This window comes from Streptomyces sp. NPDC051636 (assembly GCF_044453765.1).
Classification (GTDB): Bacteria; Actinomycetota; Actinomycetes; order Streptomycetales; family Streptomycetaceae; genus Streptomyces.
In genome coordinates, this window is record NZ_JBITDA010000031.1 from 1 (window position 1) to 53312 (window position 53312).

67 protein-coding genes and 4 pseudogenes (1 of these 71 running past the window's edge) are annotated in these 53312 nt (G+C 69.7%); 61 read left to right on the forward strand and 10 right to left on the reverse strand.

The window, feature by feature from the left end:
* Positions 1–150: 150 nt before the first annotated feature.
* Complete coding sequence (locus ACIBBH_RS35830) at positions 151–492, reverse strand: hypothetical protein (protein ID WP_399412045.1); 342 nt, start codon at positions 490–492, stop codon at positions 151–153.
* A 97-nt stretch (positions 493–589) separates the two neighbouring features.
* On the opposite strand from ACIBBH_RS35830, the gene ACIBBH_RS35835 reads away from it, so the two are divergent.
* The 34 genes and pseudogenes from ACIBBH_RS35835 (at position 590) to ACIBBH_RS36000 (ending at position 20283) form a co-directional block, all read left to right on the forward strand.
* Positions 590–1237, forward strand: coding sequence for a hypothetical protein (locus ACIBBH_RS35835; protein ID WP_399412047.1), 648 nt, complete (start codon positions 590–592; stop codon positions 1235–1237).
* Between the two features lie 698 nt (positions 1238–1935).
* Positions 1936–2244: a 30S ribosomal protein S10 gene (gene rpsJ, locus ACIBBH_RS35840; protein WP_003948644.1), complete on the forward strand. Its 309-nt coding sequence runs from the start codon at positions 1936–1938 to the stop codon at positions 2242–2244.
* 17 nt (positions 2245–2261) lie between these two features.
* A complete protein-coding gene (gene rplC, locus ACIBBH_RS35845; RefSeq protein ID WP_129307396.1) occupies positions 2262–2906 on the forward strand; it encodes a 50S ribosomal protein L3 in 645 nt (214 codons plus the stop codon).
* An 8-nt stretch (positions 2907–2914) separates the two neighbouring features.
* A complete protein-coding gene (gene rplD / locus ACIBBH_RS35850) occupies positions 2915–3571 on the forward strand; it encodes a 50S ribosomal protein L4 (RefSeq protein ID WP_399412050.1) in 657 nt (218 codons plus the stop codon).
* Entirely contained in the window at positions 3571–3990 is a 420-nt protein-coding gene (gene rplW, locus ACIBBH_RS35855; RefSeq protein WP_399412052.1) for a 50S ribosomal protein L23, read from the forward strand. Before rplD ends, rplW begins: the two co-directional genes overlap by 1 nt.
* Positions 3991–4028: 38 nt before the next feature.
* Positions 4029–4865: a 50S ribosomal protein L2 gene (gene rplB / locus ACIBBH_RS35860; protein WP_399412054.1), complete on the forward strand. Its 837-nt coding sequence runs from the start codon at positions 4029–4031 to the stop codon at positions 4863–4865.
* A gap of 12 nt (positions 4866–4877) precedes the next feature.
* Positions 4878–5159, forward strand: coding sequence for a 30S ribosomal protein S19 (gene rpsS, locus ACIBBH_RS35865; RefSeq protein ID WP_033528345.1), 282 nt, complete (start codon positions 4878–4880; stop codon positions 5157–5159).
* 42 nt (positions 5160–5201) lie between these two features.
* On the forward strand, positions 5202–5549 hold the full coding sequence (gene rplV / locus ACIBBH_RS35870) for a 50S ribosomal protein L22 (protein WP_030778516.1): 348 nt from the start codon (positions 5202–5204) through the stop codon (positions 5547–5549).
* A complete protein-coding gene (rpsC, locus tag ACIBBH_RS35875; RefSeq protein ID WP_003998826.1) occupies positions 5549–6370 on the forward strand; it encodes a 30S ribosomal protein S3 in 822 nt (273 codons plus the stop codon). The genes rplV and rpsC overlap by 1 nt, the downstream gene beginning before the upstream one ends.
* A gap of 5 nt (positions 6371–6375) precedes the next feature.
* Entirely contained in the window at positions 6376–6795 is a 420-nt protein-coding gene (gene rplP, locus ACIBBH_RS35880; RefSeq protein WP_004927269.1) for a 50S ribosomal protein L16, read from the forward strand.
* Positions 6795–7019, forward strand: a complete 225-nt coding sequence (rpmC, locus tag ACIBBH_RS35885; RefSeq protein WP_059079052.1) for a 50S ribosomal protein L29 — start codon at positions 6795–6797, stop codon at positions 7017–7019. The genes rplP and rpmC overlap by 1 nt, the downstream gene beginning before the upstream one ends.
* A complete protein-coding gene (gene rpsQ, locus ACIBBH_RS35890; RefSeq protein ID WP_039656223.1) occupies positions 7016–7300 on the forward strand; it encodes a 30S ribosomal protein S17 in 285 nt (94 codons plus the stop codon). Before rpmC ends, rpsQ begins: the two co-directional genes overlap by 4 nt.
* 100 nt (positions 7301–7400) lie before the next feature.
* Entirely contained in the window at positions 7401–7769 is a 369-nt protein-coding gene (gene rplN / locus ACIBBH_RS35895) for a 50S ribosomal protein L14 (RefSeq protein WP_003998823.1), read from the forward strand.
* A 2-nt stretch (positions 7770–7771) separates the two neighbouring features.
* Positions 7772–8095 (forward strand): 50S ribosomal protein L24, encoded by a 324-nt coding sequence (gene rplX / locus ACIBBH_RS35900; RefSeq protein WP_061920721.1) that lies wholly within the window; start codon positions 7772–7774, stop codon positions 8093–8095.
* Positions 8095–8652, forward strand: a complete 558-nt coding sequence (gene rplE, locus ACIBBH_RS35905) for a 50S ribosomal protein L5 (protein WP_016434630.1) — start codon at positions 8095–8097, stop codon at positions 8650–8652. The genes rplX and rplE overlap by 1 nt, the downstream gene beginning before the upstream one ends.
* Before the next feature lie 5 nt (positions 8653–8657).
* Positions 8658–8843 carry a type Z 30S ribosomal protein S14 gene (locus tag ACIBBH_RS35910; protein ID WP_003948630.1) on the forward strand — a complete coding sequence of 62 codons (186 nt, stop codon included), beginning with the start codon at positions 8658–8660 and terminating at the stop codon, positions 8841–8843.
* A gap of 213 nt (positions 8844–9056) precedes the next feature.
* Complete coding sequence (gene rpsH, locus ACIBBH_RS35915; RefSeq protein ID WP_006130772.1) at positions 9057–9455, forward strand: 30S ribosomal protein S8; 399 nt, start codon at positions 9057–9059, stop codon at positions 9453–9455.
* Positions 9456–9479: 24 nt separating this feature from the next.
* Positions 9480–10019 carry a 50S ribosomal protein L6 gene (gene rplF, locus ACIBBH_RS35920; RefSeq protein ID WP_399412058.1) on the forward strand — a complete coding sequence of 180 codons (540 nt, stop codon included), beginning with the start codon at positions 9480–9482 and terminating at the stop codon, positions 10017–10019.
* A gap of 3 nt (positions 10020–10022) precedes the next feature.
* A complete protein-coding gene (gene rplR, locus ACIBBH_RS35925; RefSeq protein WP_200700872.1) occupies positions 10023–10406 on the forward strand; it encodes a 50S ribosomal protein L18 in 384 nt (127 codons plus the stop codon).
* 41 nt (positions 10407–10447) lie between these two features.
* Complete coding sequence (rpsE, locus tag ACIBBH_RS35930; protein WP_009190144.1) at positions 10448–11053, forward strand: 30S ribosomal protein S5; 606 nt, start codon at positions 10448–10450, stop codon at positions 11051–11053.
* Between the two features lie 2 nt (positions 11054–11055).
* The gene (gene rpmD, locus ACIBBH_RS35935) at positions 11056–11238 is read left to right on the forward strand and encodes a 50S ribosomal protein L30 (RefSeq protein ID WP_003998814.1); all 183 of its coding nucleotides are present in this window, start codon (positions 11056–11058) and stop codon (positions 11236–11238) included.
* A 2-nt stretch (positions 11239–11240) separates the two neighbouring features.
* Positions 11241–11696 (forward strand): 50S ribosomal protein L15, encoded by a 456-nt coding sequence (gene rplO / locus ACIBBH_RS35940; RefSeq protein ID WP_067018996.1) that lies wholly within the window; start codon positions 11241–11243, stop codon positions 11694–11696.
* A 232-nt stretch (positions 11697–11928) separates the two neighbouring features.
* Positions 11929–13242 (forward strand): preprotein translocase subunit SecY, encoded by a 1314-nt coding sequence (gene secY / locus ACIBBH_RS35945; RefSeq protein ID WP_399412060.1) that lies wholly within the window; start codon positions 11929–11931, stop codon positions 13240–13242.
* Positions 13242–13904, forward strand: coding sequence for an adenylate kinase (locus ACIBBH_RS35950; RefSeq protein WP_399412062.1), 663 nt, complete (start codon positions 13242–13244; stop codon positions 13902–13904). The genes secY and ACIBBH_RS35950 overlap by 1 nt, the downstream gene beginning before the upstream one ends.
* 125 nt (positions 13905–14029) lie before the next feature.
* Positions 14030–14866 (forward strand): type I methionyl aminopeptidase, encoded by an 837-nt coding sequence (map, locus tag ACIBBH_RS35955; RefSeq protein WP_399412064.1) that lies wholly within the window; start codon positions 14030–14032, stop codon positions 14864–14866.
* Positions 14867–15028: 162 nt separating this feature from the next.
* Positions 15029–15250: a translation initiation factor IF-1 gene (gene infA, locus ACIBBH_RS35960; protein ID WP_003948620.1), complete on the forward strand. Its 222-nt coding sequence runs from the start codon at positions 15029–15031 to the stop codon at positions 15248–15250.
* A 61-nt stretch (positions 15251–15311) separates the two neighbouring features.
* Positions 15312–15425: a 50S ribosomal protein L36 gene (gene rpmJ, locus ACIBBH_RS35965; protein ID WP_003998809.1), complete on the forward strand. Its 114-nt coding sequence runs from the start codon at positions 15312–15314 to the stop codon at positions 15423–15425.
* A 192-nt stretch (positions 15426–15617) separates the two neighbouring features.
* Positions 15618–15998 (forward strand): 30S ribosomal protein S13, encoded by a 381-nt coding sequence (gene rpsM, locus ACIBBH_RS35970; RefSeq protein WP_010036675.1) that lies wholly within the window; start codon positions 15618–15620, stop codon positions 15996–15998.
* 64 nt (positions 15999–16062) lie between these two features.
* A complete protein-coding gene (rpsK, locus tag ACIBBH_RS35975; protein WP_003956432.1) occupies positions 16063–16467 on the forward strand; it encodes a 30S ribosomal protein S11 in 405 nt (134 codons plus the stop codon).
* A 149-nt stretch (positions 16468–16616) separates the two neighbouring features.
* Positions 16617–17639 carry a DNA-directed RNA polymerase subunit alpha gene (locus tag ACIBBH_RS35980; RefSeq protein ID WP_003966937.1) on the forward strand — a complete coding sequence of 341 codons (1023 nt, stop codon included), beginning with the start codon at positions 16617–16619 and terminating at the stop codon, positions 17637–17639.
* A 116-nt stretch (positions 17640–17755) separates the two neighbouring features.
* A complete protein-coding gene (gene rplQ, locus ACIBBH_RS35985; RefSeq protein WP_399412066.1) occupies positions 17756–18250 on the forward strand; it encodes a 50S ribosomal protein L17 in 495 nt (164 codons plus the stop codon).
* Positions 18251–18341: 91 nt separating this feature from the next.
* A complete protein-coding gene (gene truA / locus ACIBBH_RS35990) occupies positions 18342–19205 on the forward strand; it encodes a tRNA pseudouridine(38-40) synthase TruA (RefSeq protein ID WP_399412068.1) in 864 nt (287 codons plus the stop codon).
* A gap of 66 nt (positions 19206–19271) precedes the next feature.
* Positions 19272–19525: pseudogene (locus tag ACIBBH_RS35995) on the forward strand (UDP binding domain-containing protein); the annotation flags it as partial.
* 2 nt (positions 19526–19527) lie between these two features.
* On the forward strand, positions 19528–20283 hold the full coding sequence (locus tag ACIBBH_RS36000) for a polyprenol monophosphomannose synthase (protein WP_399412070.1): 756 nt from the start codon (positions 19528–19530) through the stop codon (positions 20281–20283).
* 13 nt (positions 20284–20296) lie between these two features.
* Here ACIBBH_RS36000 and ACIBBH_RS36005 read toward each other — a convergent pair whose 3' ends face one another.
* Positions 20297–21178: a hypothetical protein gene (locus ACIBBH_RS36005; RefSeq protein WP_399412072.1), complete on the reverse strand. Its 882-nt coding sequence runs from the start codon at positions 21176–21178 to the stop codon at positions 20297–20299.
* 371 nt (positions 21179–21549) lie between these two features.
* Between ACIBBH_RS36005 and rplM the strand changes: the two genes are divergently transcribed.
* The 3 genes from rplM to glmM all read left to right on the forward strand — a co-directional run bounded on the left by rplM (position 21550) and on the right by glmM (position 24070).
* A complete protein-coding gene (rplM, locus tag ACIBBH_RS36010) occupies positions 21550–21993 on the forward strand; it encodes a 50S ribosomal protein L13 (RefSeq protein ID WP_399412074.1) in 444 nt (147 codons plus the stop codon).
* A gap of 42 nt (positions 21994–22035) precedes the next feature.
* Positions 22036–22548 (forward strand): 30S ribosomal protein S9, encoded by a 513-nt coding sequence (gene rpsI / locus ACIBBH_RS36015; RefSeq protein WP_004927169.1) that lies wholly within the window; start codon positions 22036–22038, stop codon positions 22546–22548.
* A 163-nt stretch (positions 22549–22711) separates the two neighbouring features.
* Complete coding sequence (gene glmM, locus ACIBBH_RS36020) at positions 22712–24070, forward strand: phosphoglucosamine mutase (protein WP_399412076.1); 1359 nt, start codon at positions 22712–22714, stop codon at positions 24068–24070.
* A gap of 215 nt (positions 24071–24285) precedes the next feature.
* Here the strand turns inward: glmM and ACIBBH_RS36025 are convergent, their stop codons facing one another.
* Positions 24286–25227 carry a DUF389 domain-containing protein gene (locus ACIBBH_RS36025; protein ID WP_399412078.1) on the reverse strand — a complete coding sequence of 314 codons (942 nt, stop codon included), beginning with the start codon at positions 25225–25227 and terminating at the stop codon, positions 24286–24288.
* Between the two features lie 16 nt (positions 25228–25243).
* On the reverse strand, positions 25244–26212 hold the full coding sequence (gene coaA / locus ACIBBH_RS36030) for a type I pantothenate kinase (protein ID WP_399412080.1): 969 nt from the start codon (positions 26210–26212) through the stop codon (positions 25244–25246).
* Positions 26213–26411: 199 nt separating this feature from the next.
* On the opposite strand from coaA, the gene glmS reads away from it, so the two are divergent.
* The 8 genes and pseudogenes from glmS (at position 26412) to ACIBBH_RS36070 (ending at position 34807) form a co-directional block, all read left to right on the forward strand.
* Entirely contained in the window at positions 26412–28259 is a 1848-nt protein-coding gene (gene glmS, locus ACIBBH_RS36035) for a glutamine--fructose-6-phosphate transaminase (isomerizing) (RefSeq protein WP_399412082.1), read from the forward strand.
* Positions 28260–28559: 300 nt separating this feature from the next.
* Complete coding sequence (locus ACIBBH_RS36040) at positions 28560–28931, forward strand: holo-ACP synthase (protein WP_399412084.1); 372 nt, start codon at positions 28560–28562, stop codon at positions 28929–28931.
* Between the two features lie 119 nt (positions 28932–29050).
* A pseudogene (locus tag ACIBBH_RS36045) lies at positions 29051–29341 on the forward strand (transcriptional regulator); the annotation flags it as partial.
* 454 nt (positions 29342–29795) lie between these two features.
* On the forward strand, positions 29796–31229 hold the full coding sequence (locus tag ACIBBH_RS36050; protein WP_399412086.1) for an NAD(P)H-hydrate dehydratase: 1434 nt from the start codon (positions 29796–29798) through the stop codon (positions 31227–31229).
* A gap of 269 nt (positions 31230–31498) precedes the next feature.
* A complete protein-coding gene (alr, locus tag ACIBBH_RS36055) occupies positions 31499–32677 on the forward strand; it encodes an alanine racemase (protein WP_399412088.1) in 1179 nt (392 codons plus the stop codon).
* Between the two features lie 76 nt (positions 32678–32753).
* Positions 32754–34025 carry an alpha/beta fold hydrolase gene (locus tag ACIBBH_RS36060; RefSeq protein ID WP_399412090.1) on the forward strand — a complete coding sequence of 424 codons (1272 nt, stop codon included), beginning with the start codon at positions 32754–32756 and terminating at the stop codon, positions 34023–34025.
* A complete protein-coding gene (gene tsaE / locus ACIBBH_RS36065) occupies positions 33991–34503 on the forward strand; it encodes a tRNA (adenosine(37)-N6)-threonylcarbamoyltransferase complex ATPase subunit type 1 TsaE (RefSeq protein WP_399412093.1) in 513 nt (170 codons plus the stop codon). The genes ACIBBH_RS36060 and tsaE overlap by 35 nt, the downstream gene beginning before the upstream one ends.
* A gap of 130 nt (positions 34504–34633) precedes the next feature.
* Entirely contained in the window at positions 34634–34807 is a 174-nt protein-coding gene (locus tag ACIBBH_RS36070) for a hypothetical protein (protein ID WP_399412095.1), read from the forward strand.
* Positions 34808–34815: 8 nt separating this feature from the next.
* On the opposite strand, the gene ACIBBH_RS36075 is transcribed toward ACIBBH_RS36070, so the two are convergent.
* Positions 34816–35367, reverse strand: coding sequence for a hypothetical protein (locus ACIBBH_RS36075; protein ID WP_399412097.1), 552 nt, complete (start codon positions 35365–35367; stop codon positions 34816–34818).
* A gap of 113 nt (positions 35368–35480) precedes the next feature.
* Here ACIBBH_RS36075 and tsaB point away from each other — a divergent pair, with 113 nt between their 5' ends.
* The 5 genes and pseudogenes from tsaB to ACIBBH_RS36100 form a co-directional block, all read left to right on the forward strand.
* A complete protein-coding gene (tsaB, locus tag ACIBBH_RS36080; protein WP_399412099.1) occupies positions 35481–36137 on the forward strand; it encodes a tRNA (adenosine(37)-N6)-threonylcarbamoyltransferase complex dimerization subunit type 1 TsaB in 657 nt (218 codons plus the stop codon).
* Positions 36134–36664 carry a ribosomal protein S18-alanine N-acetyltransferase gene (rimI, locus tag ACIBBH_RS36085; RefSeq protein WP_399412101.1) on the forward strand — a complete coding sequence of 177 codons (531 nt, stop codon included), beginning with the start codon at positions 36134–36136 and terminating at the stop codon, positions 36662–36664. Before tsaB ends, rimI begins: the two co-directional genes overlap by 4 nt.
* On the forward strand, positions 36657–37742 hold the full coding sequence (gene tsaD, locus ACIBBH_RS36090) for a tRNA (adenosine(37)-N6)-threonylcarbamoyltransferase complex transferase subunit TsaD (RefSeq protein ID WP_399412104.1): 1086 nt from the start codon (positions 36657–36659) through the stop codon (positions 37740–37742). The genes rimI and tsaD overlap by 8 nt, the downstream gene beginning before the upstream one ends.
* The gene (locus ACIBBH_RS36095; RefSeq protein ID WP_399412106.1) at positions 37739–37999 is read left to right on the forward strand and encodes a hypothetical protein; all 261 of its coding nucleotides are present in this window, start codon (positions 37739–37741) and stop codon (positions 37997–37999) included. Before tsaD ends, ACIBBH_RS36095 begins: the two co-directional genes overlap by 4 nt.
* 15 nt (positions 38000–38014) lie before the next feature.
* A pseudogene (locus ACIBBH_RS36100) lies at positions 38015–38204 on the forward strand (hypothetical protein); the annotation flags it as partial.
* A 25-nt stretch (positions 38205–38229) separates the two neighbouring features.
* Here ACIBBH_RS36100 and ACIBBH_RS36105 read toward each other — a convergent pair.
* Positions 38230–39405: a methyltransferase domain-containing protein gene (locus tag ACIBBH_RS36105; protein WP_399412108.1), complete on the reverse strand. Its 1176-nt coding sequence runs from the start codon at positions 39403–39405 to the stop codon at positions 38230–38232.
* Positions 39406–39496: 91 nt separating this feature from the next.
* On the opposite strand from ACIBBH_RS36105, the gene ACIBBH_RS36110 reads away from it, so the two are divergent.
* From ACIBBH_RS36110 to ACIBBH_RS36135, 6 genes and pseudogenes are all read left to right on the forward strand, one after another.
* A complete protein-coding gene (locus ACIBBH_RS36110) occupies positions 39497–40441 on the forward strand; it encodes a polysaccharide deacetylase family protein (protein ID WP_399412110.1) in 945 nt (314 codons plus the stop codon).
* On the forward strand, positions 40438–41280 hold the full coding sequence (locus tag ACIBBH_RS36115) for a polysaccharide deacetylase family protein (RefSeq protein ID WP_399412112.1): 843 nt from the start codon (positions 40438–40440) through the stop codon (positions 41278–41280). Before ACIBBH_RS36110 ends, ACIBBH_RS36115 begins: the two co-directional genes overlap by 4 nt.
* Positions 41281–41724: 444 nt before the next feature.
* Entirely contained in the window at positions 41725–42033 is a 309-nt protein-coding gene (gene groES / locus ACIBBH_RS36120) for a co-chaperone GroES (RefSeq protein WP_014178834.1), read from the forward strand.
* A gap of 115 nt (positions 42034–42148) precedes the next feature.
* On the forward strand, positions 42149–43774 hold the full coding sequence (gene groL, locus ACIBBH_RS36125; protein WP_399412114.1) for a chaperonin GroEL: 1626 nt from the start codon (positions 42149–42151) through the stop codon (positions 43772–43774).
* A gap of 274 nt (positions 43775–44048) precedes the next feature.
* On the forward strand, positions 44049–44450 hold the full coding sequence (locus ACIBBH_RS36130) for a hypothetical protein (protein WP_399412116.1): 402 nt from the start codon (positions 44049–44051) through the stop codon (positions 44448–44450).
* A pseudogene (locus tag ACIBBH_RS36135) lies at positions 44338–44610 on the forward strand (DUF397 domain-containing protein); the annotation flags it as partial. The gene ACIBBH_RS36130 and the pseudogene ACIBBH_RS36135, both read left to right, overlap by 113 nt.
* A gap of 86 nt (positions 44611–44696) precedes the next feature.
* On the opposite strand, the gene ACIBBH_RS36140 reads toward ACIBBH_RS36135, so the two are convergent.
* From ACIBBH_RS36140 to ACIBBH_RS36150, 3 genes are all read right to left on the reverse strand, one after another.
* Positions 44697–45404: an ester cyclase gene (locus ACIBBH_RS36140; protein ID WP_399412118.1), complete on the reverse strand. Its 708-nt coding sequence runs from the start codon at positions 45402–45404 to the stop codon at positions 44697–44699.
* 75 nt (positions 45405–45479) lie between these two features.
* Positions 45480–46253 carry an SDR family NAD(P)-dependent oxidoreductase gene (locus tag ACIBBH_RS36145; protein WP_399412121.1) on the reverse strand — a complete coding sequence of 258 codons (774 nt, stop codon included), beginning with the start codon at positions 46251–46253 and terminating at the stop codon, positions 45480–45482.
* 97 nt (positions 46254–46350) lie between these two features.
* Positions 46351–47019, reverse strand: coding sequence for an MOSC domain-containing protein (locus ACIBBH_RS36150; RefSeq protein ID WP_399412122.1), 669 nt, complete (start codon positions 47017–47019; stop codon positions 46351–46353).
* A 79-nt stretch (positions 47020–47098) separates the two neighbouring features.
* Here ACIBBH_RS36150 and ACIBBH_RS36155 point away from each other — a divergent pair, with 79 nt between their 5' ends.
* Positions 47099–47995: a LysR family transcriptional regulator gene (locus tag ACIBBH_RS36155; protein ID WP_399412124.1), complete on the forward strand. Its 897-nt coding sequence runs from the start codon at positions 47099–47101 to the stop codon at positions 47993–47995.
* Between the two features lie 85 nt (positions 47996–48080).
* On the opposite strand, the gene ACIBBH_RS36160 is transcribed toward ACIBBH_RS36155, so the two are convergent.
* Complete coding sequence (locus ACIBBH_RS36160) at positions 48081–48410, reverse strand: WhiB family transcriptional regulator (RefSeq protein WP_399412126.1); 330 nt, start codon at positions 48408–48410, stop codon at positions 48081–48083.
* A 381-nt stretch (positions 48411–48791) separates the two neighbouring features.
* Here ACIBBH_RS36160 and ACIBBH_RS36165 point away from each other — a divergent pair, with 381 nt between their 5' ends.
* From ACIBBH_RS36165 to ACIBBH_RS36180, 4 genes are all read left to right on the forward strand, one after another.
* The gene (locus ACIBBH_RS36165; RefSeq protein ID WP_003948568.1) at positions 48792–49403 is read left to right on the forward strand and encodes a response regulator transcription factor; all 612 of its coding nucleotides are present in this window, start codon (positions 48792–48794) and stop codon (positions 49401–49403) included.
* 434 nt (positions 49404–49837) lie between these two features.
* Positions 49838–50425 carry a sigma-70 family RNA polymerase sigma factor gene (locus ACIBBH_RS36170; protein ID WP_067119558.1) on the forward strand — a complete coding sequence of 196 codons (588 nt, stop codon included), beginning with the start codon at positions 49838–49840 and terminating at the stop codon, positions 50423–50425.
* A 154-nt stretch (positions 50426–50579) separates the two neighbouring features.
* Entirely contained in the window at positions 50580–52085 is a 1506-nt protein-coding gene (gene guaB, locus ACIBBH_RS36175) for an IMP dehydrogenase (protein WP_399412129.1), read from the forward strand.
* Positions 52086–52202: 117 nt separating this feature from the next.
* Positions 52203–53312, forward strand: partial view of a GuaB3 family IMP dehydrogenase-related protein gene (locus ACIBBH_RS36180; protein WP_399412131.1) — the 5' portion only. Its footprint extends 15 nt past the window's final position; only the first 1110 of its 1125 coding nucleotides appear in the window; the start codon lies at positions 52203–52205; the stop codon falls past the right edge of the window.

Below are 53312 nucleotides of genomic sequence, written 5' to 3' on the forward strand. Positions count from 1 at the left end.
CAAGGGTCGGCCGTAGGCCGATCGCCGAAGGCGACGCGGAGTGGAGCGAAGCGGAACGCAGCGCCCTTGACGCGGGCCGCGGAAGCACGACACTGACAAGAAGCGGGCGGCCTACCTGGGCCTGCTGCTCGCCCTCGGCGAAGGCCTCCGCTAGTCCGCCTTCTTCTGCGCCTTGCTCCGCTTGTCCTCGGTCTTCACCGCGTCGTTGACCTTCTTGGCCAGGTCGTCGTCCAGCTTCTTGAACTCGCGCACGACCGTGTCGGACATGTCGGCCAGCGCGTCCAGTTGCTGGGTGATGTCCTCGCGGCCGTCCTCCCAGTTGGACTCGAAGTCGTCGAGGGCGTCGTTGACCTTGCCGTCGCCGATGTCGTCCTTGTAGCTCTCGAAGAGCTTCTTGGTGTGGTTGAGGCGGGTCTTGATGGAGCGCAGCCGGCGGCCGTAGTCCTCCAGTTCGGTCAGCGGGAGTGAGAGATCGCTCTTACCCTTGCCCACGGCGTCCGTCCCCCTGTCTCGTAGTCTGGCCGCACCGTACATCAGCACGGTGCGGGAACCATTGAACGACGGATCGACAGAACGGGGACCCACGGCCATGGCCCGCTACATGGAAGCACTCACCATCGAGCGCGGCGGTTTCCGGATCAAGGTGCCGGAGTCCTGGTGGGAGTTCGACGTGCGCCCGGAGTCGCGGGACGACTCGATCCGCCGCATGGTGAACGAGCGGCTCGAACAGCACCCGGAACTGTCCCCGTACCGCGACACCTACACCACCTTCCTCCAGAAGGCCGCGGCCGACGCCTGGAAGTCCGGTGCGCTGTACTGCGGTTGCATGGCGGAGAGTTTCGGCGGCGACACGCCGATCACGGGTTCGGTGACCGTCTCCCTGGTCGGCGGCCGTACGCGCTCAGGCGAACCCCTCTCCAACGACCCCGCCGCCATCGCCTCCCAACTCGCCGTGAAGGAGGCGAAGAAGGAGGGCGACTCCTGGCGGAAGGTGACGACCGTCGACATCCCCGGAGTCGGCCCCGCGGCCCGCACCCACGGCATCGAGGACATCGCGGTGCCCGGCGACAGCCTCAACCGCACCATCCGCGCTGTGCTGATGCAGACGTACATCCCCGTCCCCGGCCAGGAGGGCAAGGTGGCCCTGGTCGCCGGCAGCAGCCAGGTCCTGGACCTCGCCGACTCCTTCTTCGACATTTTCGATGCGATCACGTCGACGTTCCGGTTCGCCGACTGAGTCCCCGCCGACCTTCGCGTCGAACACTCGCCCTGCTTCTTCCGCGCCTCGGGCGCGATCACGGACTCGTGAGCACCTTGAGCACGCCGGTTGTGCGAAGAAGTCCGACCGACGACGCCGTAGATCTTTGGCTGCTCGAAGAGCCGGCCCGGGACGAGTGTGGCCGCGTCGATCTGCCGGACGTCGTGGGCGCCCGGCGCGCTGCGCCCCAGCGGTGGCAACTGACGACGTGGGCATCTCCGGCACGGGGCCGGCTGCACCCCGCCGCCACGGCACAGTCCGCCCACCGGTTTGACCTACATCACCTTCGGGGTATTCTCTCCGGCCCGATTGGCCAGCCCCCCGCCCCATATGGCAGACTGTCCGAGTTGCTCGGTCGAGTGTTGATGCTGCGCGCCTCCCGCCGGGAGGACTGGAAGCGAGTCCCACAGTACTCGTCGTCCTAACTGCCTGATGGCAGCACTGGGGCGGACGTACGGGAATCTTCCGGGAAGCGTGGGCGCGGCACCGGCCAGGCACCCGGTGGGCCTTTGCCCCCGGCTTGCGGTTCCGGAAGGGCCGTGTGCATTCCCCGCAGGGATGTTCGAACATGGGGCATCTGTGTCAGCGGGAGCGCGACACGCCCGACCGCGTGGGTCGGAGAAGACGTTGGGACACCGGGTTCCAGAGCTGTAGAGAGACAGGACTACTGAGTAGCCATGGCGGGACAGAAGATCCGCATCCGGCTCAAGGCCTACGACCACGAGGTCATCGACTCCTCGGCGAAGAAGATCGTCGAGACGGTGACGCGTACTGGTGCGTCGGTCGCGGGCCCGGTGCCGCTGCCCACTGAGAAGAACGTGTACTGCGTCATCAAGTCGCCGCACAAGTACAAGGACTCGCGCGAGCACTTCGAGATGCGCACGCACAAGCGCCTGATCGACATTCTCGACCCGACCCCCAAGACCGTTGACTCTCTGATGCGACTCGACCTCCCGGCCGGCGTCGACATCGAGATCAAGCTCTGAGGCCGGTGATCTGAAAGATGGCTAAGCAGATCAAGGGCATCCTGGGCGAGAAGCTCGGCATGACGCAGGTGTGGGACGAGAACAACCGCGTTGTTCCGGTCACTGTCGTCAAGGCCGGCCCCAACGTCGTCACCCAGGTCCGTACGAACGACGTCGACGGCTACGAGTCCGTCCAGATCGCGTTCGGCGAGATCGACCCGCGCAAGGTGAACAAGCCCCTCAAGGGCCACTTCGCGAAGGCCGACGTCACCCCCCGTCGCCACCTCGTCGAGATCCGCACCGCGGACGCCTCCGAGTACACGCTCGGCCAGGAGATCACCGCTGAGGTGTTCGAGGCCGGCGTCAAGGTCGACGTGACCGGCAAGAGCAAGGGCAAGGGCTTCGCCGGTGTCATGAAGCGTCACAACTTCAAGGGCCTCGGCGCCGGACACGGCACCCAGCGCAAGCACCGCTCCCCCGGTTCCATCGGTGGCTGCGCCACCCCGGGCCGCGTGTTCAAGGGCCTCCGCATGGCGGGTCGCATGGGCAACGAGCGGGTCACCACCCAGAACCTGACCGTCCACGCCGTTGACGCGGAGAAGGGTCTGCTGCTCATCAAGGGCGCGGTTCCCGGTCCGAACGGCGGCCTCGTCCTGGTCCGCACCGCGGCCAAGGGGGCCTGAGGTAACCGATGAGCACTGTTGACATCCTTTCGCCGGCTGGCGACAAGGCCGGTTCCGTCGAGCTCCCCGCGGAGATCTTCGACGCCAAGGTCAGCGTTCCGCTGATCCACCAGGTCGTCGTCGCGCAGCTGGCCGCTGCCCGCCAGGGCACCCACAAGACCAAGACGCGTGGCGAGGTCCGCGGCGGTGGCAAGAAGCCGTACCGCCAGAAGGGCACCGGTCGCGCCCGCCAGGGTTCGACCCGCGCGCCGCAGTTCGCCGGCGGTGGCGTCGTCCACGGCCCGCAGCCGCGCGACTACTCGCAGCGCACCCCGAAGAAGATGAAGGCCGCCGCCCTGCGCGGTGCCCTCACCGACCGGGCGCGTCACAACCGCATCCACGTCGTCTCCGGCGTGGTCGAGGGCGAGAACCCGTCCACGAAGGCCGCCAAGAGCCTGTTCGGCAAGATCTCGGAGCGCAAGAACCTGCTCCTGGTCGTCGAGCGCGCCGACGAGGCCGCGTGGCTGTCCGCCCGCAACCTGCCCCAGGTCCACATCCTGGAGCCGGGCCAGCTGAACACGTACGACGTTCTCGTCTCGGACGACGTGGTCTTCACCCAGGCCGCTTTCGAGTCCTTCGTCGCCGGCCCGAACAAGGCCAACGACACCGAAGGGAGCGAGGCCTGATGGCTATCCGTCACCCCGCCATTGCCTCGAAGGCCGCCAAGGCCGCCAAGGCCGCGCGCGTCGCCAAGGCGAAGCGTCACGCCACCGAGGGCAAGAACACCGTCGAGACCCCGCTGAGCAAGTCGTACACGGACCCCCGTGACGTCCTGCTGAAGCCGGTCGTCTCCGAGAAGAGCTACGCGCTCCTCGACGAGAACAAGTACACGTTCATCGTCGACCCGAACGCCAACAAGACCCAGATCAAGCAGGCCGTCCAGGCGGTCTTCTCGGTCAAGGTCACCGGGGTCAACACGATCAACCGCCAGGGCAAGCGCAAGCGCACGAAGACCGGCTTCGGTCAGCGCGCCGGCAGCAAGCGCGCGATCGTGACCCTCGCCGAGGGCGACCGTATCGACATCTTCGGCGGTCCGACCGCGTAAGCGGGTCGGATCGTCCGATATCGGACGAGGACTGAGAAATGGGAATCCGCAAGTACAAGCCGACTACGCCGGGCCGTCGTGGCGCCAGCGTCGCCGACTTCGTCGAGGTCACGCGGTCCACGCCGGAGAAGTCGCTGGTCCGCCCGCTGCACAGCAAGGGCGGCCGTAACAACGCCGGTCGTGTGACCGTTCGCCACCAGGGTGGCGGACACAAGCGCGCCTACCGAGTGATCGACTTCCGTCGTCACGACAAGGACGGCGTGCCGGCGAAGGTCGCGCACATCGAGTACGACCCCAACCGCACCGCGCGCATCGCGCTGCTGCACTACGCCGACGGCGAGAAGCGCTACATCCTCGCCCCGCGCAACCTGCAGCAGGGTGACCGCGTCGAGAACGGTCCCGGGGCCGACATCAAGCCGGGCAACAACCTGGCCATCCGCAACATCCCGGTCGGTACCACGATCCACGCGATCGAGCTCCGTCCCGGTGGCGGTGCCAAGTTCGCCCGCTCCGCCGGTGCCTCCGTGCAGCTGCTCGCGAAGGAGGGCGCCTACGCCCACCTGCGCATGCCGTCCGGAGAGATCCGCCTGGTCGACGTGCGCTGCCGCGCCACCGTCGGCGAGGTCGGCAACGCCGAGCAGAGCAACATCAACTGGGGCAAGGCGGGCCGCAAGCGGTGGCTGGGCGTTCGCCCGACCGTCCGTGGTGTGGTCATGAACCCGGTCGACCACCCGCACGGTGGTGGTGAGGGCCGGACCTCCGGTGGTCGCCACCCCGTGTCCCCGTGGGGCAAGAAGGAAGGCCGTACTCGTTCGCCCAAGAAGGCGTCGAACAAGTACATCGTCCGCCGCCGCAAGACGAACAAGAAGCGCTAAGGACGGGTTGAGATGCCTCGTAGCTTGAAGAAGGGACCCTTCGTCGACGACCACCTGATCAAGAAGGTGGACGCTCAGAACGAAGCCGGTACCAAGAACGTCATCAAGACCTGGTCCCGCCGCTCGATGATCATCCCGGCGATGCTCGGCCACACGATCGCGGTGCACAACGGCAAGACCCACATTCCGGTGTTTGTCACCGAGTCGATGGTCGGCCACAAGCTCGGCGAGTTCTCGCCGACGCGCACCTTCCGGGGTCACGTCAAGGACGACCGGAAGTCGAAGCGCCGCTAGTAGCGGGGTGGAATGACCATGACAGACACTGGAAGGACAACCATGGAAGCCAGGGCCCAGGCGCGGTACATCCGCGTCACGCCCATGAAGGCCCGCCGCGTGGTGGACCTTATCCGTGGCATGGACGCCACGGAGGCTCAGGCGGTCCTGCGTTTCGCCCCGCAGGCCGCGAGCGTGCCGGTCGGCAAGGTGCTGGACAGCGCCATCGCCAACGCCGCGCACAACTACGACCACACCGATGTCGACAGCCTCTTCGTCTCCGAGGCCTACGTCGATGAGGGCCCGACCCTGAAGCGGTTCCGTCCGCGTGCCCAGGGCCGTGCCTACCGGATCCGCAAGCGGACCAGCCACATCACCGTGGTCGTCAGCAGCAAGGAAGGAACCCGGTAATGGGCCAGAAGGTAAACCCGCATGGGTTCCGGCTCGGTGTCACGACCGACTTCAAGTCGCGTTGGTACGCCGACAAGCTGTACAAGGACTACGTCAAGGAAGACGTCGCCATCCGTCGGATGATGACGTCCGGCATGGAGCGCGCCGGCATCTCCAAGGTCGAGATCGAGCGCACCCGTGACCGTGTGCGTGTGGACATCCACACCGCGCGTCCGGGCATCGTCATCGGCCGCCGTGGCGCCGAGGCCGACCGCATCCGCGGCGACCTCGAGAAGCTCACGGGCAAGCAGGTCCAGCTGAACATCCTCGAGGTCAAGAACCCCGAGACCGACGCTCAGCTGGTGGCCCAGGCCGTCGCCGAGCAGCTCTCCTCCCGCGTCTCCTTCCGCCGGGCCATGCGCAAGAGCATGCAGTCCGCCATGAAGGCCGGCGCCAAGGGCATCAAGATCCAGTGCGGTGGCCGCCTCGGCGGCGCCGAGATGTCCCGCTCGGAGTTCTACCGCGAGGGCCGCGTGCCCCTGCACACGCTCCGCGCGAACGTGGACTACGGCTTCTTCGAGGCCAAGACGACCTTCGGCCGCATCGGTGTGAAGGTCTGGATCTACAAGGGCGACGTCAAGAACATCGCCGAGGTCCGCGCCGAGAACGCTGCCGCCCGTGCGGGTAACCGCCCGGCCCGCGGTGGCGCCGACCGCCCGGCCCGTGGTGGCCGCGGTGGCGAGCGGCGCGGTCGCAAGCCGCAGCAGGCTGCCGGTGCCGAGGCCCCCAAGGCCGAGGCTCCCGCGTCCGCTCCGGCTGAGAGCACCGGAACGGAGGCCTGACCGACATGCTGATCCCCCGTAGGGTCAAGCACCGCAAGCAGCACCACCCGAAGCGCCGTGGTCAGGCCAAGGGCGGTACGACGGTTGCGTTCGGCGAGTACGGCATTCAGGCCCTCACGCCGGCGTACGTGACCAACCGCCAGATCGAGGCGGCTCGTATCGCGATGACCCGCCACATCAAGCGTGGCGGCAAGGTCTGGATCAACATCTACCCGGACCGCCCGCTGACCAAGAAGCCCGCCGAGACCCGCATGGGTTCCGGTAAGGGTTCGCCGGAGTGGTGGATCGCGAACGTTCACCCGGGTCGGGTGATGTTCGAGCTGTCCTACCCGAACGAGAAGATCGCCCGTGAGGCGCTGACCCGTGCGGCCCACAAGCTGCCGATGAAGTGCCGGATCGTCAAGCGCGAGGCAGGTGAAGCGTGATGTCGGCCGGTACCAAGGCGTCCGAGCTGCGCGAGCTGGGCAACGAGGAGCTTCTGAACAAGCTCCGCGAGGCCAAGGAAGAGCTGTTCAACCTCCGCTTCCAGGCGGCGACCGGTCAGCTCGAGAACCACGGTCGGCTCAAGGCCGTCCGGAAGGACATCGCGCGGATCTACACCCTGATGCGCGAGCGTGAGCTGGGCATCGAAACGGTGGAGAACGCATGAGCGAGAGCAACGTGACTGAGAACAAGGAAGCGCGCGGCTTCCGCAAGACCCGTGAGGGTCTTGTCGTCAGCGACAAGATGGACAAGACCGTCGTCGTCGCCGTCGAGGACCGTGTCAAGCACGCGCTGTACGGCAAGGTCATCCGCCGTACGAACAAGCTCAAGGCGCACGACGAGCAGAACGCCGCGGGTGTCGGCGACCGCGTCCTCCTCATGGAGACCCGGCCGCTGTCCGCGACAAAGCGCTGGCGCGTCGTCGAGATCCTCGAGAAGGCCAAGTAATTTCCTGCGGGGCTAATCCCGCAGGTCAGTTCCGCCAGGCTCGGCAGGGGTCCTCACCCGAGGCCCCTGCCGGGAACCGGCAGACGATCAGGAGATAGACGTGATCCAGCAGGAGTCGCGACTGCGTGTCGCCGACAACACTGGTGCGAAGGAGATCCTTTGCATCCGTGTGCTCGGTGGCTCCGGTCGCCGCTACGCGGGCATCGGTGACGTCATCGTCGCCACCGTCAAGGACGCGATCCCCGGTGGCAACGTGAAGAAGGGTGACGTCGTCAAGGCGGTCATCGTTCGCACCGTCAAGGAGCGCCGCCGTCCGGACGGCTCGTACATCCGCTTCGACGAGAACGCCGCCGTCATTCTGAAGAACGACGGTGACCCTCGCGGCACCCGCATCTTCGGCCCGGTCGGGCGTGAGCTGCGCGAGAAGAAGTTCATGAAGATCATCTCGCTGGCTCCGGAGGTGCTGTAAGCATGAAGATCAAGAAGGGCGACCTGGTACAGGTCATCACCGGCAAGGACAAGGGCAAGCAGGGCAAGGTCATCGCGGCCTACCCCCGCGAGGACCGTGTCCTGGTCGAGGGTGTCAACCGGGTCAAGAAGCACACCAAGGCCGGTCCGACCGCTCGCGGTTCCCAGGCCGGCGGCATCGTGACCACCGAGGCCCCGATCCACGTGTCCAACGTTCAGCTGGTCGTGGAGAAGGACGGCAACAAGGTCGTCACGCGTGTCGGCTACCGCTTCGACGAAGAGGGCAACAAGATCCGCGTTGCCAAGCGGACGGGTGAGGACATCTGATGGCTACCACCACCACTCCGCGTCTGAAGCAGAAGTACCGCGAGGAGATCGCGGGCAAGCTGCGTGACGAGTTCAAGTACGAGAACGTCATGCAGATCCCCGGTCTCGTCAAGATCGTGGTCAACATGGGTGTGGGCGACGCCGCCCGCGACTCCAAGCTGATCGAGGGCGCCATCCGCGACCTCACCACGATCACCGGTCAGAAGCCGGCCGTCACCAAGGCCCGCAAGTCCATCGCGCAGTTCAAGCTGCGTGAGGGCCAGCCGATCGGTGCCCACGTCACGCTCCGTGGCGACCGCATGTGGGAGTTCCTGGACCGCACCCTGTCGCTCGCGCTGCCGCGCATCCGCGACTTCCGCGGCCTGTCTCCCAAGCAGTTCGACGGCCGTGGCAACTACACCTTCGGTCTCACGGAGCAGGTCATGTTCCACGAGATCGACCAGGACAAGATCGACCGCGTCCGGGGTATGGACATCACCGTGGTCACCACGGCGACCAACGACGCTGAGGGCCGCGCGCTCCTTCGTCACCTCGGCTTCCCCTTCAAGGAGGCGTGAGCGAGATGGCGAAGAAGGCTCTGATCGCGAAGGCTGCTCGCAAGCCCAAGTTCGGCGTGCGTGGCTACACGCGCTGCCAGCGCTGCGGCCGTCCCCACTCCGTGTACCGCAAGTTCGGCCTGTGCCGCGTGTGCCTTCGTGAGATGGCTCACCGTGGCGAGCTGCCGGGCGTGACCAAGAGCTCCTGGTAATCCCCGAAATAGGGGATTCCTGAAGCTCTCGGTAAGCAACTGGGGCGGCAGGACGCCCACCTCGCATGCCTTAGGCTTGTGGGGTTGGGCGTCTGTCGCCGCCCTTACGACTTACTACGCCGTAGGTCCACCGCGCCGCACCCGTCCCGTCTCGGATCGGGGAGAGGGATGGCGCACCAGGAAACCCCGGCGAGAGAGGCCGAAGGCCAATTCATGACCATGACTGATCCGATCGCAGACATGCTTACGCGTCTGCGGAACGCGAACTCGGCATACCACGACACCGTGTCGATGCCGCACTCGAAGATCAAGTCTCACATCGCGGAGATCCTCCAGCAGGAGGGCTTCATCACGGGCTGGAAGGTCGAGGACGCCGAGGTCGGCAAGAACCTCGTCCTGGAGCTGAAGTTCGGCCCCAACCGTGAGCGCTCCATCGCGGGCATCAAGCGGATCTCCAAGCCCGGTCTCCGGGTGTACGCGAAGTCCACCAACCTGCCGAAGGTGCTCGGCGGCCTCGGCGTGGCGATCATCTCCACGTCGCACGGTCTCCTCACCGACAAGCAGGCCGGCAAGAAGGGCGTGGGTGGGGAAGTCCTCGCCTACGTCTGGTAGCGGAAGGGAACGGAGGAAACAGCTATGTCGCGCATCGGCAAGCTCCCCATCGCGGTTCCCGCCGGCGTGGACGTCACCATCGACGGCCGTACGGTCAAGGTCAAGGGCCCCAAGGGCGAACTGACCCACACCGTCGTGGCGCCGATCGAGATCGTCAAGGGTGAGGACGGCGTTCTGAACGTCACCCGCCCCAACGACGAGCGTCAGAACAAGGCCCTGCACGGCCTGTCCCGCACGCTGGTGGCGAACATGATCACCGGCGTGACCCAGGGTTACGTGAAGAAGCTCGAGATCAGCGGTGTCGGTTACCGCGTGCAGGCCAAGGGTTCGAACCTCGAGTTCGCGCTCGGCTACAGCCACCCGATCACCGTCGAGGCGCCCGAGGGCATCACCTTCAAGGTGGAGACCCCGACCCGTTTCTCGGTCGAGGGCATCGACAAGCAGAAGGTCGGCGAGGTTGCGGCCAACATCCGCAAGCTGCGCAAGCCCGACCCGTACAAGGCCAAGGGCGTCAAGTACGAGGGCGAAGTCATCCGCCGCAAGGTCGGAAAGGCGGGTAAGTAAGCCATGGCATACGGGCAGAAGATCCTCAAGGGCGACGCCTACAAGCGTGCTGCTATCAAGCGTCGTCACATCCGGATCCGCAAGAAGGTCTCGGGTACCGCCGAGCGCCCCCGTCTGGTCGTGACCCGCTCCAACCGCCACATCGTGGCGCAGGTGATCGACGACCTCAAGGGCCACACCCTGGCGTCGGCGTCCACCCTGGACAGCTCGATCCGCGGTGGCGAGGGCGACAAGTCCGCGCAGGCCAAGCAGGTCGGCGCCCTGGTCGCCGAGCGTGCCAAGGCCGCCGGTGTCGAGGCCGTCGTGTTCGACCGTGGTGGTAACCAGTACGCCGGGCGCATCGCCGCCCTGGCGGACGCCGCCCGCGAGGCCGGACTCAAGTTCTGAGTCGGTTCCGTAGCTAGCGGAGACAGAGAGAGGTAATTCCAATGGCTGGACCCCAGCGCCGCGGTGGCGGTGCCGGTGGCGGCGAGCGGCGGGACCGGAAGGGCCGTGACGGCGGCGCAGCTGCCGCCGAGAAGACCGCGTACGTTGAGCGCGTTGTCGCGATCAACCGCGTCGCCAAGGTTGTGAAGGGTGGTCGTCGCTTCAGCTTCACCGCGCTGGTCGTGGTGGGCGACGGTGACGGCACCGTGGGTGTCGGATACGGCAAGGCCAAGGAGGTGCCGGCCGCCATCGCCAAGGGCGTTGAGGAGGCCAAGAAGCACTTCTTCAAGGTCCCCCGGATCCAGGGCACCATCCCCCACCCCATCCAGGGTGAGAAGGCTGCCGGCGTCGTGCTGCTCAAGCCCGCGTCCCCGGGTACCGGTGTGATCGCCGGTGGTCCGGTGCGTGCCGTGCTCGAGTGCGCCGGTATCCACGACGTGCTGTCGAAGTCGCTCGGCTCCGACAACGCGATCAACATCGTGCACGCGACCGTGGAGGCCCTGAAGGGTCTGCAGCGTCCCGAGGAGATCGCGGCCCGCCGTGGTCTGCCGCTCGAGGACGTCGCTCCCGCGGCCCTGCTGCGTGCGCGTGCCGGGGCGGGTGCGTAATCATGGCGCAGCTCAAGATCACGCAGGTCAAGTCCTACATCGGCAGCAAGCAGAACCACCGTGACACCCTGCGGTCGCTTGGTCTCAAGGGGATCAACACCGTGGTCGTCAAGGAGGACCGCCCCGAGTTCCGCGGCATGGTGCACACCGTCCGCCACCTCGTGACGGTCGAGGAGGTCGACTGATCATGGCGGAGAACAACCCGCTCAAGATCCACAACCTCCGTCCCGCCCCGGGCGCCAAGACCGCCAAGACCCGTGTCGGTCGTGGTGAGGCGTCGAAGGGTAAGACGGCCGGTCGTGGTACCAAGGGCACGAAGGCCCGCTACCAGGTTCCGGAGCGCTTCGAGGGTGGGCAGATGCCCCTCCACATGCGTCTTCCGAAGCTGAAGGGCTTCAAGAACCCGTTCAAGACCGAGTACCAGGTCGTGAACCTCGACAAGCTGGCCGCGCTCTACCCCGAGGGCGGCGAGGTCACCGTCGAGGGTCTGGTGGCCAAGGGTGCCGTTCGCAAGAACAGCCTCGTCAAGGTCCTCGGCCAGGGCGAGATTTCCGTGGCGCTGCAGGTGACGGTCGACGCCGTCTCCGGCTCCGCCAAGGAGAAGATCACCGCCGCCGGCGGTACGGTCACCGAGCTCGTCTGATCGATTCAGGCGCCTCGATGACGTGAGCGATCCCGACCGGGGATACCCCACAAAAGGGGTATCCCCGGTCGGTCGTTCCAGAGGGGGCGGGCTCGCCGGTAAGGTGGCCTGTACTGTCCACTTTCACTGGGTGCTCACATGGGGCACTCTGAACGGCAGTTGACCGTTACGTATTTGTCGAACCTCAGACCGTCACCCTTGACGCAGTTGCGCGGGGGTCGCAGGAGGCACCGTGCTCACCGCGTTCGCCCGGGCGTTCAAGACGCCCGACCTGCGCAAGAAGCTGCTCTTCACGCTCGGCATCATCGTGGTGTACCGGGTCGGTACCCACGTACCGATCCCGGGCATCGACTACAAGAACGTCCAGACTTGTATCGACGTGGCCAAGGGCAACCAGGGTCTGTTCGGTCTGGTCAACATGTTCAGCGGCGGAGCGCTGCTGCAGGTCACCATCTTCGCGCTCGGCATCATGCCGTACATCACGGCGAGCATCATCCTGCAGCTGCTGACCGTCGTCATCCCGCGCCTGGAGGCCCTCAAGAAGGAGGGTCAGGCCGGTACGGCGAAGATCACCCAGTACACCCGCTACCTGACGGTGGCGCTCGCCATCCTGCAGGGCACCGGTCTGGTGGCCACGGCCCGCAGCGGCACGCTGTTCTCGGGTTGCCCGGTAGCGGGTCAGATCGTCCCGGACCAGTCGATCTTCACCACGATCACGATGGTCATCTGCATGACCGCCGGTACGTGCGTCGTCATGTGGCTCGGTGAGCTCATCACCGACCGCGGCATCGGCAACGGCATGTCGATCCTGATGTTCATCTCGATCGCCGCGACCTTCCCGTCCGCGCTGTGGGCCATCAAGAAGCAGGGCACCCTCGCCGACGGCTGGATCGAGTTCGGCACCGTGATCCTCGTCGGCCTGGTCATGGTCGGCCTGGTGGTCTTCGTCGAGCAGGCCCAGCGCCGCATCCCGGTGCAGTATGCGAAGCGGATGATCGGCCGCCGGTCCTACGGCGGAACGTCCACGTACATCCCGCTGAAGGTGAACCAGGCCGGTGTGATTCCTGTCATCTTCGCCTCGTCGCTGCTCTACATTCCGGCGCTGGTCGCGCAGTTCTCGAACTCCGACTCGGGCTGGAAACGGTGGATTACCCAGAATCTGACCAAGGGCGACCACCCGATTTACATCACTTCGTACTTCTTGCTCATCGTTTTCTTCGCGTTCTTCTACGTGGCGATCTCCTTCAACCCCGAGGAAGTCGCCGACAACATGAAGAAGTATGGTGGCTTCATCCCGGGCATCCGGGCTGGCCGACCGACCGCTGAGTACCTGAGCTACGTACTCAACCGGATCACCTGGCCGGGTTCGCTGTATCTGGGACTGATCGCTCTCGTACCGACAATGGCGTTGGTCGGGTTCAACGCGTCGAACAACTTCCCGTTCGGCGGGACCAGCATCCTGATCATCGTGGGTGTCGGTCTCGAGACGGTGAAGCAGATCGAGAGCCAGCTCCAGCAGCGCAATTACGAAGGGTTCCTCCGCTGATGCGAATCGTCCTCGTCGGGCCGCCGGGTGCCGGTAAGGGAACGCAAGCCGTTCGTCTTGCCGAGAAGCTGCGCATCCCGCACATCTCCACGGGCGACCTGTTCCGAGCCAACATCAGCCAGCAGACGGAGCTCGGGAAACTCGCGAAGTCCTACATGGACGCCGGCAACCTCGTCCCGGACGAGGTCACCATCGCCATGGCCAAGGACCGCATGGAGCAGCCGGACGCCGAGAACGGCTTCCTGCTGGACGGGTTCCCGCGCAACGTCTCGCAGGCCGAGGCGCTGGACGAGCTGCTCAAGACCGAGGGCATCAAGCTGGATGCGGTACTCGACCTCGAGGTGCCCGAGGAAGAGGTCGTGAAGCGGATCGCCGGCCGGCGGATCTGCCGCAAGGACTCCTCCCACGTCTTCCACGTGACGTACAGCCCGCCGAAGCGGGAGGGTGTCTGCGACGTCTGCGGCGGTGAGCTCTACCAGCGCGACGACGACTCCGAGGAGACCGTCCGCAAGCGGCTCGAGGTCTACCACACGCAGACCGAGCCGATCATCGACTACTACAAGGCGCAGGGCCTGGTCGTGACGATCTCGTCCCTGGGCCCGGTGGACGAGGTCACGAAGCGGGCGCTCGAGGCGCTGAAGCGCGAGGACGGCGACAAGTAGTCCTTACGTCCGTTGCCAGCCGCGGTTCCTTCCCAGGGGCCGCGGCTGCGCTGTGGGGGGCGGGTGCAGGCCCCCGTATCGTTGAAAGCGTCCGTCGTCACCGGTCCAGAAAGGCCCTCGTCCCCATGGTGCAGATCAAGACCCCCGAGCAGATCGCCAAGATGCGTGCGGCGGGGCTGGTCGTCGCCGCGATCCACGCGGCCACCCGGGAGGCCGCGGTGCCCGGGGCGACCACCAAGGACCTGGACGAGGTCGCCCGCAAGGTGCTGGCCGAGCACAACGCCAAGCCGAACTTCCTCGGCTACGGCGGCTTCCCGGCGACGATCTGCACGTCCGTGAACGAGGTCGTCGTGCACGGCATCCCCTCCGACGAGGTCGTCCTCAAGGACGGGGACATCATCTCCATCGACTGCGGCGCGATCATCGACGGCTGGCACGGTGACGCGGCCTACACCGCCTTCGTCGGCTCCGGTCACGCCCCGGAGCTGATCGAGTTGTCCCGGGTGACCGAAGAGTCCATGTGGGCCGGCATCGCCGCGATGAAGCAGGGCAACCGGCTCGTCGACGTCTCCCGCGCGATCGAGACGTACATCCGCCGCCAGCCCAAGCCCGGCGGCGGCAAGTACGGGATCATCGAGGACTACGGCGGCCACGGCATCGGCACCGAGATGCACATGGACCCGCACCTGCTGAACTACGTCGACCGCCGCCGCGGCAAGGGCCCCAAGCTGGTCCCGGGCTTCTGCCTGGCCATCGAGCCGATGGTCTCCCTGGGCACGCCGAAGACAGAGGTCCTCTCGGACGACTGGACGGTCATCACCACGGACGGCACCTGGTCCTCCCACTGGGAACACTCCGTCGCCCTGACGGAACAGGGCCCGCTGGTGCTGACGGCCCCGGACGGCGGCAAGGCCAAGCTGGCCGAGTACGGGATCACGGCGGCGCCGGACCCCCTTGCATAAGGGCCGCATGATGATCTCCCGCTTGGGGCAGGCTCTCCCGATTCGTGTTTCCGGGTGCGCTGACGTAGACTGACTCGTCGGCTCTCGTGCATCCGCATGTCCGCATGCGCCCGCAAGGGAAGCAGGAGAGCCGATCAAGGTAGTCGATTCGAAGGGCGAAGCGTGGCCAAGAAGCAAGGTGCCATCGAGATCGAGGGCACTGTCGTCGAGTCTCTTCCGAACGCCATGTTCAAGGTCGAGCTCCAGAACGGCCACCAGGTCCTGGCACACATCAGCGGCAAGATGCGTATGCACTACATCCGCATCCTCCCTGACGACCGGGTCGTGGTGGAGCTGTCTCCGTACGACCTGACGCGTGGCCGGATCGTCTACCGGTACAAGTAGATCTTGCCCGCCGTCCCGGGCCTCCCGGGGTGATTGGCACTGACCCGGAGAACCTCACCCAATGAAGGTCAAGCCGAGCGTCAAGAAGATCTGCGACAAGTGCAGGGTGATCCGCCGTCACGGCCGGGTCATGGTCATCTGCGAGAACCCGCGCCACAAGCAGCGCCAGGGCTGACGCACGACCGAACCTCTGCATCCCGCAGAACTTCGCGCGACGCAAGCTGAATATGTTCATACGCAGGGCCCAGACGGACGAGTGATCCGCCTGACACCCCCGGTTCGGAGGCCGGGGACCCAGTTCGTACCTAGTACGGCGGCTGGGAGCCGGTCCTGTGGAAGACCTCCGAAGATCAACTGGAGCCATTGAATGGCACGCGTTTCCGGTGTTGACATCCCGCGCGACAAGCGCGTGGAGATCGCCCTCACCTACGTGTTCGGCATCGGCCGGACCCTTTCGCAGCAGACGCTGGCAGCTACCGGCGTCGACCCGAACACCCGCGTTCGCGACCTCTCCGAGGAGCAGCTCGTCGCGATCCGCGAGTACGTCGACAACAACATCAAGACCGAGGGTGACCTCCGTCGCGAGATCCAGGCCGACATCCGCCGCAAGGTCGAGATCGGCACGTACCAGGGTCTGCGTCACCGTCGCGGTCTGCCCGTCCGCGGTCAGCGCACCAGCACCAACGCCCGCACTCGCAAGGGCCCGCGTCGCGCCATCGCCGGCAAGAAGAAGCCGGGCAAGAAGTAGTCCGCAGCGGACGCCTGTCCACGGTCTTCGCTGTAGGACCGACCACCTCCCGTAGGAGTTATAGATGCCCCCCAAGGGTCGTCAGGGCGCTGCCAAGAAGGTGCGCCGCAAGGAAAAGAAGAACGTCGCTCACGGCCACGCGCACATCAAGAGCACGTTCAACAACACGATCGTCTCGATCACGGACCCGTCCGGCAACGTGATCTCCTGGGCCTCCGCCGGCCACGTCGGCTTCAAGGGTTCCCGGAAGTCCACGCCGTTCGCCGCGCAGATGGCCGCCGAGTCGGCCGCCCGCCGCGCCCAGGAGCACGGCATGCGCAAGGTCGACGTGTTCGTGAAGGGCCCGGGTTCCGGTCGTGAGACCGCGATCCGCTCCCTGCAGGCCACGGGCCTCGAGGTCGGCTCCATCCAGGACGTCACCCCGACGCCGCACAACGGCTGCCGTCCGCCGAAGCGCCGTCGCGTCTGACGCGTCGCCTTCGAGGCTGCGGTTTCCGGGCGGTACGGCTCTTTCGGGTCGTGCCGCCCGTACCCTTGCAGTACCCGCACTTTTCACGGGTGCGGTTTCCGTCGGACGTCAAATAGCGGGCGTCCACGAAAGAAGGATCTGATCCACACATGCTGATCGCTCAGCGTCCCTCGTTGACCGAAGAGGTCGTCGACGAGTTCCGCTCCCGGTTCGTGATCGAGCCGCTGGAGCCGGGCTTCGGCTACACCCTCGGCAACTCCCTCCGCCGCACCCTCCTGTCGTCGATCCCCGGTGCCGCTGTCACCAGCATCCGCATCGACGGCGTCCTGCACGAGTTCACCACCGTGCCGGGCGTCAAGGAGGACGTCACCGACCTGATCCTCAACATCAAGCAGCTGGTCGTGTCGTCCGAGCACGACGAGCCCGTGGTGATGTACCTGCGCAAGCAGGGCCCGGGTCTGGTCACCGCCGCCGACATCGCGCCGCCGGCCGGTGTCGAGGTGCACAACCCCGACCTCGTCCTCGCCACGCTCAACGGCAAGGGCAAGCTGGAGATGGAGCTGACGGTCGAGCGTGGCCGCGGTTACGTCTCCGCCGTGCAGAACAAGCAGGTGGGTCAGGAGATCGGCCGTATCCCGGTCGACTCGATCTACTCGCCGGTTCTCAAGGTCACGTACAAGGTCGAGGCCACGCGTGTCGAGCAGCGCACCGACTTCGACAAGCTGATCGTCGACGTCGAGACCAAGCAGGCCATGCGTCCCCGTGACGCCATGGCGTCGGCCGGTAAGACCCTGGTCGAGCTGTTCGGTCTGGCCCGCGAGCTCAACATCGACGCCGAGGGCATCGACATGGGCCCGTCCCCGACGGACGCCGCCCTTGCCGCCGATCTGGCGCTGCCGATCGAGGAGCTGGAGCTCACTGTTCGGTCGTACAACTGCCTCAAGCGTGAGGGCATCCACTCCGTGGGTGAGCTCGTCGCCCGCTCCGAGGCCGACCTGCTGGACATCCGCAACTTCGGTGCGAAGTCCATCGACGAGGTCAAGGCGAAGCTGGCCGGCATGGGCCTGGCCCTGAAGGACAGCCCGCCCGGATTCGACCCGACCGCCGCTGCCGACGCCTTCGGCGCCGACGACGACGCGGACGCGGGTTTCGTGGAGACCGAGCAGTACTGATCGGTACCACTTCCGGGGGTCTCGCAGAGGCCCCCGGATCTCCGACGGGCGACCGCCCGCTCGGATACTGACCCCGGTACCTGATACGGCCGGGGCAGACACCTAGGAGAAACACGATGCCGAAGCCCACCAAGGGTGCCCGTCTGGGCGGCAGTGCCGCGCACGAGAAGCTGCTCCTCGCGAACCTCGCGAAGTCGCTGTTCGAGCACGGCCGTATCACCACCACCGAGGCGAAGGCGCGCAAGCTGCGTCCGTACGCCGAGCGTCTGGTCACCAAGGCGAAGAAGGGCGACCTTCACAACCGCCGTCAGGTGCTCCAGGTCATCACGGACAAGAGCGTCGTCCACACGCTCTTCACCGAGATCGGCCCGCGCTACGAGAACCGTCCCGGTGGCTACACCCGCATCACCAAGATCGGTAACCGCCGTGGCGACAACGCGCCCATGGCTGTCATCGAGCTGGTCGAGGCGCTGACGGTGCAGCAGAAGGCCGTGGGTGAGGCCGAGGCCGCCACCAAGCGTGCGGTCAAGGAGGCCGACGAGGCCAAGGCGGAGGAGACCACCGAGGCTCCGGCCGAGGAGGCCGCCGCCGAGGAGTCGAAGGACGCCTGAGGCTCTGCCTGACGTAGGAAGCGGGTTCGCCCTTCGGGGCGGGCCCGCTTTCACGTTTTCTGAAAAGGATCTGCCCTGAGAGGATCCAGGGGTGAGTGACGAAGTACAGCCCGGTTACGTCCGTGTCCGCCTCGACCTGTCCTACGACGGGACCGACTTCTCCGGCTGGGCCAAGCAGGCCGGGGGCCGGCGGACCGTACAGGGCGAGATCGAGGACGCCCTGCGTACGGTCACGCGGTCCAGGGAGACGTACGAGCTGACCGTGGCCGGACGGACGGATGCCGGGGTGCACGCGCGCGGGCAGGTCGCGCATGTCGATCTGCCCAGGGAGGTCTGGGTCGAGCACCACGAGAAGCTGCTCAAGCGCCTTGCCGGGCGGCTGCCCAGGGACGTACGGGTGTGGGCGCTCAGGGAGGCGCCCAGCGGCTTCAACGCCCGCTTCTCCGCCGTCTGGCGCCGCTACGCCTACCGCGTCACCGACAACCCGGGCGGGGTCGACCCGCTGCTGCGGGGCCACGTCCTCTGGCACGACTGGCCGCTGGATGTCGACGTCATGAACGAGGCGGCGCGCGGGCTCCTCGGCGAGCACGACTTCGCCGCGTACTGCAAGAAGCGCGAGGGCGCGACCACCATCCGCACGCTCCAGGAGCTGCGGCTCGAAAAGGGCGACGACGGGATCATCACCGCCACCGTCCGCGCGGACGCCTTCTGCCACAACATGGTCCGCTCGCTCATCGGCGCGCTGCTGTTCGTGGGCGACGGGCACCGCCCGCCCCACTGGCCGCGGAAGGTGCTCGCGGCCGGGGTGCGGGACTCGGCGGTGCATGTCGTACGGCCGCACGGGCTGACGCTGGAGGAGGTCGGTTATCCCGCCGACGAGTTGCTGGCCGCGCGGAACAAAGAGGCGCGGAACAAGCGGTCGTTGCCCGGATCGCCCGGTTGCGAAGCCTGTTAGGCACCCCGCGTTTCGCCGCGGTCAGGCGCCATGTCGGGGTCGAGCACCTGCTCCTGGTGGTGCTGGGCCATGGACAGCGCCCGCGAGGCCTTCCCGCTGTTCGGCTACGCGGTGTCGGCCGAGGACGCGCTGCGCGGGGCGATATCGTCCTGCACCTGACCGAGTGGCCGCAGTTCCGCGCGATCGATCCGGAGCGGGCCGCGGCGCTGGTGAACCGGCCGAGGATCGTGGACGGCCGAGGGGTACTCGACGCGGACCGCTGGACGGCGGCGGGCCGGCGGTTCCGGGCGCCGGGCAGACCCGCGCCCCGAGGGGAGTGAGCATGACGGGATCTTGGAGCGACGTACTTGTCACCGTGGTGATGCCGACGTACAACGAGGCCGCGAACCTGCCGCGGATGGCCGAAGCGGTCCTCGGTCTGCCGCTGGACGGACTGCATCTGAAGATCGTCGACGACTCCAGTCCCGACGGCACCGGGCGGATCGCCGATGAGCTGGCGGAGAAGTACAACGGGGGCGGGACCGGCCGGTCCCGGATGAGCGTGCTGCACCGTACCGAGAAGGACGGTCTGGGCCGGGCCTACACAGCGGGCATGACCGCAGCGCTGGAGGAGGGCGCCGAGTACGTCGTCCAGATGGACGCCGACGGCAGCCACCCGGTGGAGACGGTGCCGCGCATGCTGGAGGCGGCCGTGACCTCCGGCGCGGGCCTGGTCGTCGGCAGCCGGTACGTCGAGGGCGGCTCGCTGGACGAGGACTGGGGCGCGCACCGGGTCCTGCTGTCCCGGTTCGCCAACCGCTACGCGCGCACGATCCTGGGCACCGACATCCACGACATCACGGCCGGCTTCAACCTGTGGTCGGCCGCCACGCTCCGTGACGTGGACCTCGCCTCCCTGGGCAGCGCGGGCTACAGCTTTCAGGTGGAGCTGAAGTACAAGGCGGTGCGGGCGGGTCACCGCGCCGTCGAGATCCCGATCCGCTTCGGGGAGCGTACGGAAGGTGTCTCGAAGATGACCCTGCGTACGCAGCTGGAGTCGGCGGTGGTGCCGATCCGGCTGCGCCTGAAGCGCCGGTAGCGGGCGCCGCCGGTTACTGGTTCGCCGCCGCGGAAGCCTGTGCCTCGCCCCGGCGGCGGATCTGCCGGAACGTGAACTCGGCCAGGTCGTCGCCGGTTCTGAAGACCTTGGTGTCCTTGGTGCCGACGTCCTTGCCGCTGGTGAAGCCGGCGATCGTGAAGTAGGCGTAGCGGCCGTAGGAGTTGGTCGTGGAGCGGCAGACCGCGGAGTTGCAGAACGGCTTGACTCCCTTGCCGGCCAGCGACTTCACGATGCTCTTCTTGTCGGCCTGGCCCTTGGCCTTGGTGGCCTTGGCCTCGGTGTCGAAGACGGCGACGCCGACGGTGACGGCGACACCGTCCTTGACGTAACTGACCCGCAGCAGCCGCGTACAGCCGTTGGCGGTGAGCACCTTGGGGAGTGTGCCGTCGGCGGCCGAGGCGCAGTTCGTGGTGTCGGCGGTGGGGCCCTTCTTGTACACCGTCTCGCCCATGGTGAGCTGGGTGCCCGGGAAGAGCGTCTCCGCGCTGAGCGGTGCCGTGTCCTTCTTCGCGCTGGCTATGAAGTCCTTCGGGTCCAGCGGCGGCGGGGCGCTGGTGGGCTCGAAGGACGGCGCCGGCGCGGCGGAATTGCTGGGCAGCGAGGCGCTCGCGGGCAGGTCGGACGGCTGGTCCGAGGCGTTGTTGTCCCCGTTCGCCGACACCACGGCCATGGCGACGGCGGCGCCGATGCCCACGGTGGCGAGCACGCCGCCGCCGATGAACAGCACTCTGCGCCGCTTGTTCCGCGTCTCCGAGGCCTCGGCGAGCGCGGCCCAGTCCGGGGTCTGGTCGCCGCTGCCGCTGTTCCAGGGCTGCTGCGAGTTCGGTTTCCAGGGATCCCACTGGGACTGGGGTCCCCCCTGCCCATAGCTCATGGGGCGCATCTTAGACGGGGGGCGGAGGATGCGGTGCGCCTCTACTAGGGCCGATAGGGGACCTTTCCCCGCAAGGTCGGGCACTTCCGTGACGGCCCCGGTGGCGAGGCGGCCTACACTGGACGTACGAACACGGCCGAGCCCAGCGGCAGCGCACCCGTTTTGACCCGGGCGTGGCGCCGCGGGTATCCTGCATGTTCGTTGTGTATTGGCTTGCTCATTCTCACGGGACGGGCCCTTACACCGGTCCACCGGGCCGATGACCAGCGACCCCACGTACGCGGTATGCGTCGCCGCCGTGCGGTCAAGGCTGTCGTGATCGTTTCGGTGACCTTGTCAGGACCATTCACTCGAAGCGAAGGCTACGAACCGTGCGTACGTACAGCCCCAAGCCCGGCGATGTGACGCGCCAGTGGCACGTCATCGACGCTCAGGACGTTGTCCTGGGCCGTCTCGCCTCCACCGCAGCGACCCTTCTCCGGGGCAAGCACAAGCCGATCTACGCGCCGCACGTCGACACCGGTGACTTCGTCATCATCATCAACGCCGACAAGGTGCACCTCTCCGGCAACAAGCGGACCCAGAAGATGGCCTACCGCCACTCCGGCTACCCGGGTGGTCTGCGCTCCGTCCGTTACGACGAGCTGCTGGACAAGAACCCCGAGAAGGCCATCGAGAAGGCCGTCAAGGGCATGCTCCCCAAGAACTCCCTGGGCCGTCAGATGCTCTCGAAGCTGAAGGTCTACAAGGGTGACCAGCACCCGCACGCTGCCCAGCAGCCGGTGCCGTTCGAGATCACCCAGGTCGCGCAGTAAGTCCGGCCACCCCCTAAGACTGAAGAGAATCTGAGGAGAATCGTGGCCGAGACCACTGCCGAGCAGCCGCTCGAAGAGCTTGACATCGACAGCTACACCACCGAGTCCGAGGTCCCCGTCGAGGGTGAGTACACCTCGGAGTCCATGGCCTCCCGCTTCGGCGAGCCCCAGCCGGCCGCCGGCCTGGGCCGCCGCAAGAACGCCATCGCCCGCGTCCGGATCGTGCCGGGCACCGGCAAGTGGAAGATCAACGGTCGCACCCTCGAGGACTACTTCCCGAACAAGGTGCACCAGCAGGAAGTCAACGAGCCCTTCAAGGTGCTCGAGCTCGAGGGCCGTTACGACGTCATCGCCCGCATCGCCGGTGGCGGTGTCTCCGGTCAGGCCGGTGCGCTCCGTCTCGGTGTCGCCCGCGCGCTGAACGAGGCCGACGTCGACAACAACCGCGGCCCGCTGAAGAAGGCCGGCTTCCTCAAGCGCGACGACCGTGCGGTCGAGCGCAAGAAGGCCGGTCTGAAGAAGGCCCGCAAGGCCCCGCAGTACAGCAAGCGCTAGTCACCGCTGCCTGCTCGTACTCCGAACGCCCCGGCGGCACGCCACTGTGCCGCCGGGGCGTTCGTTTATCCCAGTGCAAGGGCGTATAACGACACAAGACGCTCAAAGGCTTGTGTGATCGGATGCCAAGGCCTTCGAAACTGATGCTTCCTCAGGAGGACAAGTGGGACGACTCTTCGGCACGGACGGCGTGCGCGGTGTCGCCAACGCGGATCTGACGGCCGAGATGGCGCTCGGTCTCTCCGTCGCGGCGGCGCACGTGCTGGCCGAGGCGGGCACCTTCGAGGGCCACAGGCCGAAGGCGGTGGTCGGACGGGACCCGCGCGCGTCCGGGGAGTTCCTGGAGGCCGCCGTGGTCGCCGGCCTCGCGAGCGCGGGCGTGGACGTACTGCGGGTCGGCGTGCTGCCGACGCCCGCCGTGGCGTACCTCACCGGCGCGCTCGGCGCCGACCTCGGCGTCATGCTCTCCGCCAGCCACAACGCCATGCCCGACAACGGCATCAAGTTCTTTGCCCGCGGTGGCCACAAGCTCGCCGACGAGCTGGAGGACAGGATCGAGGCCGTGTACGAGGGACACCGGCACGGTGAGCCCTGGGAGCGCCCGACCGGCTCCGGCGTCGGTCGCGTACGGTCGTACGACGAGGGCTTCGACCAGTACGCCGATCACCTGCTGTCAGTCCTCCCGAACCGCCTCGACGGTCTGAAGATCGTCCTGGACGAGGCGCACGGCGCGGCCGCCCGGGTCTCGCCCGAGGTCTTCGCGCGCGCGGGTGCCGAGGTCGTCACCATCGGCGCCGAGCCGGACGGCCTCAACATCAACGCCGGCTGCGGCTCCACCCACCTCGGCGAACTCAAGGCCGCCGTCGTGGAGCACGGCGCCCACCTCGGCATCGCGCACGACGGCGACGCCGACCGCTGCCTCGCCGTGGACCACACCGGCGACGAGGTGGACGGCGACCAGATCCTGGCCGTGCTCGCGCTGGCGATGCGGGAGCGTTCCGCACTGCGCTCCGACACCGTCGTCGCGACCGTGATGTCGAATCTGGGCTTCAAGCTGGCCATGGAGCGCGAGGGCATCCACCTCCTGCAGACCGCCGTCGGCGACCGGTACGTCCTGGAGGAGATGAAGGAGCACGACTACGCCCTCGGCGGCGAGCAGTCCGGCCACGTCATCATCCTCGACCACGCCACCACCGGCGACGGCACGCTGACCGGCCTGCTGCTCGCCGCCCGCGTCGCCCAGACGGGCCGTACGCTGCGGGACCTCGCCTCCGTCATGCAGCGCCTCCCGCAGGTGCTGATCAATGTGCCGGATGTCGACAAGTCGCGGGTGAAGACCTCCGCGGACCTGGCCGCCGCCGTCACCGAGGCCGAGCGGGAGCTGGGGTCGACCGGCCGGGTGCTGCTGAGGCCGTCCGGCACCGAGCCGCTGGTGCGCGTGATGGTCGAGGCCGCCGACATCGACCAGGCCCGCTCGGTCGCCGGCCGGCTCGCGGACGCCGTGAAGTCGGCGCTCGGATAGGGCCTGTCCGGTGGATCACGGCGCAGGGAACCGAGGGTGCCCGATCAGTGCTGGTGAGCGGGCGAATGGGGGTACCCCCCGCGAGCTGGTTCGGGCGTGGGGGAGTCGGCGACCGACGACAACGCCGGTGGGGGCACCGCCCGCTCGACCCAAGCCGAGCGTGCAGGAGGGCGTGCGAAGCCCCGCGTCTGCGGCATGACCCGCCGGACAGGCCCTCAGCCCACCGTACGCGTGCGCTCACGCTGCCTGCTCCAGAACCACTTCTGGGCGAGCAGTGTGAGCGTCCCGGCGAGGATGATGCCGAGCAGGTTCAGCAGCAGCTGCTCCGAGGAACGCCCGGCCTGGGTGGCGTCGCCGTAGATCAGTGCCACGGCCGCGTTGGCGGCGGCCGGCACGGTCGTCACGGAGATGGCGACCCCGACCAGCGCGCCGGACTTGGCGGACGTCAGGGACAGCGTGCCGGCGGCCCCGGCGAGGACGGCCACGACGAACGAGAACCAGTCCGGGGCGTAGATGAACCCGGTGTTGGGCCGTTCGGCCTCCAGCTGCGCCTTGCTGAACAGGCCGACGGCGTCCATGAACAGACTGAACGCCGAGGTCAGCACCATGGCCGCCGCGAACCCGACCAGCAGCGCGACCAGCGAGCGCAGTGCCAGCCGCGGCGCCCGCCGTACCACCGCGGTGCAGATACCGGCCAGCGGCCCGAACTCCGGCCCCACCGCCATCGCGCCCACGATCAGGATCGCGTTGTCGAGCACCACACCGCAGGCCGCGATCATCGTGGCGAGGGTGATGAAGGCGACGTAGGTGACCGACAGCGTCGACTCCTCGTGCGTCGCGTCGGTCAGGTGCTCCCACAGCACCGCGTCCGCGCCCTCGCCCGGCGCGTCCGCCTCGGCCTTGTCGGCCCGCTTGGACAGCGACAGGTCGATGTTCTCCACGGCGATGGAGCCGCTGCTGTCGATGCCCAGCCGCTGCAGCCCGGTCAGGAGCTCGTCACCCGCCTCCCGGGCGACGTCGCACATCACGATGTCCCCGGCCGGGTTGCGGGCGGCGCCCGGGACGACGGCGAGATGCGTGGTGCCGACCGTCTTCTCGATCAGGCGCACCACCTCGTCCGTCTTGTCGGACGGTGTGATCAGACGCAGATGCAGCATGCCCGCAGGGTAGCGGTCACAGTTTCCGCAGCCTCAGCCGCTGCACCTTGTGGTCCGGGCCCTTGCGGAGGATGAGGGTGGCGCGGCCCCGGGTAGGGGCGATGTTCTCCACCAGGTTGGGCTTGTTGATGGTCCGCCACAGCGTCCGCGCGTAGTCGAGTGCCTCCTCCTCGGACACCTGCGTGTACTTGCGGAAGTACGAGGACGGGTTCTGGAAGGCTGTCTCGCGCAGCTTCCGGAAGCGGCTGAGGTACCAGTGCTCGATGTCCTCGCCGCTCGCGTCGACGTACACGCTGAAGTCGAAGTAGTCGGCCAGGCCGACCCGGGTACGGCCGTCCTTGCCCGGCAGGGCGGGCTGGAGGACGTTGAGCCCCTCGACGATCAGGATGTCGGGCCGGCGGACCGTGAGCCGCTGGTCGGCGACGATGTCGTAGATGAGGTGGGAGTAGACGGGAGCCGTCACCTCGTCCTTCCCCGCCTTGATGTCGGCGACGAACCGGGTGAGCGCCCGGCGGTCGTACGACTCGGGGAAACCCTTCCGCGACATCAGCCCGCGGGCCTGAAGCTCCTTGGTGGGCAGCAGGAAGCCGTCCGTCGTCACCAGCTCGACGCGCGGATGCTCGGGCCAGCGGGACAGCAGGGCCTGGAGGAGGCGGGCCACGGTGGACTTGCCGACGGCGACCGAGCCCGCCACCCCTATGACGAACGGGGTGCCGGACTGGGACCCCTTCTCGCCGAGGAACGTGTTCAGCGCCGCCCGGAGCCCGTCGGTGGCGCCGACGTAGAGGTTGAGGAGCCGGGACAGCGGGAGGTAGATGTCCCGCACCTCGTCGAGGTCGATGACATCGCCGAGGCCGCGCAGCTTCTCGACCTCGGCGGCGGTGAGCGGCAGCGGCGTCTTGTCGCGCAGCGCGCTCCACTCGGCGCGGGTGAGGTCGACGTAGGGAGTCGCCTCCGGCCTGTGCCGGTGGGCGCTCCGGGGCATCGGGGAGACCGGAGAGATCACATTCCATTGTTAACGGAGTTTGAACGGGGTGGCGGGTGGGGTCGGTCACGCCCAGCCACGGCTCCAGCGACGCTCTGCCTGAAAGATGTCGTACGACGGTGGGAATGGTGCTGGGAATTTCCGAATTCGGGCACGCGGAGAGCGTTTACGGTGGGCTGTCGCCCGTAGGCTGCCGCCCATGTGCGGAATCGTGGGATACGTGGGGTCGCAGTCGGCACTGGAGGTCGTCATGGCCGGGCTGAAGCGGCTGGAGTACCGGGGGTACGACTCGGCGGGCGTCGCCGTGCCGGCCGATGGCGGCCTGGCCGCCGCGAAGAGGGCCGGGAAGCTGGTCAACCTGGAGAAGGAACTGGTCGACCGGCCGCTCCCGACGGGTTCGACCGGCATCGGTCACACCCGCTGGGCCACGCACGGCGGTCCGACGGACGCCAACGCGCACCCTCATCTCGACAACGCGGGCCGGGTGGCCGTCGTCCACAACGGGATCATCGAGAACTTCGCGGCGCTGCGCGCGGAACTGGCGGAGCGGGGGCATGAGCTCGGGTCGGAGACCGACACCGAGGTGGTCGCCCACCTGCTCGCCGAGGAGTTCTCCTCGTGCGCGGACCTGGCGGAGGCGATGCGGCTGGTGTGCCGGCGCCTTGAGGGGGCGTTCACCCTGGTCGCGGTGCACGCGGACGAGCCGGACGTGGTCGTGGGCGCGCGGCGCAACTCCCCGCTCGTGGTGGGCGTCGGAGAGGGGGAGGCCTTTCTCGCCTCGGACGTCGCCGCGTTCATCGCCCACACGCGGTCGGCGATCGAGCTGGGTCAGGACCAGGTGGTGGAGCTGCGCCGGGACGGCGTGACGGTGACCGGCTTCGACGGCCGTCCCGCGGACGTCCGCTCCTACCACATCGACTGGGACGCGTCGGCCGCGGAAAAGGGTGGCTATGACTACTTCATGCTCAAGGAGATCGCCGAGCAGCCCAAGGCGGTCGCCGACACGCTCCTGGGCCGCATCGACGCGGCCGGCTCACTGAGCCTGGACGAGGTGCGGATCTCCGCCTCCGAACTGCGCGAGGTGGACAAGGTCGTCATCGTCGCGTGCGGTACGGCCTTCCACGCCGGGATGATCGCCAAGTACGCCATCGAGCACTGGACCCGCATCCCGTGCGAGGTGGAGCTGGCCAGCGAGTTCCGCTACCGGGACCCGATCCTGGACGCGCAGACCGTGGTGATCGCCATCTCCCAGTCCGGCGAGACCATGGACACCCTGATGGCCCTCCGCCACGCCCGCGAGCAGGGCTCCAAGGTACTGGCCATCTGCAACACCAACGGCTCGACGATTCCCCGGGAGTCGGACGCGGTGCTGTACACGCATGCCGGGCCGGAGGTCGCGGTGGCGTCGACCAAGGCGTTCCTGACGCAGCTGGTCGCCTGTTATCTGGTCGCGCTGTATCTCGGCCAGGTGCGGGGCACCAAGTGGGGCGACGAGATCGCCGCCGTGATCCGGGACCTGTCGCAGATCTCCGGTGAGGTCGAGCGGGTCCTGCGGACCATGGAGCCGGTACGGGCGCTGGCGCGGTCCCTGGCGTCCAAGGACACGGTGCTGTTCCTCGGGCGGCATGTCGGGTATCCGGTCGCCCTCGAGGGTGCCCTGAAGCTCAAGGAGCTGGCGTACATGCACGCCGAGGGCTTCGCGGCGGGTGAGCTGAAGCACGGGCCGATCGCGCTGATCGAGGAGGACCTGCCGGTGGTGGTCGTCGTGCCGTCACCGCGCGGGCGGTCGGTCCTCCACGACAAGATCGTGTCCAACATCCAGGAGATCCGGGCCAGGGGTGCGCGGACGATCGTGATCGCGGAGGAGGGGGACGAGGCGGTGGTTCCGTACGCGGACCACCTGATCCGGATTCCGGCGACTCCGACGCTGCTGCAGCCGCTCGTTGCCACTGTGCCTCTGCAGGTCTTCGCTTGTGAGCTTGCCACAGCTCGGGGGAACGAGGTGGATCAGCCCCGGAACCTGGCGAAGTCGGTGACGGTGGAGTGAGGGGGAGTTCGCTGCCGCGACGCACTCGTTGCCATCGTCGGGGCCTGAGCGGGACGACTTCCGCCAGTTGTCCACCGGGTGCCTCACAGCTCTCCCGTCAGCCTGTCGGGACGCGAGTCGGCTGCGGTGCGGCGTACCGAGGGGCCGGCTGCCCTGCGTTGGCGGCGGCCGGCCAGAAACGGCAGCCGGGGCAGGCTGGTGTGGTGTGAGCCTGCCGCCGCTTGTGGGGCGGCCCCCACGCCCACCGGCACAACCAACGCCGAGCGCAGCCGACCCGCCCGTCCCCATAGGCTGCCCCGCATGAGCATCATCGGGGTCGGTGTCGACGTAGCCGAGATCGACCGGTTCCGGGCGTCCTTGGACCGCACGCCTGGGCTGGCCGACCGTCTCTTCGTCGCGAGCGAGTTGTTGTTGCCCAGTGGGGAGCGCCGGGGCATCGCCTCCCTTGCCGCGCGCTTCGCGGCGAAGGAGGCCATCGCCAAGGCCCTCGGCGCGCCGCCCGGGCTGCACTGGACGGACGCGGAGGTGTACGTCGAGGACAATGGGCAGCCGCGTCTCCGGGTGAGGGGGACGGTGGCGGCACGGGCGGCTGAACTCGGGGTGCGGTCCTGGCATGTGTCGCTCAGTCACGACGCGGGAATCGCCTCGGCCGTGGTGATCGCGGAAGGGTGACGTTCTTCAGGAGACCGCGTCCGCTGTCGCGCGTACCGCCGGGAGCAGGGCGGCGAGGCGCTCCAGTTGGTCGTGTTGGGAGCGCAGGCCCACGGCGCCCGGGCGGGCCACGATGTGCATTGCCCGAGCTGTGCGCCGAACTCGCCGCCCGCGTCCCGGAGCTGGAGCCGTCCGCCGGGCAGCTCGGTTTCGCCGTGCCGCTCCGGTTGCGGTCCTCCCACGGTGAGCTGCACCTGATGACGACCGTGACGACCTTCGCCACCGCCGTCGATGTGACCCTCTCGGAACTGAAGCTGGAGGCCTTCCTGCCCGCCGACGCGGCGACGGCCGATGCCGTCTCGGCCGCCGCCGGCCTGTGGCCCGCCGTGCCGGGGGCCGGTCAGGCTACCGGGAATCCCGGGACCATGTAGTCGGTCTCGATCCGGTCCTCGCCGTCGAGTACGAGGACGACGAGACGCCGCCCCGCGTGTTCCCGGTGTCCGTCTCCACCGTCTCCCAGCGGAACGTGAGCACGTCCCGCAGGCGTACGGCGCCGGGCCACGGGCGGAAGGTGAACCCGGCCTGCTTCCCGAACCGCTCGTCACCGCGTGCCACACGGGTCTCGACGGCGTCGTGGCCCCGCGCCCCCAGGGCCGTGCGGTCGGAGCCGAGCCCGGCGGCGACCTGCCCGATCTCCAGGGGAGGGTGAAGGACGAGGGAACCGTCCTCGGCCCGGAGCCGCTCGATGGCGGCGCGGCGCGCGGTGGCGTCCGGCTCGTTCCCACCGGGCGGGGCAACGGCCGGCGAGTTCCTGCGGTCGGTCCAGTTGCTGCCGGGGCGTGGCCCGGGTGTGACCCCGGCCCTGTTCGGGGCAGACTCGACCGCATGCGTACCGCGTACAGCGTAGAAACGGTCAGGACAGCCGAGCGCGAGCTCATGGCGCGGCTCCCGGACGGCGCCCTCATGCAGCGTGCCGCCGCCGGACTCGCCGCCGCCTGTGCGGACTTGCTCGGGCGGGTGTACGGGCGCCGGGTCGTGCTCCTCGTCGGCAGCGGGGACAACGGCGGGGACGCGCTGTATGCCGGCGCCCGCCTGGCCCGGCGCGGCGCCGGGGTCGCCGCCGTCCTGCTGGCCCCCGACCGCGCTCACCCCGGCGGTCTCGCGGCCCTGCGTCGCGCGGGCGGTACCGTCACCCGTCCCGGCGGCGTAGCCGGGGATCTCATCGACCGGGCCGATCTCGTCGTCGACGGCATCGTCGGGATCGGGGGGAAGGGCGGCCTGCGCCCCGACGCCGCGTCGCTCGCGGAGCGGGCGGCTGCCTCCCGTGCCGCCGTCGTCGCCGTGGACCTGCCGAGCGGGGTCGAGGCCGACACCGGTGAGGTGCGCGGCGCCGCGATCCGCGCCGACCTCACCGTCACCTTCGGCACGCACAAGCCGGGGCTGCTCATCGACCCCGCCCGCGCGTACGCCGGCACGGTCCGCCTCGTCGACATCGGCCTCGACCTGCCCGCCCAGCCCGATGTCCAAGCGCTTCAACACGCCGACGTGGCCGGGCTGCTGCCCCTGCCCGCCGCCGAGAGCGACAAGTACCGGCGGGGTGTCGTCGGCATCGCGGCCGGCTCCGCGCGCTACCCGGGCGCCGCCGTCCTCGCGGTGTCGGGCGCGCTGCGGGGCGGGGCCGGAGCCGTGCGCTACGTCGGGCCCGCCGGGCACGCCGTCATCGCGCGCTTCCCCGAGACCCTCGTCTCGGACCAGGGGCCGCACAAGGCGGGGCGGGTGCAGGCGTGGGTGGTCGGGCCCGGTGCCGGGGACGACGCGGCCACCGTCGCCGAGGTGCTGGAGACGGACGTGCCGGTGCTGATCGACGCGGACGGGCTGCGGCTCGCCGACCGGGACGCCGTGCGCGCCCGTACCGCGCCCACCCTGATGACTCCGCACGCCGGAGAAGCCGCCGCGCTGCTCGGCGTGGCGCGCGAGGAGGTCGAAGGGGCACGCCTGGAGTCCGTACGGAAGTTGGCGCTTCTGTACGGGGCGACCGTGCTGCTGAAGGGGTCGACCACGCTGGTCGCGGACGCGGGCGGCGTGGCCGTACGGGTGAACGCCACGGGTACGCCCTGGCTGGCCACGGCCGGGAGCGGGGATGTGCTGTCGGGCCTGGCGGGGTCGCTGCTGGCGGCCGGGCTCCCGGCGTTGGACGCGGGGAGCGTGGCGGCGTATCTGCACGGCCTGGCCGGGCGGTACGCGGCGGACGGGGCGCCGGTGGGGGCGCATGACGTGGCGGCGGCGATTCCGGAGGCCTGGCGGGACGTACGGCACTGAAACGCCGGCACCGGAGTCCACCCCTCGGGTGACCTCCCCGCGCGGCTGCCCCGATTCGCACCGGGCCCGGGTTTGGCTGATCGTGTGATCAGCAGACGTATGGCCGGCGGACGTAGACGCATCGCTCACCGCGGTATGACGCGCAGGCCGCGGGGCGTGTTGAAGAAGGGCGGCCGGGTATTCGTGTGGGGCCGCGGGCCCGGTTCGTAGGCCGTGCGAAGGGCCTGCGCCCAGGGGCTGTCGGGGGCCTCTGAGACACTGGGGGCGCGATGACTGAAAGACCACCTGTGCCGACCGCGCCCCTGCGCGCCCGCGCCGAGATCGACCTGGCCGCCCTGCGGGCCAACGTGCGGGCCCTGCGCGCCCGCGCGCCCGAGGCGGCCCTGATGGCCGTGGTGAAGTCCGACGGGTACGGCCACGGGGCGGTGCCGTGCGCCCGCGCGGCCGTCGAGGCGGGGGCGAGCTGGCTCGGCACCGCCACGCCCGAGGAGGCCCTCGCGCTGCGCGCGGCCGGGCTGCCGGGGCGGATCCTGTGCTGGCTGTGGACGCCGGGCGGGCCGTGGCGGGAGGCGATCGAGGCCGACCTCGACGTGTCGGTCAGCGCGATGTGGGCCCTGCGGGAGGTCGTTGAGGCCGCCCGGCAGGCCGGCCGGCCCGCGCGCGTGCAGCTCAAGGCCGACACCGGGCTCGGGCGAGGCGGCTGCCAGCCCGGGCCGGACTGGGCCGAACTCGTCGCTCAGGCGCTGCGCGCCGAACGCGAGGGGCTGGTGCGGATCACCGGTCTGTGGTCGCACTTCGCCTGCGCCGACGAGCCGGGGCATCCCTCGATCGACGCCCAGCTCGTCCGCTTCCGGGAGATGCTGGCGTACGCGGAGGAGCGGGGCGTGCGCCCCGAGGTGCGGCACATCGCCAACTCCCCGGCCACGCTCACCCTGCCGGAGACCCACTTCGACCTCGTCCGGACGGGGATCGCCCTGTACGGGGTGTCGCCGAGCGTGGAGATCGGCCACCCGGCCGACTTCGGCCTGCGCCCGGTGATGACGCTCTCGGCGTCGCTGGCGCTGGTGAAGCACGTGCCGGGCGGCCACGGGGTCAGTTACGGGCATCACTACGTCACCCCGGGCGAGACGACCCTCGGCCTGGTGCCGGTCGGCTACGCGGACGGCATCCCCCGGCACGCCTCCGGCAGCGGCCCTGTCCTGGTCGGCGGCAAGTGGCGTACGGTCGCCGGGCGGGTCGCGATGGACCAGTTCGTCGTCGACCTCGGGGGAGACGAGCTCGAGCCGGGCGCGGAAGCCGTGCTGTTCGGGCCCGGCGACCGGGGCGAGCCCACCGCCGAGGACTGGGCGCAGGCCTCCGGCACGATCGCGTACGAAATCGTCACGCGGATCGGAACGCGCGTTCCTCGCGTCTATGTGAACGGGGAACAGGTCCGGCAGGACGGGTAACCCGCACGGAGGACCCGGCCGCGACGCGGCCCGGTGGCACCTGTGACGGCAGCAGCATTCTGATGAGGAGCGGTACGTGAGCGAGAGCAGTGCGGAGGTCGTCGCGGACGTGGCGGACGTCGCCGCCGCGGCCGTCGCCGCATCCGCCGCCGGGGCGGCCGGAGGCTGGCGCAGGGCGACCGGCCTCGCCGGTGCCGCGATAGGCGTGCTGGCCGCGGGCGCGGCCGCCGGCGTCGCCATCGAGCGGATGACCGTGGGCCGGGGGATGCGCAGGAAGGCCCGGCTGGCGCTGGACTCGGCGGGACCGTACGGGGCGCTGCGCGGCACCCCGGGCAAGGCGTACGCCGACGACGGCACCGAGCTGTACTACGAGGTCGACGACGTCGAGCCCGACGCCGGCGGCCCGAACCTCTCCCCGCGCCGCCGCCGTCTCTTCGGCCGCAAGGCGCCCGCCCCGGTCACCGTCGTCTTCAGCCACGGCTACTGCCTCAGCCAGGACTCCTGGCACTTCCAGCGGGCCGCCCTGCGCGGGGTCGTGCGGACGGTGCACTGGGACCAGCGCAGCCACGGGCGGTCCGGGCGGGGTGTGGGCCAGGTGCAGGACGGGGTGCCCCTCACCATCGACCAGCTCGGCCGCGACCTGAAGGCCGTGATCGACGCGGCCGCGCCCGACGGGCCGATCGTGCTGGTCGGCCACTCCATGGGCGGGATGACGGTGATGGCCCTGGCCGCCCAGTACCCGGAGCTGATCCGGGACCGGGTGGTCGCCACCGCCTTCGTCGGTACGTCCTCGGGGCGGCTCGGCGAGGTCAACTTCGGGCTGCCCGTCGCCGGCGTCAACGCGGTGCGCCGGGTCCTCCCCGGAGTACTGAAGGCGCTCGGGCAGCAGGCGGCGCTGGTGGAGAAGGGGCGGCGGGCCACCGCGGACCTGTTCGCCGGGATCATCAAGCGGTACTCGTTCGCCGGCCGGGACGTGGACCCGGCGGTCGCGCGCTTCGCGGAGCGGATGATCGAGTCCACGCCGATCGACGTGGTCGCCGAGTTCTACCCGGCCTTCACCGACCACGACAAGACCGAGGCCCTCGCCCTCTTCCGGGACATGCCGGTGCTCGTGCTGGCCGGGGTCCAGGACCTCGTCACGCCCAGCGAGCACAGCGAGGCCATCGCCGACCTGCTGCCCGAGGCGGAACTGGTCCTCGTACCGGACGCCGGGCACCTGGTCGTCCTGGAACACCCGGAGGTGGTCACCGACCGCCTCGCCGACCTGCTCACCCGCGCGGGTGCCGTGCCCGCAGGGGCTACCGTAAGTGGCTATGGAAGCACCAGCAGCACCGCACAACCCCGCTGAGACGCAGCTGACCGTCACCTCCCCGGAGCAGATGCGCGAGCTGGGCCGCCGCCTGGCCAAGCTGCTGCGCGCGGGCGACCTGGTGATGCTCACCGGGGAGCTCGGCGCGGGCAAGACGACGCTCGCCCGCGGACTGGGCGAGGGGCTCGGCGTGCGCGGCGCGGTCACCTCGCCGACCTTTGTGATCGCCCGCGTCCACCCGTCGCTGGGCGACGGCCCGCCGCTCGTCCACGTCGACGCCTACCGGCTGTCCGGCGGGCTGGACGAGATGGAGGACCTCGACCTGGACGTCTCGCTGCCCGACTCGGTGATCGTCGTGGAGTGGGGCGAGGGCAAGGTCGAGGAGCTGACCGAGGACCGGTTGCAGGTCGTCATCCACCGGGCCGTCGGGGACACCACGGACGAGGTGCGGCACGTGACGCTGACCGGGGTGGGGGAGCGGTGGGCGGCCGTGGATCTGGAGGCGCTGGCGGCCTGAGGGGCGCCGGTCCTTTCCGACAAGCCGTCGGCAACATGTTGCGCCGGACCTGGCAGCCGTGATGACATGGTATCCACTCCGTAGTTAGGTCTGCCTAACTACGCCCGCCCCCGCACTTCAGGAGGCGCCCATGTCCGCTTCTCAGCCCACGGTGCCGCCGCGGCCGCCCGTGTCCACCGGGGTGTCCATGCGTGACCTGCTGGCGTCGTGCGCGGCGGCGGAGGCGATCTCCCGGCCGCCTCGCGAGCCGGAGCCGAGCACGCCGGCGCGGACATCCCGGGGCGCGCGTCCGCAGGCCGCCTGAGGCAGGCGCTACCGGATCACGATGACCGGTACCCCGATCGTCGCGAACCTCCACATGGCGTCCCCGTCCGCCCGCGTCTCCCGGATGCCGCCCGTCCGCACCGTCGGGTCGGGCGTCGTGACCGTGCTCGTGTTCAGTGCGGCGCTGAAGCCGATGGCGACCCCGTCCACGCTGGTGAAGCGCACGACGTGCTCGATGGGGGTGCCGTCGGTGCCGGTGACCGCGTTCGAGCGGGACGTGACGACGTACGCGCCCGGGAGCGGGTCGACGCTGCCGGGTCGCACCGTGAAGGTGCGCAGTACCCGGTTGTGCCCGCTGACCAGCCAGACCCGGTCGTCGTCCACCGAGTACACGACCCGTTCACCCGATCCGGAGGTGCTGGGCAGCGCGGCGGGATTCCTCCTGTCCCGCGGTGCCTTGGCCGTGAGTGACGCGTTCGCCCGGGGCTTGCCGCCGAGGCCGGCGGGGACGGTGGCCTGGGCCTGGTAGGCGAGGAAGCCGACCGCCGCGACGGCCGCCGCGGTGAGCCCGGCCACGATCGACGAGCTGGTCCCTGCCACGTGTGCCCACCTCTGTCTCGCGTCATTTGTCGTACTTCGTACAGACGGTAGCAGTCGGTGATCGTCCCCCCGGGACGGCCGCCACGCACGCGCGGGAGCCGTAGGCTGTTCGCGTGCTCTTGCTCGCTCTGGATACCGCCACCCCCGCCGTCACCGTCGCGCTGCACGACGGTACGGCCGTCATCGCCTCCTCGAGCCAGGTGGACGCGCGCCGGCACGGCGAGCTGCTGCTGCCGGCCGTCGACCGTGTGCTCGCCGAGGCCGGGCTGAAGCTCGACGCCGTCACCGGGATCGCCGTCGGCATCGGGCCCGGCCCCTACACCGGGCTGCGCGTCGGGCTGATGACCGCCGACACCTTCGGGCTCGCGCTCGGCGTGCCCGTACACGGCCTGTGCACGCTCGACGCTCTCGCCTACGCGGCCGACATCGAGAAAGGCCCCTTCGTCGTGGCGACCGACGCCCGCCGCAAGGAGGTCTACTGGGCGACGTACGCCGACTCCCGCACCCGGCTGACCGACCCCGCCGTCGACCGGCCCGCCGACATCGCCGAGCGGGTGGCCGGGCTGCCGGCCGTCGGCGCGGGCGCGCTGCTCTACCCCGACACCTTCCCGCAGGCGCACGAACCCGAGCACGTCTCCGCCGCCGCCCTCGCCTCGCTGGCCGCCGAGAAGCTGGCCGCGGGCGAGGAACTCCCGGCGCCCCGGCCGCTGTACCTGCGCCGCCCCGACGCCCAGGTCCCCAAGAACTACAAGGTGGTCACCCCCAAGTGACCGAACCCGCAACCCCCCGACTGCGCGAGATGCGCTGGTGGGACATCGACTCCGTGCTGGAGCTGGAGAAGGACCTCTTTCCCGAGGACGCATGGTCGCGGGGCATGTTCTGGTCGGAGCTGGCCCACTCCCGGGGCCCCGAGGCGACCCGGCGGTACGTCGTGGCCGAGGAGGGCGGCCGGGTCGTCGGGTACGCGGGCCTGGCCGCGCAGGGAGAGCTGGCCGACGTCCAGACCATCGCGGTCGCCCGCGACCACCAGGGCACCGGGCTGGGCGGCCGGCTGCTGGCCGAGCTGCTGCGCGCGGCTACCGCCTTCGAGTGCGCCGAGGTCATGCTGGAGTGCAGGGTGGACAACGTCCGCGCCCAGAAGCTGTACGAGCGCTTCGGCTTCGAACCCATCGGCTTCAGACGCGGCTACTACCAGCCGGGCAACGTGGACGCCCTGGTCATGCGCCTGACCACGCAATCCGACAGCGGCTCCGCCGCGGGTTCCACCTCCGAACAAGGAACAGAGAGCAATGGCTGACGAACCCCTGGTCCTGGGGATCGAGACCTCCTGCGACGAGACCGGCGTCGGCGTCGTCCGCGGCACCACGCTGCTGGCGGACGCCATCGCCTCCAGCGTCGACGAGCACGCCCGCTTCGGCGGGGTGGTGCCCGAGGTCGCCTCCCGGGCCCACCTGGAGGCGATGGTGCCCACCATCGACCGCGCGCTGAAGGAGGCGGGCGTCTCCGCGAGGGACCTGGACGGCATCGCGGTGACGGCGGGTCCCGGGCTCGCGGGCGCCCTGCTGGTCGGCGTCTCGGCGGCGAAGGCGTACGCCTACGCCCTCGGCAAGCCCCTCTACGGGGTGAACCACCTCGCCTCCCACATCTGCGTGGACCAGCTGGAGCACGGCCCGCTGCCGGAGCCGACGATGGCGCTGCTGGTGTCCGGCGGCCACTCCTCCCTGCTGCTGTCCTCGGACATCACCGCGGACGTACGCCCGATGGGCGCGACCATCGACGACGCGGCCGGCGAGGCCTTCGACAAGATCGCCCGCGTGCTGAACCTGGGCTTCCCGGGCGGCCCGGTCATCGACCGGTACGCGAAGGAGGGCGACCCGGAGGCCATCGCCTTCCCGCGCGGCCTGACCGGCCCGCGCGACCCGGCGTACGACTTCTCCTTCTCCGGCCTCAAGACGGCCGTGGCCCGCTGGATCGAGGCCCGGCGGGCGGCCGGCGAGGAGGTTCCGGTGCGGGACGTCGCCGCCTCCTTCCAGGAGGCCGTGGTGGACGTGCTGACCCGCAAGGCCGTACGGGCCTGCAAGGACGAGGGCGTCGACCACCTGATGATCGGCGGCGGCGTGGCCGCCAACTCCCGGCTGCGCGCCCTCGCCCAGGACCGCTGCGAGGCGGCCGGCATCCGGCTGCGCGTCCCGCGCCCCAAACTGTGCACGGACAACGGCGCGATGGTGGCCGCGCTGGGCGCCGAGATGGTGGCGCGGGGGCGTTCCGCGTCCAGCTGGGACCTGTCGGCGGACTCCTCCCTGCCGGTGACGGACCCGCACGTCCCCGGGCACGACCACGTCCACGAGGTCAGCAAGGAGAACCTGTACCCGTGACGGTCGCCCTGATGTGGGAGGCCCGGGCGGCGGCGGGCCGTGGCGAGGAACTGCTGGCCTGGGCCCGGGCGCAGGAGCTGCCGCGCCGGCCCCTGCGCCGGGAGACCTTCCGGGCCCCGCAGGACCGCGTCCTCGTCATCACGTGGTGGGACGCGGGGTACGACGCCGAGCTGCCCGAGCTCCCGGAGCCGGACGGCGAGCTGGTCACGCGGGCGGTGCACAGGTGGCGGTTCGAATCGGTGGGTGAGCAGGCCTGAGGTGCGTCGGGTTCCGCCCTCCACAACTATCACTTGCTCCCCAGCGTCCGCGGCGACCTGCTCGCGCCGCCTGGGCCGTACGACACAGGCGCGCGCGGAGTTCGAACGGGCGGCGGGGCCGGCGCGGAACGAGCGGGAGCGGGAGTTGCTGTCGCGGCGGGCGAGGGAAGTGGCTGAGGCGCAGCCGGAATCCGGGCCTACGTGATCGTCGCCGACTTCGCGAGCAGGTGTCACCCCGAGGGATGGCCGATCAGCATCGTCGGCGCGCCCGCGACCCGAGTGAGGAACACCGTGGCCGAGTTGGGTCCCTGAGGCCTGACCTTCCTCCGCAACTCCTCCGGTTCCACCGCCGACCCCCGCTTCTTCACCGTCAGGATGCCGACCTCGCGCTCCCTCAGCAGGGCCTTCAACCGCTTGACGTTGAAGGGGAGCTGATCGGTGATCTCGTAGGCGGAGGCGTAGGCGGTCGCCCGCAGCTCGTCCGCCGTGACGTACGCGATGGTCGCGTCCAGCAGCCCGCCGTTGACCTCCTCCGCGACCTCGGCCACCAGATGCGCCCGGATGACGGCGCCGTCGGGCTCGTACAAGTACCGCCCCACGGGCCGGACTCCGGGATCCGGCAGCCCGCGCGAGAGAAGTGACCGCGGCCCTGGCAGCAGGGTGGCCCGCACCGCCCCCGGCTGCCCGGTCCCGAACCACAGCACCGCCTCCTTCACGTCCCCGCCGTCGGAGATCCACTCCGCCTCGGCCCGCGCGGGAACCGCCTCGTGCGGAATGCCGGGCGCGATCTTCAGGGCGGCCACGCGGGAGGCGGAGGCCACCTCCACCGCCCAGGACAGGGGCGGAGAGTACGCCTCGGGGTCGAAGATCCGCCCGCGGCCGCCCCGCCGGGCGGGGTCGACGAACACCGCGTCGTACCCGGCGGTCTCCACCTCCGTGACATCCGCTTCCCGCACCTCGATGAGCCCCGCCAGCCCCAGCGCCTCCGCGTTCGCCCGGGCCACCGCCGCCGTCAGCGGGTCGCGGTCCACGGCGAGCACGCGGATGCCGGCGCGGGCCAGCGCGATCGCGTCGCCGCCGATGCCGCAGCACAGGTCGGCGACGGAGGTCACCCCGAGGTCCTTGAGCCGGCCGGCCCGGTAGGTCGCCACGCTGGTCCGGGTCGACTGCTCGACCCCGTGGGGCGTGAAGAACATCCGCTCCGCGTCCTCGGCCCCGAACTTCGCCGTCGCCCGCTGCCGCAGCAGGGCCTGGCCGAGGGCGGCCGAGACCAGGTCGGCGGGGTGGTCGCGGCGCAGACGGGTGGCGACGGCGAGTTCGTCGGCCGGGGCCGTGCCGCGCACCTCGTCGAGGAGGGCGCGGCCCTCGGGGGTGAGCAGGGAGCGGAAGGGGAGCAGGTCGTTCACCGGGTCATTGTGGGCCAGTCGGTGGATGGTGCGCCTCCGGCGGCGGTGTCACGCCCGGTCCGGGGCCGGGGCTCTGCGAAGATCCGGCACCATGCGAGTAGTAGTACAAAATGACAAAAGTAAGGACAAATGCAGAGTGTGGTGGAGGAGAGCCGCAGTCCGGGGCGGGCTGGCCGCGCTCGCCGTGGGCGCCGTCGTCTCCGGCTGTACGGTGCCGGGCGCGGAGCCGGAGGTCCGGCCGGCCCCTGGCCAGCAGCGCCTCCAGGGGCCCGCCGAGGCCCTGGACTCCTACGCCTCCCGGCTGCGTGCCTCCCGCGCCGCCCTGGCCGCCGCCGCCGAACGCTGGGGCCTGGACCGGGTGCCCCTGACACCCCCGCCGCCCCCGGCCCGCAAGCCGAGGATCACCGCCCGCGACGGTTTCGAGGTCGACGGCCAGGAGGAACTGGACCTGCCCCCGGTCTTCACCACCATCCCCACCAAGCAGAAGGTCGTCTTCCTCACCATCGACGACGGCGCCGAGAAGGACCCGGCGTTCCTGCGCATGATGAGCGACCTGAAGATCCCCTATACCGCGTTCCTCAGCAACTACCTGGTCGAGGACGACTACGGCTACTTCCGGAAGATGCAGGCCAGGGGCATCACCCTCAACAACCACACCCTCACCCACCCCTATCTGCCGGGCCTGTCCTACGAGGAGCAGAAGGACGAGATCTGCGGCATGCAGCGGATCATGCGCAAGCAGTTCGGCAAGCGCCCGGCCGTCTTCCGCCCGCCCTACGGCAACTACAACCGCGACACCCTTGTCGCCGCCAAGTCCTGCGGCATCCAGTACGCGCCCATCTGGGACGAGGAGGTCTTCGTCGACCACTGGGAGTACCGGGAGGACGACCAGAGCCTGCACCCCGGCGACATCGTCCTCTCCCACTTCCGGGGACGGGACGACTGGAACGGCACGATGCCCGACATGGTCCGCCGGTTCCTGGACAAGGTCACCCGCGAGGGGTACGCGGTGGCCCGCCTGGAGGACTACCTGTGAGGCGGCGGTGGCGGCGACCCCGGGCACTGACCGCCGCCGCTCTCACCGGGGCCGCGCTCCTCCTCACCGGCTGCGCCCAGTCCGTCGACCCCATCGAACGGCTCGGCGAGAAGGCGGCCCAGCGGGTACGGCAGCACGCGCCCGCCCGTGACCTCGCATACCGCCACTGGGGCCTGCGCGCTCCCCTCGCCCCGGCCCCCAACCCCCCGGCCCGCCCGCTGGCCCGCCCCCTGGCGCCCGGGACGGCGGGCCCGCCCCTGCCCCCGGTCGTGGACCGCGTCGCCACCCGCGACAAGGTCGTCTTCCTCACCTACGACGACGGCGCCGAGAAGGACCCGCACTTCGTCGACCTGGTCCGCGACCTGCGCCTGCCGGTCAGCATGTTCCTCACCGACAGCGTCGTCGGCCCCGGCTACGGCCACTTCGCCCGCCTCCGCTCGGTCGGCGCCGGCGTCCAGAACCACACCCTCGACCACCCCGCCATGGCCGGACTGCCCTATGCCGGCCAGCGCGCCGAAATCTGCGGCCAGCAGGAGAAACTCAGAGCCCGCTTCGGCATCCGCCCCCGCCTCTTCCGCCCGCCCTACGGCATGTACGACACCACGACCCTGCGCGCCGCCGCCGACTGCGGAGTCTCGGCGGTGGTCCTCTGGCGCGTGTCCTCGACGACCGGCGCCCTCACCTACGCCAGGGGCGACCACCACCTCCGCCCCGGCGACATCATCCAGGTGGGCCCCGACGAGTCCACCGGCCCCACCCTCAAGGAACGCACCCTCCGGCTCTTGCGCCGGGTACAGGCGGAGGGCCTGACGGTGGGCCGTTTGGAGGACTACCTCTGACGGCACCCACCGGCGTCGGAGGCCGGGGCCGCTGCCGTCCGCTTGGGCTGGTGCCGGTCGGCCGGTCCGGCGGGCCCATCCGGTGTTCGAGGCGGAGGCCGATGCCGTCGCTCAGCCCCTCCAGCCCGTCCGGCGGTTGAGGACGAGGCCGTTCAGGCCGAAGCGGGGGTCCGGGGGCGCAGCCCCCAGCAGGCGGCCTCTGCCACCCGGGCAACCAACCCGCACACACGCACGACAAAAGGCTCCCCGCCGCTGACGCGCCGCACGGTAATTGGCACTCCGCTTGACCGAGTGCTAACCGCAGTCATAGTCTCGGCTCTGGCACTCCCCCCTGGAGAGTGCCAAACAAGCGACGGGCAGGTCCGGCACCCGCGACGACGGATCGACCTGGTCGCCACCTCAGACAGTTAACCCCGTGAGATCTCCGAAGGGGGAGGTCGGATCGTGACGACCGCCAGCTCCAAGGTTGCCATCAAGCCGCTCGAGGACCGCATCGTGGTCCAGCCGCTGGACGCCGAGCAGACCACGGCCTCTGGCCTGGTCATCCCGGACACCGCCAAGGAGAAGCCCCAGGAGGGCGTCGTCCTGGCCGTGGGCCCGGGCCGCTTCGAGGACGGTAACCGTCTTCCGCTCGACGTCTCTGTCGGCGACGTCGTGCTGTACAGCAAGTACGGCGGCACCGAGGTGAAGTACAACGGCGAGGAGTACCTCGTCCTCTCGGCTCGCGACGTGCTCGCGATCATCGAGAAGTAGTTCACCCCGAAACATCTGCTGTGAGCTGCGCCCCTGGCCCCCGCGACCAATAACAAGCCGGGCGCCCGGGGCGCAGTTTCTTTTCACCTAGATTTCCGAGAGGGCTCACGCTCCCATGGCGAAGATCCTGAAGTTCGACGAGGACGCCCGTCGCGCCCTCGAGCGCGGCGTCAACAAGCTCGCCGACACGGTCAAGGTGACGATCGGCCCCAAGGGCCGCAACGTCGTCATCGACAAGAAGTTCGGCGCCCCGACCATCACCAACGACGGTGTCACCATCGCCCGTGAGGTCGAGATCGAGGACCCGTACGAGAACCTCGGCGCCCAGCTGGTGAAGGAGGTGGCGACCAAGACCAACGACATCGCGGGTGACGGTACGACCACCGCCACCGTGCTGGCCCAGGCGCTCGTCCGTGAGGGCCTGAAGAACGTCGCCGCCGGCGCTTCTCCGGCCGCCCTGAAGAAGGGCATCGACGCCGCGGTCAAGGCCGTCTCGGACGACCTGCTCGCCTCGGCCCGGCCGATCGACGAGAAGTCCGACATCGCCGCCGTCGCCGCGCTGTCCGCCCAGGACCAGCAGGTCGGCGAGCTCATCGCCGAGGCGATGGACAAGGTCGGCAAGGACGGTGTCATCACCGTCGAGGAGTCCAACACCTTCGGTCTGGAGCTGGACTTCACCGAGGGCATGGCCTTCGACAAGGGCTACCTGTCGCCGTACTTCGTGACGGACCAGGAGCGCATGGAGGCCGTCCTGGAGGACCCGTACATCCTCATCAACCAGGGCAAGATCTCCGCGATCGCCGACATGCTCCCGCTCCTCGAGAAGATCATCCAGGCGAACTCCTCGAAGCCGCTGCTGATCATCGCCGAGGACGTCGAGGGCGAGGCCCTCTCCACCCTGGTCGTCAACAAGATCCGCGGCACCTTCAACGCGGTCGCCGTCAAGGCCCCCGGCTTCGGTGACCGCCGCAAGGCGATGCTGCAGGACATGGCGGTCCTCACCGGCGCCACGGTCATCTCCGAGGAGGTCGGCCTCAAGCTCGACCAGGTCGGCCTGGACGTGCTCGGCTCCGCCCGCCGCGTCACCGTCACCAAGGACGACACCACGATCGTCGACGGTGCCGGCAACTCCGCGGACGTGCAGGGCCGCGTCGCGCAGATCAAGGCCGAGATCGAGAACACCGACTCCGACTGGGACCGCGAGAAGCTCCAGGAGCGCCTCGCGAAGCTGGCCGGCGGCGTGTGCGTGATCAAGGTCGGCGCCGCCACCGAGGTGGAGCTGAAGGAGAAGAAGCACCGCCTGGAGGACGCCATCTCCGCGACCCGCGCCGCGGTCGAGGAGGGCATCGTCTCCGGTGGTGGCTCCGCGCTGGTGCACGCCGCCAAGGTCCTCGAGGGCAACCTCGACAAGACCGGCGACGAGGCCACCGGTGTCGCCGTCGTCCGCCGCGCGGTCGTCGAGCCGCTGCGCTGGATCGCCGAGAACGCCGGCCTGGAGGGCTACGTCATCACCTCCAAGGTCGCCGAGCTCGACAAGGGCCAGGGCTTCAACGCCGCCACCGGCGAGTACGGCGACCTGATCAAGGCCGGCGTCATCGACCCGGTGAAGGTCACCCGCTCCGCCCTGGAGAACGCCGCCTCCATCGCCTCCCTCCTGCTGACGACCGAGACCCTGGTCGTCGAGAAGAAGGAAGAGGAAGAGCCGGCCGCCGCGGGCCACGGCCACGGGCACGCCCACTGACGTACGCCGGTAAGTGGTGAGTGAAGGCCCGGCACCCCCTCGGGGGTGCCGGGCCTTCGCCCAAGGGATCCGGCAAAACGGACACCCTCGCTGTGGAACGCCTGTGCGGCAAGATGGGGGCATGATCCGTGCTGCGCGAATTTTGCCGCTGTTAGTCATCCTCCCCGCGCTGGTTACCGGCTGCGGTACCGAGAAGGCGGGTGCCGGAACCGCGGGCTCCACGTCCCCCACTCCGGACACGTCCGAACTAGACGCCCGTGTCCGGGCGTTGGGCGTGGCACCCGAACTCGTCTACGTCACCCGGGTATCCGGATTCACTCCCGCCCAGCAGTCCGTCGGAGTGAACGGGGATGACGGTTTCTCCGTCTCCTACTGGTCGAAGGACGGCGGCGTCCTCCACCTCTACGTCGACGGAGGCGCGGTGGCCGCCGCTGCCTGCCCGAAGCAGGAGGAGTGCGCGGAACCGGAGAAGGGTCAGAAGGTGCACATCAGCGGCGAGAACGTCTCCCGCAAGGTCCTGCGCGAGGCGGCCCACGCCGTTCACCGCCCCTCCGCCACGGAGCTTGCCGCGCTGCTGCCGTCACCAGCGCCGACGCCGACCGAGCCGGTTCGGCGGGGGGACCTTCCCTCGTACGGGGACGGCGCACCCGACAACAGCGTGGGGGAGGGCGGTTAGGGCCGGGACCGTCGATGAACTGCGGTGCTTCAAGAGCAGCTACAGCGCGGGCAATGGCGGCGACCGGGTCGAGGTCGCGGACGCCCGTACGGCCGTGCTGGTCCGTGACTCCAAGCGGCCGGCGGAGGCGTTCCTCTCCGTCGGCGCCGACGAGTGGGCGGCGTTCGTACGGATAGATGGCAGCGCGGTTGATGGGAGAAGCCCCCGTCCCGATGCGGAACGGGGGCTTCTCCCTGCGGACGTGAGCTACCGCTCCAGCGCGTCCAGCGCCCCCAGCTGCTGCATCAGGCCCAGCTGGTCGTGCTGCCACCAGGTCTCCGCGATCTTCCCGTTGTCGCCGAACCGGAACAGGGTCGTCCCTGTCATGGTGACCTGCTTGCCGGTGGGCGGGATTCCCAGGAAATCGCCCTTGTGCGTGGCGTTCAAGGTCCAGCGCGCACAGACCCGGTCGCCCTGGGCGATCACGTCCTCGACCGTGAACGTGAAGTCGAAGGCACCGCGCCACATCCGGTACTCGCTCCGGGCGGAGTCCAGCCCGATCGTGTCCTGCGGGTTGATCGGATCGTGGCTGTGGATGTCCTCGTCCAGCAGGTCGTTGAGCGGCGGCAGGTCGCCCGCGGTCGCCAGCGTCTCGAAGAACCGCCGGACGGTCTCCGTGGACAACTGCTCGTCCCGTACCACGTCCAGATCGGTGAAGGTGGGCATCTCGTCGCACAGGGCGACCATCTCCCGGAAGATATGGTCGGTCTCCGGGAGGTTCGAGTTCCGCATCGCCTCCTCGTACGACGGGAACTCCACCACTTCGACGATGTGCGACGCGTCCGAGCGGTCCTTGCCGACCACCGCGTGCGTCGCGGTCCGCTTCCCCTTGGTCTGCTCGACCCAGTCGTCCATGAGCCGGTTCATCTCGTCCAACCGGCTGGTCCTGCACTCGATGAGCTGTACGAAGGTCATGACGCCGCCTCCGGCCCCCCTGGTCCGGTTCCGTCACGCCCATTTTCGCACCGGAGCGGCGGCGTCACCCGTCCGCTACTGGGGCCCGTACTTGCGCCCCGTCTTCGAGGTGATACCGCCCAGCAACCCGCGCGGGGCCATCTTCACCAGGCCCATCAGTGCCTTGTAGCGCGGGTCCGGGATGGACAGGGACTTGCCGCGCGCCAGATCGGCCAGCGCCGCCGCGACCAGCTTGTCCGCGTCCAGCCACATCCAGTTCGGGATGTTGTCCGTGCCCATCCCGGCCCGCTCGTGGAACTCCGTGCGTACGAAGCCCGGGCACAGCGCCATCAGCCGTACGCCGCTGCCCGCCAGGTCCCTCGCCGCGCCCTGCGTGAACTGCACGACCCATGCCTTGGACGCGCCGTACGTGCCGCGCGGCACGAAGGCCGCCACCGAGGCCACGTTGACCACGCCGCCGCGCCCGCGCTCCCGCATCGCCTCGGCCGCCGCCGAGGTCAGCCGCAGCACCGCCTCGCAGTGCACCTTCAGCATCCGCAGCTCGTCGGCCATGGACACGTCGAGATAGTGGCCCTTGTTGCCGAAGCCCGCGTTGTTGACCAGCAGATCGACCGGGTTCCTGCGGTCGCCGAGGCGGGCGGCCACCGCCTCGATGCCGTCGTCCGTCGCCAGGTCGGCGGTGAGCACCTCGGCCTCGATGCCGTGCCGGTCGTGCAGCTCGGTCGCCTGCTCGCGCAGCCGTTCGGTGTCCCGCGCCACCAGGACGAGGTCGTGCCCGTCCGCCGCCAGCCGCCGCGCGAACGCGGCGCCGATGCCCGCGGTCGATCCCGTAATCAGAGCCGTTGTCATGGCCCAAGGGTAGTTACCCGGACGGATGGCGTCCGCTCAGCGTACGGACCCCGACGATCGTGCAGGTCCGAAGCGGACACGCCGCGTTCACGTCGGCTCAGGAGGCGTATGTCGCCACGTACTTCCGCGCCTGCTCCAGCGACTCCGGGTGCAGGGCGGAACCCGCCGCGAGCAGCCGCGGCAGCAGCTCCCGCTCCGTCGTCACCGCGCGGAACTGCAGGGCGACCGTCACCTCGTGCTCCGGGCGGTGCACGATCTCGATCGGGTCGCCCGCCTGTATCTCACCCGGCTCGATCACCCGGAGGTACGCACCCGGCGCACCCTTCCGCGTGAACCGTCTGACCCAGCCCCGCTCGCCCAGATGGCCCTGAAACGTACGGCACGGAATACGCCCGCAGGTCACCTCCAGGAGCACCTCGGTACCGATCCGCCAGCGCTCGCCGATCAGCGCGCCGGAGACGTCCAGGCCGTCGGTGGTGAGGTTCTCGCCGAAGGAGCCGTTGACCAGCGTCCGGCCCAGCTCGCGCGCCCAGGCGTCGAGGTCCTCGCGCGCGACGGCGTACACCGCCTGGTCGTCGCCGCCGTGGTGGCGCTTGTCGCCCACCGAGTCCCCGGCGAGCCCGCTCCCGCCCACGCCCTTGGGTCCCGGCGCCGCGACCCGCACCGGCCCGTCCGCCGGGCGCTTGTGGATGGCGGTCAGGCCCTGGGGCTGGTCCGTGTAGGGCACGGGCCGGGGACGGCCCAGGTTCACCGAGAGCAGCTTCATGGCCGCACGGTACGGGAACCCACTCAAAGTGTCGACGCATTATTCGGCGCCTCACCCAAGCCGGGCTTATGCTCAGAGGGTGATCGAGGCCCGTCATCTCCGCGTCCTGCGTGCCGTCGCCGCCACGGGCTCCTTCTCGGCGGCGGGCCGCGCACTGGGCTGCACCCAGCCCGCCGTCAGCCAGCAGATGAAGGCCCTGGAGGCCTCGGTCGGCACCCCGCTGCTGATCCGCAGCGGCCGGGAGATGCGGCTGACCCAGGCCGGCGAGGCGCTCGTGCGGCACGCCTCCGGGATCCTGGCCGGGCTCACCGCGGCCGAGGAGGAGGTCGCCGCGATCGCCGGGCTGCGGGCGGGCCGGGTCCGGCTGGTCTCCTTCCCCAGCGGCAGCTCCACGCTGGTCCCCACCGCCCTGGCCGCCCTGCGCGCCGCCCATCCCGGCACCCGGGTCTCTCTGGAGGAGGCCGAGCCCCCCGCGTCCGTCGAACTGCTCCGGGAGGGCGACTGCGACGTGGCACTCGCCTTCCGGTACGAGGGGGCCACGGGCGCCGAGGAGTGGGACGACCTCGTAGTACGGCCGCTGCTGACGGACCGCCTGGTCGGCCTGGTGCCCGAACGGCACCGCCTCGCGCGCGCCGAGTCGGTCGCCATCGGCGAGCTGGCCGGGGAGCCGTGGATCGCGGGCTGCCCGCGCTGCCGGGGCCAGCTGGTGGAGGTCTGCGAGAGCGCGGGATTCACACCCCGCATCGACTTCGCCACCGACGACTACCCGGCGGTGGTCGGCCTGGTGGGCGCGGGTCTGGGCGTCGCCGTCCTGCCTCAGCTCGCGATCGAGTCCGTACGGCCCAGGGGTGCCCGCGCGGTCGCCCTGGAACCGGCGGTGCGCCGGGAGATCGTCGCGCTCACCCTGCCCGACCTGGCCCAGGTGCCGGCGGTGGCGGCCACCCTGGAGCAACTGGCCCGCGCGGCGAGCCGCTGAGACTCCGCCCGGCAAAAATCAGGGGCACGCGTACGCGTGCCCGGAGTAGCGGAGCGATGGTGCACGTGGGTGCAGAAACGTTCCTTCAAGTGTTCGGGGCGGTGTCCCCGCTGGTCGACGACGCCGACACCAGTCGGTTCCGTGCCCGCCCCATGAGTTCTTCGCGCTCGTCCTCGGTCAGGCCGCCCCACACCCCGTACGGCTCGCGCACCGCCAGGGCGTGTGCCGCGCACTGGGCGCGGACCGGGCACCTCATGCAGACCTCCTTGGCCGAGTTCTCTCGAGCGCTCCGAGCCGCCCCGCGCTCGCCCTCCGGATGGAAGAAGAGCGAGCTGTCGACCCCGCGGCAGGCAGCCAGCAGCTGCCAGTCCCACAGGTCCGCGTTCGGTCCGGGAAGGCGGGAGAAATCTGCCATTGCGTGACCCCTTGTAGCCGTTCTGGGCGGATACGGTGCCAACGACCGTACATCTCCGGTCTAAGGAGATGAAAATATGACTCATTGCGAATCTAGCTCCAAACACCGAAAAACGGGAAGAAAAAGGGCTAAATGGGTCATAGGTTGTGATGAAAAGTTGAGGGTAGGCCGGGCATGTCTGCACCGTGTCGGCTCCCTCACGTAGAGTGCCGAAGATGGCACGCAGCCCCGTAACTCTTTCGAGTGACCGTCGTTGAGAGTGCGGAGGCGGTTGAAAACACAAGCGCTCGGGCAGGCGTCCGAGACGGTCGACCGCACAGGTGACGATTTCGTACCAGCCTGGAGGCTCAAGGTGACGCGCATCAGCTGCGGAGGGCGGCCATGACATCCGTCCTCGTCTGCGACGACTCCCCGCTTGCCCGAGAGGCGCTGCGCCGCGCGGTCGCGACCGTGCCCGGCGTCGAGCGCGTGACGACCGCGGCCAACGGCGAGGAAGTCCTCCGCCGCTGGGGCGCGGACCGCTCGGACCTGATCCTGATGGACGTGCGCATGCCCGGACTGGGTGGCGTCGAGACCGTGCGCCGGCTGCTGTCCGCCGACCCGGGCGCGCGCATCATCATGCTCACCGTCGCCGAGGACCTCGACGGCGTGGCCCTCGCCGTCGCCGCCGGCGCCCGGGGCTACCTGCACAAGGACGCCTCCCGCGCGGAGCTGCGCGCCACGGTGACCCAGGCCCTCGCCGACCCGACCTGGCGCCTGGCCCCCCGCCGGCTGCGCTCCGCCGAGATGGGCGCCGCGCCCACCCTCACCGCGCGCGAGATCCAGGTCCTGGAGGGCATGAGCCACGGCCGCTCCAACGCCGAGATCGGCCGCGAGCTGTTCCTCTCCGAGGACACCGTCAAGACCCACGCCCGACGCCTGTTCAAGAAGCTCGGCGCCTCGGACCGGGCGCACGCGGTCGCGCTCGGCTTCCGGTGGGGACTGGTCCGGTAGGGCGGTGAGCCTCGAGGGTAGGGCGGTCAGCTTCAAGGCCCCGTCGCCGCATTCCGGCCTGCCCGGCGACGCCTGGCACGCACTCATCCGCGGGCGGACCCCCGGATGCGGTGCCGAACCCGGCGGGGGTGCGGACAGTCCGGAGCTCCCCGCCTGCCGCACGGCGGGCGGGGCCGAGCGATCCCGGGGGCGTGCGGGCACGCCCTCGTGTCGTACGTCCCCGGAACCGCCTGGCAGCGCGGTCCCTCGGGTGCCCGCTGCTCGTTTCGCCGCGGATGCCGCATCCTTGAGGTGTGGAGTTCCTCGGGGACGAGTCGGTCGAGCGGAAGGGGAGGGCGCAGGGGATGAGTTCCGGCGCACCTGCTCATAACGCTTCGGTGCACAACGAAGGGCGCGGGGCCACGGACCAGACGGCCGCAAGGCACCATGGACCGATGCGCGACGACGAGGCGGGCACGGCTCAAGGGGCGATCGGTGCGCTCGTACATCGCGCCGTCGACGGGGACGAGCAGGCCACGCACGACCTGCTCGCCCATGTGCACCCCCTGGCGCTGCGCTACTGCCGCACCCGGCTGTCGCGGCTCCCGGGCGACGCGCGCCACTTCGTCGAGGACCTCGCGCAGGAGGTCTGCGTCGCGGTCCTGCTCGCCCTGCCGCGCTACCGGGACACCGGCCGCCCCTTCGAGGCGTTCGTCTTCGCCATCGCCTCGCACAAGGTCGCCGACCTCCAGCGCGCCGCGATGCGCCACCCCGGTTCGACGGCCGTCCCCTCGGACGAGATGCCGGAGCGCCCGGACGACTCCCTCGGCCCCGAGGAGCGCGCCCTGCTCAGCAGCGACGCCGAGTGGGCGAAGAAACTACTGGCCAACCTTCCCGAGAACCAGCGCGAGCTGCTCCTGCTGCGTATCGCGGTGGGCTTGACGGCGGAGGAGACGGGCCAGATGTTGGGAATGTCACCCGGGGCGGTCCGGGTGGCTCAGCACCGGGCGCTGAGCCGGCTGCGGGCCCTCGCGGAGCAGTAACAGCGGGGCCGTAAGCGCCTTCTCTGAACAGGCGGCCGGTCGACTCCGTACGAACATACGAAGCCCGGAGTCGTCCAGTTCCGTGGAATTTGACGGCCGCGCTTCCCGTTAGCATGGACATCCGCACCGATCAAGGCCATTTGGGGAAGGTGTCATGACTGCCAACGTCGACGGAGTGCCCGGTAAATTCGCGACACTCGGGCTGACCTACGACGACGTGCTGCTGCTGCCGGGCGCATCCGAGGTGCTCCCCAACGCGGTCGACACCTCGTCCCGCATCTCCCGCAACGTCCGTGTCAACATCCCGCTGCTCTCGGCGGCGATGGACAAGGTGACCGAGTCCCGCATGGCGATCGCGATGGCCCGCCAGGGCGGCGTCGGCGTGCTGCACCGCAACCTCTCCATCGAGGACCAGGTCAACCAGGTCGACCTGGTGAAGCGCTCCGAGTCCGGCATGGTCACCGACCCGATCACGGTGCATCCGGACGCGACGCTGGCCGAGGCCGACGCCCTGTGCGCCAAGTTCCGCATCAGCGGTGTACCCGTCACCGACGGCAACAAGAAGCTGCTCGGCATCGTCACCAACCGGGACATGGCCTTCGAGACCGACCGCTCCCGCCAGGTGCGCGAGGTCATGACCCCGATGCCGCTGGTCACCGGGCATGTCGGCATCTCCGGCACCGACGCTGTCGAACTGCTGCGCCGCCACAAGATCGAGAAGCTTCCCCTCGTCGACGACGCGGGGGTCCTCAAGGGCCTGATCACGGTCAAGGACTTCGTCAAGGCCGAGAAGTACCCGAACGCGGCGAAGGACGCCGAGGGCCGCCTGCTCGTCGGTGCCGCCGTCGGTGCCAGCCCTGAGGCACTGGAGCGCGCCCAGGCGCTCGCCGAGGCGGGTGTGGACTTCCTGGTCGTGGACACCTCGCACGGTCACAACAGCAACGCCCTGAACTGGATGGCGAAGATCAAGTCGAGCGTCCACGTCGACGTGATCGGCGGCAACGTCGCCACCCGCGACGGCGCCCAGGCGCTCATCGACGCCGGTGTCGACGGCATCAAGGTCGGCGTAGGACCCGGCTCGATCTGTACCACCCGTGTGGTCGCCGGCATCGGCGTCCCGCAGGTCACCGCCATCTACGAGGCGTCCCTCGCCGCCCGCCCGGCCGGCATCCCGCTGATCGGTGACGGCGGCCTGCAGTACTCCGGCGACATCGGCAAGGCGCTGGCCGCCGGTGCCGACACGGTGATGCTGGGCAGCCTCCTCGCGGGCTGTGAGGAGTCGCCCGGCGAGCTGCAGTTCATCAACGGCAAGCAGTTCAAGTCCTACCGCGGCATGGGCTCGCTCGGCGCCATGCAGTCCCGGGGCCAGGGCAGGTCGTACTCGAAGGACCGCTACTTCCAGGCCGAGGTCGCCTCCGACGACAAGCTCGTGCCCGAGGGCATCGAGGGCCAGGTGCCCTACCGCGGCCCGCTGGGCAACGTGCTGCACCAGCTCGTCGGCGGTCTTCGCCAGACCATGGGCTATGTGGGCGCCGCCACCATCGAGGAGATGGAGTCCAAGGGCCGCTTCGTCCGGATCACCTCCGCGGGCCTGAAGGAGAGCCACCCGCACGACATCCAGATGACGGTCGAGGCGCCGAACTACAGCCGCAACACGTGACCCTCACGCGCGCGTGAGGCATCACAGGGGCGGTCCCGGAGCATCCGGGGCCGCCCCTGTCGTACGCGTCGGCGATACTGGAAGGCGCTGCAACGCATTCGTGGAAAGGCCACAGACGTGACTGAGATCGAGATCGGGCGCGGCAAGCGCGGCCGCCGGGCGTACGCCTTCGACGACATCGCCGTCGTCCCCAGCCGCCGTACGCGGGACCCGAAGGAGGTCTCGATCGCCTGGCAGATCGACGCCTACCGCTTCGAGCTGCCCTTCCTGGCCGCTCCCATGGACTCGGTCGTCTCCCCGGCCACCGCGATCCGCATCGGTGAGCTGGGCGGCCTGGGCGTGCTGAACCTCGAGGGCCTGTGGACGCGGTACGAGGACCCGCAGCCGCTGCTCGACGAGATCGCCGGGCTGCCCGCCGAGGCCGCGACCCGGCGCCTGCAGGAGATCTACGCCGCTCCCATCAAGGAGGAGCTGATCGGCGCGCGCATCAAGGAGGTGCGCGACTCCGGCGTGGTCACCGCCGCCGCGCTCTCCCCGCAGCGCACGGCCCAGTTCTCCAAGGCGGTCGTGGACGCGGGCGTGGACATCTTCGTCATCCGGGGCACGACGGTGTCGGCGGAGCACGTCTCGTCCTCGCACGAGCCGCTGAACCTGAAGCAGTTCATCTACGAACTCGACGTCCCGGTGATCGTCGGCGGCTGCGCCACCTACACCGCCGCCCTGCACCTGATGCGTACCGGCGCGGCGGGCGTCCTGGTCGGCTTCGGTGGCGGCGCCGCGCACACCACGCGCAACGTGCTGGGCATCCAGGTCCCGATGGCCACGGCCGTGGCCGACGTGGCCGCCGCCCGCCGGGACTACATGGACGAGTCCGGCGGCCGGTACGTGCACGTGATCGCGGACGGCGGCGTCGGCTGGTCCGGCGACCTGCCCAAGGCGATCGCCTGCGGCGCCGACGCGGTCATGATGGGCTCCCCGCTGGCCCGCGCCACGGACGGGCCCGGCAAGGGCCACCACTGGGGCATGGAGGCCGTCAACGAGGAGCTGCCGCGCGGCAAGAAGGTCGCCCTCGGCACGGTCGGCACCATCGAGGAGATCCTCACCGGCCCGTCCCACTTCCCCGACGGCTCGATGAACTTCTTCGGCGCCCTGCGCCGCGCCATGGCCACGACCGGCTACAGCGAGCTCAAGGAGTTCCAGCGGGTCGAGGTGACGGTGGCGGACAGC

What these genes read in the sequence shown, in the direction of transcription:
- rplQ (WP_399412066.1), top strand. Translation starts at nt 17,756, where the DNA reads ATGCCGAAGCCCACCAAGGGTGCCCGTCTGGGCGGCAGTGCCGCGCAC.
- rplV (WP_030778516.1), top strand. Translation starts at nt 5,202, where the DNA reads ATGGAAGCCAGGGCCCAGGCGCGGTACATCCGCGTCACGCCCATGAAG.
- ACIBBH_RS36165 (WP_003948568.1), top strand. Translation starts at nt 48,792, where the DNA reads ATGACATCCGTCCTCGTCTGCGACGACTCCCCGCTTGCCCGAGAGGCG.
- ACIBBH_RS36070 (WP_399412095.1), top strand. Translation starts at nt 34,634, where the DNA reads ATGTCCGCTTCTCAGCCCACGGTGCCGCCGCGGCCGCCCGTGTCCACC.
- alr (WP_399412088.1), top strand. Translation starts at nt 31,499, where the DNA reads ATGACTGAAAGACCACCTGTGCCGACCGCGCCCCTGCGCGCCCGCGCC.
- rpmC (WP_059079052.1), top strand. Translation starts at nt 6,795, where the DNA reads ATGTCGGCCGGTACCAAGGCGTCCGAGCTGCGCGAGCTGGGCAACGAG.
- rpmJ (WP_003998809.1), top strand. Translation starts at nt 15,312, where the DNA reads ATGAAGGTCAAGCCGAGCGTCAAGAAGATCTGCGACAAGTGCAGGGTG.
- ACIBBH_RS36005 (WP_399412072.1), bottom strand. Translation starts at nt 21,178, where the DNA reads ATGAGCTATGGGCAGGGGGGACCCCAGTCCCAGTGGGATCCCTGGAAA.
- coaA (WP_399412080.1), bottom strand. Translation starts at nt 26,212, where the DNA reads ATGCCCCGGAGCGCCCACCGGCACAGGCCGGAGGCGACTCCCTACGTC.
- ACIBBH_RS36150 (WP_399412122.1), bottom strand. Translation starts at nt 47,019, where the DNA reads ATGAAGCTGCTCTCGGTGAACCTGGGCCGTCCCCGGCCCGTGCCCTAC.
- rpsS (WP_033528345.1), top strand. Translation starts at nt 4,878, where the DNA reads ATGCCTCGTAGCTTGAAGAAGGGACCCTTCGTCGACGACCACCTGATC.
- rpsM (WP_010036675.1), top strand. Translation starts at nt 15,618, where the DNA reads ATGGCACGCGTTTCCGGTGTTGACATCCCGCGCGACAAGCGCGTGGAG.
- ACIBBH_RS35950 (WP_399412062.1), top strand. Translation starts at nt 13,242, where the DNA reads ATGCGAATCGTCCTCGTCGGGCCGCCGGGTGCCGGTAAGGGAACGCAA.
- rpmD (WP_003998814.1), top strand. Translation starts at nt 11,056, where the DNA reads ATGGCGCAGCTCAAGATCACGCAGGTCAAGTCCTACATCGGCAGCAAG.
- tsaD (WP_399412104.1), top strand. Translation starts at nt 36,657, where the DNA reads ATGGCTGACGAACCCCTGGTCCTGGGGATCGAGACCTCCTGCGACGAG.
- ACIBBH_RS36040 (WP_399412084.1), top strand. Translation starts at nt 28,560, where the DNA reads ATGAGCATCATCGGGGTCGGTGTCGACGTAGCCGAGATCGACCGGTTC.
- map (WP_399412064.1), top strand. Translation starts at nt 14,030, where the DNA reads ATGGTGCAGATCAAGACCCCCGAGCAGATCGCCAAGATGCGTGCGGCG.
- ACIBBH_RS35835 (WP_399412047.1), top strand. Translation starts at nt 590, where the DNA reads ATGGCCCGCTACATGGAAGCACTCACCATCGAGCGCGGCGGTTTCCGG.
- rpsQ (WP_039656223.1), top strand. Translation starts at nt 7,016, where the DNA reads ATGAGCGAGAGCAACGTGACTGAGAACAAGGAAGCGCGCGGCTTCCGC.
- ACIBBH_RS36145 (WP_399412121.1), bottom strand. Translation starts at nt 46,253, where the DNA reads ATGACAACGGCTCTGATTACGGGATCGACCGCGGGCATCGGCGCCGCG.
- ACIBBH_RS36140 (WP_399412118.1), bottom strand. Translation starts at nt 45,404, where the DNA reads ATGACCTTCGTACAGCTCATCGAGTGCAGGACCAGCCGGTTGGACGAG.
- glmS (WP_399412082.1), top strand. Translation starts at nt 26,412, where the DNA reads ATGTGCGGAATCGTGGGATACGTGGGGTCGCAGTCGGCACTGGAGGTC.
- guaB (WP_399412129.1), top strand. Translation starts at nt 50,580, where the DNA reads ATGACTGCCAACGTCGACGGAGTGCCCGGTAAATTCGCGACACTCGGG.
- rplX (WP_061920721.1), top strand. Translation starts at nt 7,772, where the DNA reads ATGAAGATCAAGAAGGGCGACCTGGTACAGGTCATCACCGGCAAGGAC.
- tsaE (WP_399412093.1), top strand. Translation starts at nt 33,991, where the DNA reads ATGGAAGCACCAGCAGCACCGCACAACCCCGCTGAGACGCAGCTGACC.
- rplO (WP_067018996.1), top strand. Translation starts at nt 11,241, where the DNA reads ATGGCGGAGAACAACCCGCTCAAGATCCACAACCTCCGTCCCGCCCCG.
- rpsK (WP_003956432.1), top strand. Translation starts at nt 16,063, where the DNA reads ATGCCCCCCAAGGGTCGTCAGGGCGCTGCCAAGAAGGTGCGCCGCAAG.
- rplP (WP_004927269.1), top strand. Translation starts at nt 6,376, where the DNA reads ATGCTGATCCCCCGTAGGGTCAAGCACCGCAAGCAGCACCACCCGAAG.
- groL (WP_399412114.1), top strand. Translation starts at nt 42,149, where the DNA reads ATGGCGAAGATCCTGAAGTTCGACGAGGACGCCCGTCGCGCCCTCGAG.
- ACIBBH_RS36050 (WP_399412086.1), top strand. Translation starts at nt 29,796, where the DNA reads ATGCGTACCGCGTACAGCGTAGAAACGGTCAGGACAGCCGAGCGCGAG.
- rplF (WP_399412058.1), top strand. Translation starts at nt 9,480, where the DNA reads ATGTCGCGCATCGGCAAGCTCCCCATCGCGGTTCCCGCCGGCGTGGAC.
- rpsC (WP_003998826.1), top strand. Translation starts at nt 5,549, where the DNA reads ATGGGCCAGAAGGTAAACCCGCATGGGTTCCGGCTCGGTGTCACGACC.
- rplR (WP_200700872.1), top strand. Translation starts at nt 10,023, where the DNA reads ATGGCATACGGGCAGAAGATCCTCAAGGGCGACGCCTACAAGCGTGCT.
- rpsJ (WP_003948644.1), top strand. Translation starts at nt 1,936, where the DNA reads ATGGCGGGACAGAAGATCCGCATCCGGCTCAAGGCCTACGACCACGAG.
- ACIBBH_RS36000 (WP_399412070.1), top strand. Translation starts at nt 19,528, where the DNA reads ATGACGGGATCTTGGAGCGACGTACTTGTCACCGTGGTGATGCCGACG.
- rplW (WP_399412052.1), top strand. Translation starts at nt 3,571, where the DNA reads ATGGCTATCCGTCACCCCGCCATTGCCTCGAAGGCCGCCAAGGCCGCC.
- ACIBBH_RS36170 (WP_067119558.1), top strand. Translation starts at nt 49,838, where the DNA reads ATGCGCGACGACGAGGCGGGCACGGCTCAAGGGGCGATCGGTGCGCTC.
- rplC (WP_129307396.1), top strand. Translation starts at nt 2,262, where the DNA reads ATGGCTAAGCAGATCAAGGGCATCCTGGGCGAGAAGCTCGGCATGACG.
- ACIBBH_RS35910 (WP_003948630.1), top strand. Translation starts at nt 8,658, where the DNA reads ATGGCGAAGAAGGCTCTGATCGCGAAGGCTGCTCGCAAGCCCAAGTTC.
- ACIBBH_RS36110 (WP_399412110.1), top strand. Translation starts at nt 39,497, where the DNA reads ATGCGAGTAGTAGTACAAAATGACAAAAGTAAGGACAAATGCAGAGTG.
- ACIBBH_RS35980 (WP_003966937.1), top strand. Translation starts at nt 16,617, where the DNA reads ATGCTGATCGCTCAGCGTCCCTCGTTGACCGAAGAGGTCGTCGACGAG.
- ACIBBH_RS36160 (WP_399412126.1), bottom strand. Translation starts at nt 48,410, where the DNA reads ATGGCAGATTTCTCCCGCCTTCCCGGACCGAACGCGGACCTGTGGGAC.
- rplE (WP_016434630.1), top strand. Translation starts at nt 8,095, where the DNA reads ATGGCTACCACCACCACTCCGCGTCTGAAGCAGAAGTACCGCGAGGAG.
- rplB (WP_399412054.1), top strand. Translation starts at nt 4,029, where the DNA reads ATGGGAATCCGCAAGTACAAGCCGACTACGCCGGGCCGTCGTGGCGCC.
- ACIBBH_RS36025 (WP_399412078.1), bottom strand. Translation starts at nt 25,227, where the DNA reads ATGCTGCATCTGCGTCTGATCACACCGTCCGACAAGACGGACGAGGTG.
- rpsE (WP_009190144.1), top strand. Translation starts at nt 10,448, where the DNA reads ATGGCTGGACCCCAGCGCCGCGGTGGCGGTGCCGGTGGCGGCGAGCGG.
- rpsH (WP_006130772.1), top strand. Translation starts at nt 9,057, where the DNA reads ATGACCATGACTGATCCGATCGCAGACATGCTTACGCGTCTGCGGAAC.
- rplD (WP_399412050.1), top strand. Translation starts at nt 2,915, where the DNA reads ATGAGCACTGTTGACATCCTTTCGCCGGCTGGCGACAAGGCCGGTTCC.